We start from the raw sequence: 48,183 nt of genomic DNA, 5'->3' as shown, positions 1-48,183 counted from the left end.
GAGCTCTCGAGCGGGTCCATCCCCTGGCGCTGCATCTCCTCCACGATCACCTGCATGTAGCTGGGCGTGACCATGATGATGTCGGGCCGGAAATCCTGGATCAGCTGCACCTGCTTTTCGGTCTGCCCGCCCGACATGGGCACCACGGTGCAGCCCGCGCGCTCGGCACCGTAGTGCGCGCCCAGGCCGCCCGTGAACAGGCCGTAGCCGTAGGCCACATGCACCATGTCGCCGGGCCGCCCGCCCGCCGCGCGGATGGAACGCGCCACCAGGTTCGCCCAGCTGTCGATGTCATTCAACGTGTAGCCCACGACCGTGGGCTTGCCCGTGGTGCCCGAGGAGGCATGCACGCGCGCCACCTTCTGGCGCGGCACGGCGAACATGCCGAACGGGTAGTTCTCGCGCAGGTCCTTCTTGGTGGTGAAGGGAAAGCGGGCCAGGTCGGACAGCGTGCGCAGGTCGGACGGATGCACGCCCTTTTCATCGAAGGCGCGGCGGTAGTGCGGCACATGGTCGTAGGCATGCTGCAGCGACCAGCGCAGGCGCAGCAGCTGCAGCGAGGCGATCTCGTCGCGGCTGGCGGTTTCGATGGGGTCGAGTTCGCCGGGGGCGGGGCGCTGGACAGGCATGGCTGGGCCTTTTCAGACGGACTGGTTCAGGCCGGGCACGGTGGGCCGGCCCTTGAAGCTGTGCGAGCGGCCACGGAACAGCGCGATCACTTCCTGGCGCTGGTTGGTGACCTGCACGTCATAGACGCCGGTGCGGCCTGCACGCGAGACTTCGCGTGCCTGCGCGGTGAGCACGTCGCCGGGCCGCCCGGGCGCGACGAAGTCCACGCTCAGGCCCGAGGCCACCGTCATCTCGTTGCGCGCATTGCAGGCATAGGCAAAGGCCGTGTCGGCCAGCGCCGTGATGAAGCCGCCGTGGCAGATGTCGAAGCCATTGAGCATGTCGTCGCGCACGGCCATCTCCATGCGCGCCGCGCCGGGGGCGATGTCCGTGATGCGCAGGCCCAGGCCTTGCGCGGCACGGTCGCGCGCCAGCATGCCGTCGCGCACCTGCTCGGCCAGGCGCTGTGCGGCTTCGTCCGGGGTGTGGGTGTCTTGCATGGCGGGCTCCTCAGCGGTCCGAGAACACGGCAGCCCGCTTGCCCAGAAAGGCGGCCACGCCCTCCTGGTAGTCGTGGGCCGCGCCCAGCTGGCCCTGCTGGCGCGCCTCGCGCGTGAGCGCATGTTCGTAGTCCAGCAGCTGGGCCGAGTCCATGGCCTCCCGCGTGCGCGCCAGGGCCCGCACCGGCATGGCGGCCAGGCGCTGCGCCAGGGCCTGGGCCTCGCTGCGCAAATCGGCATCTTCCACGCAGCGCCAGATCAGGCCGATGCGTTCGGCCTCGGCCGCAGGCAGCTTGTCGCCCAGCAGGGCCAGCCCCAGGGCGCGCGCACGGCCCACCAGGCGCGGCAGCAGCCAGGTGCCGCCGCAGTCGGGCACCAGGCCGATCTTGGCAAAGGCCTGGATGAAGCTGGCCGAGCGTGCGGCCAGCACCAGGTCGCAGGCCAGCGCGATATTGGCGCCCGCGCCGGCAGCCACGCCGTTGACGGCGGCCACCACGGGCACGGGCATGGACTTGAGACGCAGGCACAGCGGCTGGTAGCGGCGCTCGATCAGGTCGCCCAGGTTCTGGTCGGGCGCGGCCTCGGGGTCGGACAGATCCTGGCCCGCGCAAAAGCCGCGCCCCGCGCCCGTGAGCACCACGCAGCGCACCGAGGCATCGCCGGCGGCCTGCTCCAGGGCCGAAAGCAGCTGCTCGTGCAGCTGCGCGTTGAAGCTGTTGAGCGCGTCGGGGCGATTGAGCACCAGGGTGCGGACGGCGTCGTGCTGCTCAACCAGAACCAGCGATGGGGGCATGGAAGTCTCCGTGGCCTGTCTGCCGTCTTTATGCGGCAGATCAAACATAATTTACCGAATGGTCGGTAAATGTTAGTCGCCAGACCCTTTCCACCACAAGCGCCCAGGCACCGAGGAAACCCTAGGCCCCATGAAAAAAGGCCCTCACGGGCCGATTTGTCGAAGGTTCAGGGCTTGAAACCCGAGCGCTGCACCACCGGCGTCCACTGGGCGCGGTAGGCCTTGAGCATCTCGGCCGTCTGCGCGCTGCTGCTGGAGACCGGGGTCAGCCGGCTGGCCTCGAATTTCTGGCGCGTGTCGGGCTCCTTCATGATCTCCTGCACCATGCGCGACAGGCGCTCGGCAATGTCGGGCGCCATGCTCTGGGGCGCGAACAAGGTGTTCCAGCCCATGCCCGACAGGTTCAGGCCCGATTCCTTGAGCGTGGGGATGTCCGGCGCCATCGTGCTGCGGCGCTCGCCCGACACGGCCAGCACGCGGATCTTGCCGGCCTCGTGCTGGGGCAGCAGCACGTCGAAGGTGTCGATGGCCAGCGGCACCTGGCCGCCCACCAGGTCGGTCAGCAGCGGGGCCGAGCCCTTGTAGCCCACGGTTTCGGTCCGGACCTTGGCGGCCTCGCCCAGCATCAGCGAGAAGAAGTGCGGCAGGCTGCCCGTGGCCGGCACGCCCACGTTGGCCTGCTGCGGATTGGCACGCAGCCAGGCCAGCAGGTGCGACAGCTGCCTGACGGGCACGGCACTGGCCACGGCCACGCCGAATTCATAGCGATTGACCTCGCTGACCGGGCGGAAGTCCTTGTCGGGGTCGTAGCCCGAGTCGAGGAACACCAGGGGCGCCACCAGCATCACGGCCGGATTGGCCAGCAGCAGCGCAGGCTGGGAGGCCGGCGCGTTCTTCACATACTGGGCCGACAGGCGGCCGCCCGCGCCGGGCTTGTTCTCCACCACCACGGGCGAGCCCACGCGCGCCTGCAGCTTGTCGGCCACGATGCGCGCCACGCGGTCGGTGGCGCCACCGGGCGGGTAGCCCACGACGATGCGCAGCGGCGCCTTGCCCGGAAACAGCGGCTCGGCCGCCGTGGCACTTCCAGCCAGCCCGCTGGCAGCCCAAACGGCCGAGGCCGGTGCCAGGGCCAGGATCTGGGTCAGGGTTCTTCGCTGCATCGCAAACTCTCTCCTTGCATGGACGGATTCCCGTGCGGAACGCACGCCGCACAATGTAGCGGCCTCAAAAAGCCCGTTGCCGCCGATATTGACCAGGGTTAACCCGGGGCAAGACGCCCTGCGCCGCTCGGGCATCGCGGCAACCTGGCGAAGCCGACTCGGCGACAATCGCCCACCATGAGCTTCGCCCCCCTGACCAACGACACCTTCCTGCGCGCCTGCCGGCGCCAGGCCACCGACTACACGCCGCTGTGGCTGATGCGCCAGGCGGGCCGCTACCTTCCCGAATACAAGGCCACGCGCGCCCGGGCAGGCAGCTTCATGGGCCTGGCCACCAACGTGGACTACGCCACCGAGGTCACGCTGCAGCCTCTGGAGCGCTTCCCGCTGGACGCGGCCATCCTGTTCTCCGACATCCTGACCGTGCCCGACGCCATGGGCCTGGGCCTGTCCTTTGCCGAAGGCGAAGGCCCGCGCTTTGCCAAGGTGGTGCGCGACGAGGCCGCCGTGGCCGAGTTGGCCGTGCCCGACATGGACAAGCTGCGCTATGTGTTCGATGCCGTGACCAGCATCCGCCGCGCGCTCGATGGCCGCGTGCCGCTGATCGGTTTCTCGGGCAGTCCCTGGACCCTGGCCTGCTACATGGTCGAGGGCAAGGGCAGCGACGACTACCGCCTGGTCAAGAGCCTGATGTATGCGCGCCCCGACCTGATGCACCGCATCCTGTCCGTCAACGCCGACAGCGTGGCCGCCTACCTCAACGCCCAGATCGATGCGGGCGCCCAGGCCGTGATGGTGTTCGACAGCTGGGGCGGCGTGCTGGCCGATGGCGCCTTCCAGGAATTCAGCCTGGCCTACACGAAGCGCGTGCTGGCCGGACTCAAGCGCACGGGCGTCGATGGGCAGGACGTGCCGCGCATCGTCTTCACCAAGGGCGGCGGCATCTGGCTGCCCGACATGAAGGACCTGGACTGCGAGGTGCTGGGCCTGGACTGGACGGCCAACCTGGCCCGCGCCCGCGCCATCGTCGGCGGCGAGGTGGGCGGACCCGGCAAGGCGCTGCAGGGCAACATCGACCCCAATGTGCTGTTCGCGCCGCCCGAGCGCGTGGCCGAGCAGGCGCGCGCCGTGCTCGACAGCTTCGGCGCCCCGCACACCGACAGGACCACCACGGGCCCCACGCACATCTTCAACCTGGGCCACGGCATCAGCCAGTTCACGCCGCCCGAGCATGTGGCCGCCCTGGTCGAGGCCGTCCACGGCCATTCGCGCGCCATGCGCCAGCGCTGAGCGCCCGCCCTGCTCCTCATCACACGCAGGACCGGATGCCAGCGCAGCGCCGGCCCCCTGCCGTGACAGCCACCGGCCCGGCTGGGCCGCGCTGTCCACAGTCCGCGCGCCCGGCCGGCGCTTGCTGCACAAGATGGCCACAGACCATCTTATGCACAGAAAAATCTGAGCGAGGTCTTAGGACTCACAGTTGTCACCCGCGCCTGCACGCGGGCGACATATCGATATAAGCCGTTGTTTTTGAAGATTTTTTTTGATAGCACCGTTTTCAGAATGCACCACTCGGAAAGGTCAGACAAATGGGGGGATGGCCATAGATCCGAATAATCCCCACAAAGTTATCCACAGAAATTGGCGATATACCCAGAAACCCGTAGCCACGGCCCGGGATGTCTGGTGTAGAACGCCGCTTCCCACGCCTCGGACGCTGCCCAAGGCTTATGCTTGGCGGCTTTGTTGCCGCTGCTCGTGCCCTGCGGCACCAGCGTTTTCAGGCCCCGCTTTCTTCCCATGCCCCTTCCCACCCATACCGTCCATGTCGCCGTCCAGACGCCGGCGCACAGCGCCGTGGGTGATCTGCTGAGCTACACCTGCGAGCAGCCGCTGGAGCCGGGCACCCTGGTGCGCGTGCCGCTGGGACGCCGGGAACTGCTGGGCGTGGTCTGGGACGCGCCGGCCCAGCCGCCCGCCGTGCCCGAAGGCGTGGAGCTGCGCGCCATCTGCGCCGTGCTGGAGGGCATCGCGCCGCTGCCGGCGGCCTGGCGGCGGCTGGTGGCCTTCGCCGCCTACTACTACCAGCGCAGCGTGGGCGAGATCGCCGTGACGGCCCTGCCGCCGCAGCTGCGCGACATGACGGCCGAGCAACTGGCGCGCCGGCTCAGGCCGACCAAGGCCGCGGCGAAGAGAGCGGCCAAGGCTGCAAAGGCGGAACAGGCGCAACCGGCGCCTGGCGCTGCGCCTGCATCAGCGCTCGCACCGGCCCCGGCCGCCGCAGACATTCCCCCCATCGTCCTCAGCGCCGAGCAGGCCGACGTCTTCACGCAGATCGCCGCCCACCCCGGCCCCTTCCTGCTCTACGGCAGCACGGGCAGCGGCAAGACCGAGGTCTACCTGAGGACCACCCAGGCCGCGCTGGATGCCGACCCCGGCGCCCAGGTGCTGGTGATGGTGCCCGAGATCAATCTCACGCCCCAGCTGGAGCAGCGCTTCCTGGCGCGCTTTGCGCCGCAGTACGGCGCGGCCTGCGTGGTCAGCATGCACAGCGGCATGACCAACCCGCAGCGGCTCAAGAGCTGGCTGGCGGCACACACGGGCACGGCGCGCATCGTGCTGGGCACGCGCATGTCGGTGTTCGCCAGCCTGCCGGGGCTGTCGCTGATCGTGGTGGACGAGGAGCACGACGCCAGCTACAAGCAGCAGGAAGGCGCGCGCTACTCGGCGCGCGACCTGGCCATCTGGCGCGGGCGCGATACCGGCGCCAAGGTCATCCTGGGCAGCGCCACGCCCTCGCTGGAGAGCTGGCACGCCAGCCGCCCGCCCAATGCCGACGAGCCGCAGGGCGGCCGCTACCTGCGCCTGCACATGCCCAGCCGCATCGGCGCGGCCGCCCTGCCGCGCGTGCGTCTGGTGGACATGGGCCAGCAGCCGCGCAAGGCCGTGTTCTCGCCGCCGCTGATCGATGCCATCACCGAGCGTGTGCAGCGCGGCGAGCAAAGCCTGGTGCTGCTCAACCGCCGCGGCTTCGCGCCCGTGCTGTTCTGCGCCGACTGCGGCTGGAAAAGCGACTGCCCGCACTGCAGTGCCCACCAGGTCTTCCACAAGGCCGACCGCACGCTGCGCTGCCACCACTGCGGCTACACCCAGCGCGTGCCCATGGCCTGCCCCGGCTGCGGCAATCCCGACATCCTGCCGCTGGGCAAGGGCACGGAGCAGCTGGAGGAAGAACTGGCCCGCCTGCTGCGCAATGTGCAGCGCCCCGACCGCGAGCCCGCCCGCGTGGCGCGCATCGACGCCGACACCACGCGCGCCAAGGGCGCGCTGGAGGAGCAGCTGGCCCAGGTGCATGCCGGCGACATCGATGTGCTGGTCGGCACCCAGATGGTGGCCAAGGGCCATGACTTCCGGCGTATCACCCTGGTGGCCGCCGTCCAGCCCGACAGCGCGCTGTTTTCCAGCGACTACCGCGCGCCCGAACGCCTGTTCAGCCTGCTGATGCAGGCGGCCGGCCGCGCAGGGCGCGACGCGCACTACGTGGCCGCCCAGGGCAGCCATCCGGAGATGTGGATACAGACGCATGACCCGTCCCATCCCGTCTACACCGCGCTGCGCTCGCACGACTACCCTGCCTTTGCGGCGCGCCAGCTGCGCGAGCGGCGCGATGCGGGCATGCCGCCGTTTGCCTTCCAGGCCATCGTGCGGGCCGATGCGCGCAGCCAGGAGGCCGCCCAGGCCTTTCTGGCCGCCGCCGCCCAAGCCGCGCGCCAGGCCGGCCTGCCCCATGTGGACGATGTGTTTCTCTACCCGCCCATTCCCATGTCCGTCCAGCGCGTGGCCAATGTGGAGCGGGCGCAGATGCTGATCGAGTCGGCCCAGCGGCCCGCCCTGCTGCGCTTTCTCTGGGCCTGGCAGGCGCATCTGCACTGGATCAGGGCACAGCCCGAGCACCGCGCCCTGGTGCGCTGGCTGGTGGACGTGGACCCGCTGGCCATCTGAACGTGGCACAGCCTCTGGAACGGCCCCAAAAAACCCCAAGCCTTTCAGGCCTTTGGCGCAATCCCACAAAGCATTCACCGCTACTTTTTCGGAAGCGCTTTTAGCGCATCCGCCGCACGGCTCCCATCGGGATTTGCGCTGATGCAGGCGGGGCATGTTTATTGCATCGTGCCGCATTCAGCCCACAAGGCTGGATCATTCAATGCCTTTCCAGGAGCGATACATGCCGTTCACCCCCTTCCGTATGACCTTGATGGCCGTCGCGCTTGCGCTGGCAGGCTGCGCGTCCCAGCCCGGCGCCAGCCAGGCCCCCGCAGCCGCAGCGCCCGCCACGGCGACCGCCCCTGCACCCGCTCCCGCCGCACAGGCCGGCAAGCCCCATGTGGTCGTCCTGGCCACGGGCGGCACCATTGCCGGCGCGGGCGCCAGCGCCGTCAACAGCGCCACCTACACGGCCGCCAAGGTCCCCGTGGACAAGCTGCTGGCCGGCCTGCCCGAGCTGAGCAACATCGCCAACGTCTCTGGCGAGCAGGTGTTCCAGATCGCCTCCGAAAGCTTCACCAACAAGGAACTGCTGACGCTGGCACGCCGCGTCAACGAGCTGGCCAAGCAGCCCGGCGTGGACGGCATCGTCGTCACCCACGGCACGGACACGCTGGAGGAGACCGGCTACTTCCTGAACCTGGTGGTGCCCACCGACAAGCCCATCGTCATGGTCGGCTCCATGCGCCCCGGCACGGCCATCTCGGCCGACGGCGCGCTGAACCTGCTGGGCGCCGTGGCCACGGCCGCCTCCAAGGACTCGGCGGGCAAGGGCGTGCTGGTCAGCATGAACGACAACATCGACTCCGCGCGCGATGTGGCCAAGCTCACCAACATCAAGACCAATGCCTTCTCCAGCCAGTGGGGTCCGCTGGGCATGGTGGTCGAGGGCAAGACCTACTGGTTCCGCGCCCCCGTCAAGCGCCACACCAGGGGCAGCGAGTTCAACATCGAGCAGATCACCGACCTGCCCGCCGTGGACATCGTCTACGGCTACGGCAACGTGCCGGCCACGGCCATCGACGCGCTGGGCAAGGCCGGCGTCAAGGCCATCGTGCACGCCGGCACGGGCAACGGCTCGGTGGCCGACCGCATCGTGCCCAAGCTCAATGAACTGCGCCAAAAGGGCGTGATCGTGGTGCGCAGCTCGCGCGTGCCGGCCGGCTTCGTGCTGCGCAACGCCGAGCAGCCCGACGACAAGTACGACTGGGTCGTCGCCCATGACCTGAACCCGCAGAAGGCCCGCCTGCTGGCCGCCGTGGCCCTGACCAAGACGCAGGACACGAAGCAGCTGCAGCGCATCTTCTGGGAATATTGATAGGCACCCCCTGAGGCGCTGGCGCGCCTTCCCCCCGTGGCACGGCGCCTCTCTACCCGCTTCGCGGGGGAGGGGGACGACAGCCTCGCTGCGGGGCGGCCCTTGCTTGCTGTCCCTTGCTTTGGGCCTCGTCGGTTTTTTGCGCTGCGCCCACATGGCCCGGTCCATTTTTGGCCGGGCCTTTTCTATTGCTGCTTCTTAGTTCGTTGTGAACAGCGGGGTGAGGGGGCCTTGGGCGATGTGGCAGTGCGCTTGTTCGAGGGCCTGGGCGAAGGCGTCGGAGCGCAGGTAGGCGTATTCGACGGCGCGCTGGGCGCCTATGGCGTCGCCCTGGACGGGGGCGGTGGCGGGGTGGCACATCATGAGGCTGCCGGGCTGCAGCTGGGCCAGCCATTGGGCCATGTGGCGGCCATAGCCTTCGGGCGTGGGCTGGTCGAAGGCGTAGACGCCGCCGAAGCCGTGGTTGAGCGGCACGCCCTGGCGGCGCAGGCGGCGGGTGGTGGTCCAGCCGCCGAGCAGGGCGATGATGGCGGCCTTGGGGTCGCGCCAGAGCTGGCCGGCCGGGGTGGTGGAGCGGACCCAGGGCAGGTCGTCGGCGTTGTCGCCATAGCGCTGGCGCAATTCCTGCACCAGCGCGGCGCGCACGCCGGGGAGCTGGTGCACGTGCTGGTGGCCGTCGATGAAGTCGGGGGCCATGCCCAGCGCGTCCTCGAAGGCGTCGAGCTGGCGGCGCCAGGCGTCGCGCATGGCGGCGCCGCCGAGTGCGCCGGCATAGGCGCGCGCGATCACGGCACCGATGCCGGCGGCAGGCTGCAGGCCGTGGCCCTCGGTCAGGTTGAAGTGCAGGCCCAGCGACAGGCGCGGGCGCAGCGCGGGCAGGCGCCTGGCCGCCTGCCTCCAGTGCGGTGAGGTGGTCATGCAGCTGGTGGCCGACAGCCGGCCCTGCAGCGTGAGCTGCTCCACGGCCTCGTCGACCAGGGGGTGCAGCGCATAGTCGTCGGCGCACAGGACGACGGTTCTGGCCGGGGACTTCTCCCCGTTTATGGCAGGCATGGTGTTCATGGGGATTCCTTGCGTCCGGGGGCCGCAAAGGCCCAGAACTTGGCCAGGACGAAGGTGCCCACCGCCACCAGCACCAGCACCAGGGCCAGGCTCCAGAAATAGTGCCAGTGCAGCCAGTGCAGGGCCGCCCAGTACAGCAGCTCATTGGCCACGAAGGAGACGCAGGCCACCGCGAAGTATTTGGCCACCACGGCCCGGCCACGCGCCTGGGCCTGCACGAAGGTGAACAGCGCATGGCCGTTGTAGCTGACCACGAAGGCCACGAGAAAGGCCAGCACATTCGCATGCAGCGGCGCCATGCCCGCCAGCTGCACCAGCAGGGCGACCACGGCCAGGTGCGTGGCGGCCGCGCAGCCGCCCACCAGCACGAACTGCAGCGCCTGCGGCAGGCGGCGCAGCTGCGCGATCACATCGTGCATGGCTACTCCCGCGGCGCCAGCGGGCTGCGGTCCTCGTCGCGCGCCAGCAGGTAGGTGGGGCGGCGCTTGACCTCGTCATAGATCCGGCCGATGTACTCGCCCAGGATGCCGATGGACATCAGCTGCACGCCCGAGAACAGCATGATGCTGGCCGCCAGCGTGGGCCAGCCGTCCAGCGGGTTGCCGAAGATCAGCGTCTCCATGGTGATCCACAGCCCGTAGAGCAGGGCCGCCAGCGAGATCATCCCGCCCACGATGCTCCACACGCGCAGCGGCAAGGTGGTGAACGAGGTCAGCCCCAGCAGGGCCAGCGAGCCCAGGCGCCGGAAATTGAAGCTGGACGCCCCGGCCGTGCGGTCGGCCGGCACGAACGGCAGTGCCGCCGCCTTGAAGCCCACCCAGGCGTACAGGCCCTTCATGAACCGGTGGCTCTCGGGCAGGGCCTTGAGCGCGTCGGCCACGCAGCGGTCCAGCCAGCGGAAGTCGCCGGCATTGGGCGGGATCTTCACCAGGTTGCCGGCATTCATGAGCCGGTAGAACAGGTTGGTGCCCACCCGCTTGGCGCCGCTTTCGGCGCCCCGGTCGGCGATCACGCCATAGACCATGTCGTAGCCGGACTGCCACAGCTCGCACATCTGGGGCAGCATCTGCAGCGGATGCTGGAAGTCGGCGTCGATCAGCACCACGGCATTGCCGCGCGCATGGTCTATGCCGGCCGACAGGGCCGCCTCCTTGCCGAAGTTGCGAGACAGCGCCAGGTAGCGCACGGGCAGCTCCTGCGCCATGCGCAGCGCGATCTCGTGCGTGGCGTCGCGGCTGCCATCGTTGACGACGATCAGCTCGTAGTCGGGCGTCAGCGTGCGCACGGTCGCGTCCAGGGCCCGCAGGAACGCCTCCAGGTTGCCCTCTTCATTGTGGGCCGGCACCACGCAGCTCAGCCGCAGCGGCGCGCGCGGCAGCATTCCCTTGGGAGCGGCCGGAGCAATGTCAGCATGCAATTCGGTCATAGGCCAGCATTGTCAGCGGGCTGGCTGCCCGCGCGCGGCAACACATCAAAAACCGCATACGCATAAGGTGTGGGCACAGGAAAACGCCAGCCCGAGCGTTGCAGCGTGAGCACACGCGGCTCCTGCGGCAGGCCCAGCTTCGCCAGCCAGGCCTGCGCCTGCCGCTCGCAATCGCGCGATTTCGCGGTCGGCCCGGGCTCGCCGGCCACGGGGCCGCGCGGGCACAGCAGCAGGCCGGGCTGGCGGCGCCAGTCCGGCAGCGCCAGCACACGCGCATATTCGCTGTCGGGCAGGCCGGGGATGGTGCGCAGATGCGGCTGTGCATAGAAGGAGAGCATGGCGTTTTCCGCCCAGTCGCCGCCCACCCACTGCAGCGGCTGCTCCGGGTGGCGCTGGTTCCAGGACAGCACGATGGCCTGGGCCGCATCGGCCGCGGGCCGGTAGTAGTCGGAACTGCTCTTGCGCGCATTGCCCCAACCCGCGGCCACGCCAATCACCAGCACCACGGCCAGGCTCGGCCACCAGGCGCGGCGCAGCGCGGCCAGGGCGGCCTGCGTCGCGGCAGGCGCCTCGGCGTCCAGGTTGCGCAGCCACAGCAGCACGAAGGCATAGCCGATGGGAATGGCCCAGGGCGTCGACAGCTCCACCACGCCGGTGGCGCCAAAGCCCAGCGTCGTCAGCCAGGGCATGAGGGCCAGCCAGAACAAGGTGTCGCCCCGCCCCTGCCAGGCCCAGCTGCGGCGCAGAAAGCGCGCGCTCCAGCGCAGCCAGCCACCGCCTTGCTGGCGGGCCTGCATGAAGCCATACACCAGGCACACGGCCAGCCAGGCCGGCAGCCAGTAGAAGATGGGCGCCAGCGCAAAGCGCAGCACATAGCTCCACACCACCTGCCCGCCGCCCTGGTCCATGGCATAGCCCAGCGTCACCCACTGGTGGTGGGCAATCCAGGCCACATGCGGCGCCAGCGCCAGGCCAAAGGCTGCCAGCGCCACATAGGGCCTGGGAGTGAGCAGCCACTGGCGACCTTCGCGCACCAGGAGGATGGGCAGCAGAAAACCGGCCAGGAACACGCCGCTGTAGTACTTGCTGAGCATGCAGGCGGCCGAGACCACGCCCAGCGCCACGCTGAAGGCCAGGCCCCGCACACCCTTTTCCTGCCAGCTGGCCAGCAGCAGGGCCGCTGCCCAGGGCCACAGGGACAGCAGCTGGCTGTTGGCGTTGAACTTGCCGGCCAGCGTCGTATACGGGAAGCACCACAGCAGCAGCAGCGCCCCCAGCGGCGCCAGGCGCGCCAACCCCAGGCGCCGGCCCAGCACATAGACACCCCACAGGCCCACGCCCACATTGGCATAGGACAGCAGGCGGTAGAAGGCGTCGTTCTGCGGAAACACCATGAACCACAGGCCGACCACCCAGGCGAAGAACGGCGGGTGCTTGTGCGTGCCCAGCTGCAGCGGCTGGGACCAGGCATAGTTCTCCAGCATGTCGTGGTAGCCGTCCAGATTGCCATTGGCCAGCCAGGACACCAGGGCCCAGAGCAGGCAGGCCAGCGTCACCATCCAGAGCAGGCCCGCGCCCGTGGGAGCGCCGGCCAGGGCAGAGGGGGAGGGTTTCATGCAATCCCGTCGAGGTGGTGAAAAAACATGGGCGCGATTGTAGAGAGCGCCAGCCTGCCGACAGGCCTGGACTGACCGGGCCTGCCCAGTCCTGCCGCTCGGACCTGCTCAGGCCATCAACGCCACGGCACCCGAGAAACTCAGGAAGGCCAGCACCGTGGACACCAGGATGATGCGGGCCACCCGCCCGCCATGCGCACCGAAGCGCTCGGTCAGCAGCGAGACATTGCTGGCGCTGGGCAGTGCGGCCAGCAGCACCAGGGCCACGAAGGCCTCCTCACCCAGCGGCAGGCCCAGCGCCATGGCCGCGCGGGCCACGGCCCAGACCAGCAACGGATGGACCAGCAGCTTGGCCAGCGCGATGGGCACGTAGTCGCGCGCGGCCACGCGCTCATGGCTGTTCATCTGCGAGCGCGCCAGCACGGCGCCTATGGTGAACAGCGCCACGGGCGAGGCCGCGCCCGCCAGCATGGCCACGGTGCGGTCGATGGGGCCGGGCAGCGTCCAGCCCGCCGCCGACGCCACTGCGCCCAGCACGATGGACCAGGGCATGGGGTTGGAGGCCATGCCCGCCAGCGCGCGGCGCAATGCCACCGCCACACCGTGCCCGCCCGGCATTCCGAGGCGCGACAGCGCAATGCACAGCGAGGTGGTCACCACCATGTCGATGGCCATGGTGACGATGACCGGGCCCGCCGCACGCTCACCCAGCAGCGCCACCAGCATGGGCACGCCCATGAAGCCGGTATTGGGGAAGGCGGCCACCAGCGCGCCGAAGGCCGCATCGTTCCAGCCCACGCGCCGCAGCGTGAGCGCCACGGTGGCGCCCACCATCAGCAGCGCGCACAGCAGGTAGACCACGGAGACGCCCACATCCAGCAGTTGCGCGATCGGCGTCTGCGCGCCAAAGCGAAACAGCATGCAGGGCAGCGCGAAATACAGCACGAAGGCGTTGAGCCCCGGTATCGCCGCCTGCGGCAGCACGCCACGCCAGGTGGCTGCGAAGCCGCAGGCCACGAGAGCGAAGAAGGGGAAGGTGATCAGCAGGACGGACAGCACGCGGCGATTCTGGCAGCAAGCCGGCGCGTACGCTGCGCGCCCGTGGCGCACCGGTGACGGCGGGCGAAAAAAAACCTGCCGGAATCCGTCTCCGGCAGGTCTGGCGGCAAGAGCGCGGGCGCTCTCAGAGTGCCAGGTCCTTTTCGATCTCCTGCACCTTGCGGCGGGCCAGCGCCAGGTTGGAGCGGCTCTTGTCCAGCACCAGGTAGAAGAACACGCCTTCATGGGCGGCCACGGGCCGGATGACGTGGTACTGGTGGGTCAGGGTGATCAGGATGTCGTCGATGGCATCGTCCAGCTTGAGCATGCGCATGGTCTTGAGCTTGGCGCGCACCACCTCCGTGTTGCCGGCGGCGGCCAGCTCCATGTCGAGGCCGGAGCCCGCGCTGCCCATCAGCATGCCGCTGGTGCTGTCCACCAGGGCTGCGCACAGGGCGCCATCGATGCCCAGCAGGCCGTTCAGAGAATCATGTATCGAAGCCATATGCCACCTCTTTCAAATAGCAAGGGCAGGCGATGCGATGGACTCATCGCGCCCGCTCCTCGGGGGAGAAAACTCTTGAATCGGATACGGGGGTCAGAGACGGGACAGATCGCCGGCCACTTCGCCCGCGGCCCACAGCGCACGTCCCAGCAGGGCGCTTTGATCGACCACCATGCACAGGATGGCCGGGTGGCTGCCGCCGACGGCCTGGAAAAGGACGGTACCCAGTTCGGTCTCGAAGGTCAGGCGGTGGCAGGACTTGTGGCCTATCTCGGCGGCCACGGCCTTTGCCATGGCCATCAGCGAGCCCGCCATGGCAGACAGGCGCTCCGTCGGCAGCTCGCTCTTGACCCGCAGGGCCGTGATCTCGAAACCATCGGGCGTGCACAGCAAGGCGATATGCACGCCCTCGAGAGGCGCCACCACGCGATTGAGTGCAACTTGGCCAGCTTCGATCACGGTGGAGGAAATCTGGGGATGCGTTGGTGTCTTCATGCCTGACTTTGCAAGGAAAGCAAGGAAACGAGCACCCCCAGCGCATCCAGCAACTGCTGCCGGTCACGGGGGTCCGCCTGGATGACAGGCACTATACCGCGACCTCGATCGGCCAAGGCGGTGCTGAACGCCTCCTGCTGTTGTTCGCTGGCGTCACGGCAACTGAGCAGCAGCACCTGGGGTTCGACCTCCAAGGTGGCGATCTCGGACAGGAGCTGCGCGGCATAGTCCGGCGCCGAGGCATCGCCCACATCCACCATCAGCAGCACGCCCACCGAAGCATTGAGCACCCAGCGGCGCACGAAGTCGAAGCGGTCCTGGCCCGGGCTGCCCACCAGCTGCAGCCGCATTCCCTCGCCCAGATCGATCTCGCCGAACTCCGCGCCCACGGTGGTGAACTCCTTGGAATGGGCGGCCCGGTCGAGATTGGGCACATCCGTTGCGGCCATCAGCGCTCCGCACAGGCTGCGCAGCGCCGTGGTCTTGCCGATGCCCATGGGGCCGATCAGGCTCACCCGCACCAGTCCCGCACCGGGCTGGTCGCTCATCCACATGCTCATGCCTGCCCTCCGCGGCGTATCCAGCCGGTCAGCCGCTGCACCCACTGGCGCGACAGGCCTGGCGCCACGGCAGTGGCAGCCCCGTGCGCCTGCGCGCGGTGGCCGCCCAGCGGCATTGGATCGTCCGCACGGGCCGGCCTCAGGCTGCAATCGAGCGTGCCGCGCAGCCGGGGGTGGCGCAGCAGCTCGGCCACGGCGGCAGGCGCCATGCCGCTGTGCTCGCACAGTGTGGCCACATCCATCGGGCCACGGCACAGCATGGCCAGGGCCCGCAGGGATTCGGCACTGTTCCAGGGCGCGGGCAGCGCCACCCAGGCCTTGAGCCGGAATTGGTAGCGGCAGCCCTCAGCCTGCTGCCGAAGGTCATCCAGGGCGCGCACCAGGGTCTGCGAGGACGCCACCTGCTGGCGCACCGTCCAGTCCATGAGAAAGACGGCGGCCCGGTCCAGCATGTCGATCAGGTCGGAGAGCGTGAAATCCAGATCCAGATAGGTGGCCAGGCGCTGGGGCGTGCGTTCCAGGTGCTGCCCCTGGGGCACACCGCCCACATAGACCACGCAAGGCAGCCATCCGGCCGCCTCGGGCACGGGCAGGCTGCCGTCCACCACCAGCACCTGGGCGCTGACCAGGGGCACCTGCCGCCAGCCGCGCAGCGACTTGCGGGACGCCACGGCAAACAATGTCTCAAAACGCTGCTTGAGCAGCGGCGACCACAGCTCGGCAGCCAGGCCAATCTCATCGGTAGTGCGAGCCAACTTCAACGCCTCCCCGGATAGCAGCGGGAAATGAACAGATCGAGGTCGCCTGGAGCAAATATAGGCGAGCACTGATATTTTCGATAGTTTTCGCTCAACGATCACACCCATCAATGTGAACTTTTCTATCGGTGGCTGTACAGCCACAGACAGCTCCCCGCGGGTCGCGAGATTTGTCGCCGAATTCCAAGGGTGCTTACACCTGCCCGGACGGCCCCGACCCCCGAAGCGGTATGCTCCCGCTTCCCTCACTTTCACGCCTTTCCCCGCGCAACGCACCCATGTCCGCAGGACTCAATCTGGCCCAGCTCCAGGCCGTCCACTACACCGAAGGCCCCTGCCTGGTCCTGGCCGGCGCGGGCTCGGGCAAGACACGCGTGATCACGCACAAGATCGGACGCCTGATCGAGACGGGCATGGCGCCACGGCGCATCGCAGCCATCACCTTCACCAACAAGGCAGCGGCCGAAATGCGCGAGCGCGCGGCCGGCCTCATCGGCCGACAGGCCAAGGATGTGCTGGTCTGCACCTTCCACGCCCTGGGCGTGCGCATGGTGCGCGAGGACGGCCATGTGCTGGGCCTCAAGCCCCAGTTCAGCATCCTGGATGCCGACGACGTGACGGGCATCCTCAAGGACTGCTCGGGCGGCACCACCGACCTGGCCACGGCGCGCCAGTGGCAATGGACCATCAGCAACTGGAAGAACGCCGGCTGGGACAGCCGCAAGGCCCTGGCCATGGCCCAGGACGACAACGAACGCAGCACGGCGCTGATCATGCAGCGCTACGAAGAGCGCCTGACCGCCTACCAGAGCGTGGACTTCGACGACCTGATCGGCATGCCCATGCGCCTGCTCAAGAACCACGCCGAGGTGCGCGAGAAATGGCAGCGCCTGCTGGGCCATGTGCTGGTGGACGAATACCAGGACACCAACGCCACGCAGTACGAGCTGCTCAAGCTGCTGGTGGGCAACCGGGCCCACTTCACGGCCGTGGGCGACGACGACCAGAGCATCTACGGCTGGCGCGGCGCCACGCTGGACAACCTCAAGAAGCTGCCGGTGGAGTTCCCGCAGCTCAAGGTGATCAAGCTGGAGCAGAACTACCGCTCCACCTCGGCCATCCTGCGTGCGGCCAACAACGTGATCCAGCCCAACCCCAAGCTCTATCCGAAGACGCTGTTCTCGGAGCTGGGCGAAGGCGAGCCCGTGCGCATCGTGGACTGCGACACCGAGGAGCACGAGGCCGAGCGCGCCGTGGCCCGCATCCAGAGCCTGCGCGCGGCCAGCAACCCGCCGCCGGACTGGAAGGATTTCGCCATCCTCTACCGCGCCAACCACCAGGCCAAGCCCTTCGAGAAGGCCTTGCGCAAGGCCAACATTCCCTACAAGGTCTCGGGCGGCACCAGCTTCTTCGACCGCGCCGAGATCAAGGACCTGTGCGCCTGGTTCCGGCTGTGGATCAACAACGACGACGACCCCGCCTTCCTGCGCGCCATCGGCACGCCCAAGCGCGGCATAGGCCACACCACGCTGGGCAAGCTGGGCGAGTTTTCCTCGCAGCACAAGCTCAGCATGTTCGGCGCCCTGTTCGCGCACATGCTGGAAGCGGCCCTGCCCAAGAAGGCGCATGACAGCCTGCTGGAGTTCGGCCGCTACATCAACGACCTCGAATACCGCGCCCGCCACACGCTGGGCGCCGAGCAGTCGCGCGGCTTCATGCTCGACTGGCTCAAGGAGATCGGCTACGAGCAGTACCTCTACGACAGCGAGGACAGCGAATCGGTGGCCGCCGCGCGATGGAGCAACGTGCTGGAGTTCTGCGACTGGATGGCCCAGCGCGCCGGCGGCCAGATCGAGGATGCGGCGGGCACGACCACGCACACCGAGGTCAAGAGCCTGCTGGAGGTGGCGCGCAACATCGCCCTGCTGTCCACCATCAGCGAGCGCGAGAAGGAGCAGGACATGGTCATCCTGTCCACGCTGCACGCCTCCAAGGGCCTGGAGTGGCCGCATGTGATGCTGGTCGGCGTGACCGAGGGCATGCTGCCCTTCAAGCTCGACGACGACGATGGCCGCCAGCAAAAGGTCAGCGACGAGACGGCCCAGCGCCTGCAGGAAGAGCGCCGCCTCATGTACGTGGGCATCACGCGCGCCCGGCGATCGCTGGCCGTGAGCTGGACCAAGCGCCGCAAGAAGGGCCGCGAGATGGTCTCCACCCTGCCCAGCCGCTTCATCAAGGAAATGGGCCTGGACGCCGCCACCTCGCGCGAAGACCCGCGCGAGAAGCTGCGCCAGCTGCGCGCCGAGTTCGCGCTCAAGGCACAGCAGTCCACGCCCGCCGACTCCTGATTCCCCGAAAGACACCGCATGCGTTTTTACCGCCCCGTTCTCAGCCTGGCGCTGGTGGCCGTGACCGCCGCCTGCTCCAGCACCGCCTTGCAGCCCACTGCCCAGGCCACCCCACAGTCCACCGCCCAGGCCAAGGCCGCACCCAAGGCCGCCCGCACAGCCTCCGCACAGCCCCCTCTCTCATGCCCCGAGGGCGAGGAAATGAAGGACAGCCAGCTGCAGGGCGAATGGACCGGCACGGTCGAAGGCCAGGCCCAGCCCGTGCGCCTGCAGCTGGGACCGCACCCCCAGTGGAAGGGCAACGTCAAGGGCACGATCGCGCGCGGCGCAGACACCCGGCCCATGGTCGGCGACGTGGCCGATGACCACATCACGCTGGAAGAAAGCGCCGACGGCAAGCGCATCACCGCCACCTGGCTGGGCGATGTCGTCGAAGGCAGCTGCGCCCGCGAGATCCGCGGCAACTACCTCGAAGGCGAGGATGCCGCGCCCCGGCCCTTCGTGCTGCGCAAGCTCGCGCCCTGACCGGCCCCCGAGCCTGCACACGAGCCCCTGCTGCCTCTTCACTCATTACCCCTTACTCTTCGCTCCTTCCATCACCGGACCCCTGCCATGACGAATCCTCCACACCTGGATCGCCGCAAGCGCCCAAGCCGCACGCCGACACCCCTGCAGTGGGCCCTGGCCATGGGCCTGGGCGCCACGCCCTGGCTCGGCGCCCAGGCGCAGACCGCGCCCCGCCCCCTGTCCGAGGACGCCTGGCGCCAGTGCGCCGCCACCACGGACAACCAGTCTCGCCTGGCCTGCTTCGACACCTGGGCACAGCAGCAGCAACCGCTGACCGCGCCGCCGGCCACCGGCTGGAGTGCTCCGGCCGCCAGCGCCGCAGCCGATCCTGGCGCCCTGCCCACGCCCGCCCCCGTGGTGACGGCCGACAGCGGCCAGGGCCTGGCGCTGCCCACCACCCCCACCAACGGCGGCTGCCGCGACCCGCGCTACAGCGAGCTGTCGCGCTACTTCGAGCTGGAACCGGGCAGCGACTGCGGCACCTTCAGCTTCCGCGGCTACCGGCCCATGTCCGTGTCCGTGGTGACGGCCGACCATGTCAACCGGCAGCCCACCACGCCCGGCAAGGACCCTGCGCAGTCGCAGCCCTACAAGACCGAGGAAATGCGCGTGCAGCTGTCCGTGCGCACCAAGGTCGCCCAGGGCCTGCTGACCGGCAGCACCTCGGCGGGCAAGGACTCGCTGTGGGTCGGCTACACCCAGCAGTCGTACTGGCAGCTGTTCAGCCCCGCCATCTCGCGGCCCTTCCGCAACACGGACCACGAGCCCGAGATCTTCTACGTCTACCCCACCGATGCCCGGCTGCCCTTCGGCTGGCGCTGGCGCTACAGCGGCGTGGGACTGGTGCACCAGTCCAACGGCCAGAGCGATCCGCTGTCGCGCAGCTGGAACCGCTGGTATCTGATGACCGGCTTCGAGCTGGACAACCGCTGGCAGCTGCACGCCAAAGCCTGGCAGCGCATCCGCGAAAGCGCCGAGCACGACGACAACCCGCGCATCCAGGACTACATAGGCCGGGGCGAGGTGAAACTGGGCTGGAACGTCAATGCGCAGAACTATCTGGGCTTCACTGCGCGCGGCTCGCTGGGCCAGGGCCGCGGCTCCGGCCGCGTCGAATGGCTGCGCACCCTAGGCGAAGGATGGAACGGTGGCAAGAGCAATTTGCGCCTGCATGTCCAGCTTTTCAGCGGATACGGTGACAGCCTGATCGATTACAACTACAAGCGCACCGTGCTCAGCGTGGGCTTCAGCCTTCTGGACTTCTAGAAGGCCGGCCCTCGCGGGCACGCTTTGCCGCTTGCCCTTCGCGGGGAAGCCCCGCCCCGCTGGCTGCATTGCCAGCGGCCGGGGCCATGCGTCAGAATGCGCCGATGCCCCGGGCCTTTGCAGGCAGGCCCGGAACCCGCCCCAGAACGAACCGCGGAGGTCCGCCATGGATTTGCAATACCAGCTCAAGGCCGGCAGCTACTGCCTGTACGACATGCGCGAGACGCCCAGTGCCATCACGGGCGAGCGCCGCTGCCGGCTCAGGACCGAGCTGGTGGCCATTGCCTTCGACCTGGTCACGGGCCAGGTCCATGAGCATGGCTCGCCCACGCGCATCCATGCCTGGGCGCTGTGCATGCGCCGGCGGCTGCGCGCGGCCGGCGACTGGGACCAGGCCGACAGCATCGTCGTGGTCTCCGGGCCCCTGCCGGTGGATGAGATCAACAAATGCCTGGGCATACGCGGCTACTGCCGCCGCATGTTCCAGCGCCTGGCCAGCCTGCCGCACGGCAAGCTGCAGCCCCACGCGCATGCGCACGCTCATGGCGCCCACGGCGCCTACGGAGCTTACGGCGCCCATGCAGGCCGGCACCAGAGCCATCAGGGCCAGCAGCGGCGGGCTGCCTGAAGGCCCGCGCGCCTGCCCGGCGCGGCGCGGCCTCACTCGGGACTCAGGTCCTGCTCCTCATCTTCATCGCGCGGCTCGGCATGCTTGACGATGGTCACCGGCAGCCGGCTGTTGCGCGCCACCTCGCGCGAGACCGAGCCGATCAGCACGCGCCGCAGGCCGCCCTGGCCCAGCGCGCCGATGATGATCTGCTCGCAGCCCGTGCTCTCGGCAATGTCGGCCAGCGCGGCGGCGGGCTCGCCCAGGCCGATCTCCACCTCGTAGGAAATGCCGGCAGCCCGCACCAGGGCCACGGCCGGCGCCACCAGGTGCATACCGGCGTCCACGCTGGCGGCGGCGATCATGTCCGAGTCCTGCGTGGCCAGCTCGAACAGCGAGGCCTCCTGCTGCACATGGGCCAGCACGAAATGCGCCTGAAGGCCCTGGCGCACCAGGGAGATGGCGTGGTGCACGGCATCCAGCGAGGGCTCGGACCCGTCAACGGCAATCATGATCTTCAGCATGCAGACCTCCTTTTTTGTAGCTGGCGAATCGCAACCACCCCAGTGTAGACGCGGGCCGGCTAAGCCGGACGGGCTCCGGGGACAGTCGCGGCGCGTCCGACACGCGCATGCGGCCATCTGGGACAATGGAGGGCTATGCTGCAATTCGACCTGCTCAAGACCGATCCCTCCAGCCACGCGCGCCGCGGCCAGCTCACGCTCAACCACGGCGTGGTGCAGACACCCATCTTCATGCCCGTGGGCACCTATGGCACCGTCAAGGGCGTGATGCCGCGCAGCCTGCAGGAGATGGGCGCGCAGATCATCCTGGGCAACACCTTCCACCTGTGGATGCGCCCGGGGCTGGACATCATGCAGAGCTTCGGCGGCCTGCACGGCTTCGAGAAGTGGGACAAGCCCATCCTCACCGACTCGGGGGGCTTTCAGGTCTGGAGCCTGGGCGCCATGCGCAAGATCACCGAGGAAGGCGTGCACTTCGCCAGCCCCGTCAATGGCGACAAGCTGTTCATGTCGCCCGAAGTCAGCATGCAGATCCAGACGATCCTGAACTCGGACATCGTCATGCAGCTGGACGAATGCACGCCCTACGAGACCAACGGCCACAAGACCACCGAGGCCGAGGCACGCAAGAGCATGGAGATGAGCCGCCGCTGGGCCAAGCGCTCCAGCGACGAATTCCAGCGCCTGGGCAACCCCAATGCGCTGTTCGGCATCGTGCAGGGCGGCATGTACGAGAACCTGCGCGAGGAATCGCTGCAGGCCCTGGTCGAGATGGACTTCCCCGGCTACGCCGTGGGCGGCGTCTCGGTGGGCGAGCCCAAGGACGAGATGCTGGCCATCATGGCCCACACGCCCCACCGCCTGCCGGCCCACAAGCCGCGCTACCTGATGGGCGTGGGCACGCCCGAGGACCTGGTGCAGGGCGTGGCCGACGGCGTGGACATGTTCGACTGCGTCATGCCCACGCGCAATGCGCGCAACGGCACCATCTTCACGCGCTATGGCGACCTGAAGATCCGCAATGCCCGCCACAAGACCGACCACCAGCCGCTGGACCCCAGCTGCACCTGCCACGCCTGCGCCGGTGCCAGCGGCGTGAGCTGGGAGCAAGGCGGACGCGACGGCTTCTCGCGCGCCTACCTGCACCACCTGGACCGCTGCGGCGAGATGCTGGGCCCCATGCTCACCACCATCCACAACCTGCACTACTACCTGAACCTGATGCAGGAAGTGCGCAATGCGCTGGAGGCGGGCAACTTCACTGAAATGCGCGCACGCTTCAAGGCCGAGCGCGCCCGGGGCGTCTGACGCCCCGCAGCCGATCGTTCAGGTCACTCAGGTGGCCAGGGTCGCTCAGGTCGCCATATCCTTGAGCGACCAGGACACGCCGGTCTCGAAGCCGGCGCGCATCTCGTCGGCCACGCGCTCCAGCTCGTCCAGAAACAGGCGCATGGCGGCCGCCCTGGTGTAGCCGATGCGCTGGTACAGACAGCTTGGCAGCTGTGCTCCTGCATCGTGCAGGGGCCGCCAGAGCAGGCGGCCGGCCGCCACATCCTCGGCCACGTTGTCGGGCACCAGGAATCCCAGGGCCGTGCTGCCGGCCACCAGGCGCCGCACCATGGGCACGGAGCTGGTCTCCACCAGCGGCCGCTGCTGGTGCAGGGCTGCGCTGTCCATCTGCTCCAGCATGCTGCGCAGCTCCATGCCCGGCGCCATCAGGATCAGCGGATAGGCCACGCAATCGCGCAAGCGCAGCAGGCGCGGCTCGGTGGCCAGCGGATGGCCGGGAGCCATCACCGCGCCCAGCGGCTGGGGCCAGGCCCGCACCTCCTGCACGCCGGGCGGCGGCGGGCGGCGCAGGCAATAGGCCACATCGATCTCTCCCTGCGCAACGCCGCGCAGCAGCTCCTCGCCCGTGCCCGAGCGCACGCTGAAGGTGATGCCCGGATAGCGCCCGTGCAGGCTGGCGATCACCAGGGGCAGCAGGTACTCGGCCGTGGCATGGGACACGCCCACGCGCACATGGCCCCGGCGCAGGGCGCGCAGGTCCTCCACCTGGGCCAGCGCGTTGTCGAAGTCACGCTGGCTGCGCCGCACGGCCGCCAGCATCAGCTCCCCGGCGGTTGTCAGCTGCATGCCGCGCGGCAGGCGGTCGAACAGCGGCACGCCGACCTGGGCCTCCAGATTGAGGATCTGCTGGTTCACGGCGGCCGCCGTCAGGTGCAGCGTGACGGCGGCCTTGCGCACCGAGCCACGGCGAGCCACCTCGTCGAAACAGCGAAAGGCCTGGGAGATTGCGGGCATGGCGCGGAGTGTAAATTTTTATCTGACACCTCATCCAAAACAAACAGCTATTCCTGACGCTTGCGACTGCCTACAGTGGCGCTCATTCCCCGCCCTCCTTTGAAAGCAGCCCATGGCAAGCACCGTAGACCAAGTCACCCAGCGCCGCCGCGGCGTCGGACTCATCGCCCACGACCCCGCCCTTTCGGCCGGCGGCTACACCCTGATCGCGCCGCAGACGGCCGACGGCCATGTCTACCTGGTGGACATCGAGGGCCGCGTGGCCCATGAATGGAAGCTGCCCGTGCGCGCGGGCCGCCATGCCGTGATCCTGCCCAACGGCAACCTGGGCTACAACGGCAACCATCCCCGCTCGCCCGACCGCTATGCGCCGTGGTCCATGTGGCACGGCGGCGATTTCTACGAGGTCACGCCGCAGGGCGAGATCGTCTGGCGCCACGAGGACCCGGACCACCACCATGACGCGCAATGGCTGCCCAACGGCCACCTGCTCTATGCCGCCTGCGCGCCCGTGCCCGAGGGCTTTGCCGAGCGCGTGCCCGGCGGCACCGCGCACGGAACCGGCGAGGTGATGTACGGCGACGTGATCCGCGAGGTGGACCGCAGCGGCCGCCTGGTCTGGGAATGGAAGGCCTGGGAGCACCTGGAGCCCGAGGACTTCCCCATCCACCCGGGCTTTGGCCGCTACCACTGGCCGCTGGTCAACGGCCTGGGCGTGAGGGCCGACGGCAGTGTGCTCATGAGCCTGCGCACCACCTCCGGCATCATCGCCGTGGACAAGGCCAGCGGCGCGGTGACGCTGCACATTCCGCCTTCCGTGGTCTCGCACCAGCATGCGCCCGTGGCGCTGGCCAACGGCCACATCCTGGCCTTCGACAACGGCAACTTCCGCGAAGGCGCCCACGTGGCCTTCTCGCGCGTGGTGGAGATCGATCCGGCCGACCACCGCGTGGTCTGGAGCTACCAGGACGAGATGGTCAACGCCTTCTACACCGCCTTCATGGGCAATGCCCAGCGCCTGTGGAACGGCAACACCCACATCACCGAATCGGCCACGGGCCGGCTCTTCGAGGTCACGCCTGCGGGGGAAGTGGTCTGGGAATACATCCTGCCCTGGTTCGCCGAGTATCCCGATGCCGCAGCGCGCCGCACCGGCCCCGGCCGGCTCAACAGCGTGTTCCAGACCTGGCGCTACCACGCGGACCAGCTGCCCTGGCTGGGCGATGCCGGGAGGCTGGCATGAGCCTCAACCGCAGGCAACTGGCGGCCTGGATGCTGGGCGCGCCCTGGCTTTCGCCGGCAGCCCGCGCCTCCACGGCTGGGGCCGACGCCTGGCCCAGCCAGCCGCTGACCGTGGTGGTGCCCTTTTCGCCAGGCGGCAGCGTGGACGTGGCCGCACGCCTGGTCATGCCGAGGCTGGCCGAGCGGCTGCACCAGCCCGTGGTCATAGAGAACACGGTGGGCGCCTCGGGCACCATCGCCACCCAGCGTGTCATCAAGGCCCGGCCCGACGGGCACACCGTGCTGTTTGGCGTGGCCAGCTGCGTGCTGATCGCGCCGCTGGTCTCGCCAGAACGCTTTCGCTATGACGGCCTCAGGGAGCTGCTGCCCGTGGCGCCCGTGGCCTCTTCGGCCTTCGTGCTGGCAGGCCGCCCCGACCTGCCGGCCGCCACGGCGGCCGAGCTGGTGCAGCTGTCACGCCAGCAACCGGGCCGGCTGACCGTGGGCACCGACGGCGTGGGCACCAGCCTGCACCTGACGGCCGAAATGCTCCAGCAGCAGGCCGGCCTGTCATGGACGCATGTGCCCTACAAATCCGGCCCGCAGGCGCTGACCGAGCTGGCAGGCGGGCAGATCGACCTGGCCGTGCTGCCCGTGGCCCTGGTCCAGTCCTTCGTGCGCGAGGGCAAGCTGCGCGGCCTGGGGGTGACATCGCGCCAGCGGGCCGCCACCTTGCCGCAGACACCCAGCCTGTCGGACACGGCGGTCTGGCAGGCGTTCGATGTCGAAGCCTGGCAAGGCCTGCTGCTGCCAGCCCGCACCGATGCCCGCATTGCAGAGCGCCTGGCCCGGGAGACCGCCGCCGTGCTGGCCGAGCCGGAACTGGTGCGCAAGCTGGCCGAGGCCGGCTTCAAGCCCATGGTCATGGAGCAAGCCCAGTTCACCGCCCACCTGCAAAGGGAGAGAAAGCTGCTGGAGGCCACCGTGCAGGCCGCCCGCCTGCAAGGCACAGGCTGACCCGGCCAGGCCAGGCCAGGCCCGGCGCTGCTTGCGGTGCTACTGCAGGGCGCCGGGCGAGACAAACGAGAGGCCGGCCATCTGCACCAGGGTCCGGCCCCGGGTCAACGGGTAGGAGGGCGAAGGAGACAACGCGCGCGGCTGCAGCCGGAAAAAGGCCTTGCCGCCACAGCGCTGGCCCAGCATCTCGAACTCGGCGCCTTCCAGGCGGCAATCCACCTGCAGGCCCGGTGCGGGCTCATGGGCGATGCCAGACAGCTGCGACAGGCGCTGCAGCGCATCGGGCTCGGGCAGCACGGTGGTTTCGGCGCTGCCATCGACATGCTGGACATGCACGGACCGGCCAGCCAGGACCTTGAGCGGATACACCAGTTCCAGGCCCGCCCGCCCGGCGCGCAGGCCCCGCTGCAGGCCGCCGTCGACATCCCCCTGGGCACGCGCCCAGCACGTGAAGCTCAGTCCGCGCGCCGAACCCACGATGCGCACGCGCCAGGCCAGGCTCAGCTCCTCGCAGTCCACCACCGTTTCGTAGAAGGCCTCGAAGCGGCCGGCCCGCTCGCGCAGGCTCAGTTCGCCCGCGCCATGCACACAGCGGTCACCCTGTCCGTCGCGCGCCACAAAGGCCATGGAGCGCAGGATGTCGACGCCGCCATAGCGGACATTGCGCAGGCCGCCGTCGGCCAGTTCGGTGCGGAGCGGGCCGGCCTGCAACTGGCGGGGGCCGGACTGCAGATGCCTATCCCAGCCTTGCGCAGACACCACGATGCCAGCGCCCTCGGGCCCGTTGCCGGCGATTTCAGCGAACCATTGGTTCATATTTGCACCCTTGTCCATTCCGAGCATGGATGCCGATGCTATGGACGATCGGTGCGCATGAATAACGATGTTTTCTGTCACTCGTCGTGAGCTGCACTCACAAGCGGTCAGGCATTCCGGCATCAGTCCGGGGAGCCGGTGCGCCGCTCAAGGCCTGCGGGGCCTGTTGCGGCTCCAGCACCGTGCAGTTGCGGCCCTGGGCCTTGCCTCGGTACAGCGCCGCATCGGCGCGCGCGATGGTGGCCTCCACCGATTCGCCCGTGCGGTACTGCGCCGCGCCCAGCGTGCAGGTGACGCGGGCGCCATCGCCCAGGGTGTGCGTCCACGGAGCCTCGGCAATGCGCAGGCGCAGGCGCTCCAGCAATTCGCCGGCCTGAGCAAGGCCGGTGTCCGGCAGCACCAGCAGGAATTCCTCGCCGCCATAGCGGCCCACGCCATCTGTACTGCGCAGCTGCGACTTCAGCAGCGCGCCGAAAGCGCGCAACACGCGGTCGCCGCCTTCATGGCCAAAGCTGTCGTTGATGCGCTTGAAGTGGTCTATGTCCAGCAACGCCACGCACAGCACCTCGCCACGCTCCTGGGCGGCGGTGCGCACTTCGTGCAGCCGCTCCATCACGCCGCGCCGATTGCTGACGCCGGTCAGGTCGTCATGGCGCAGCAAGGCCTCGATCTGCGCCAGCGCAGCGGCCAGCTTGTCATTGGCGATGCCCAGCCGGTACTGCATGCTGCGAAAGAAGGTCGCCTGCACGCTGCAGCGCACCACGGCCCCCAGCACCACGCCGAAGGCCAGCAGCTGGCCCGCAGCCGTGTCCGTGGTCATGCGCATCAGCGGACCCCGCCAGCAGATGATGGCGGCCACGGCAACAAGGGTACCTATCCACGTCAGCCAGAAGCTGGTGCGGCTGCGTGCGAGAAAACCGTCGGCGCTGAAGGCGATCAGCATCACCATCGACTGGAACGCAAGCGCGGGTGCCGCCATGACCATGCCCAGCACGCCGATGATGGACACCAGCTGGTGCGTGAGGAACATGCCCGGATCGCGCAGCTTGTGGCACCAGTCGCTGGCATAGGCCCAGGTGATGAAACCCATGCCGGCCGCCACCCACAGTCCATAGCCCAGCACCACGGGCCAGGGCGCGTAGCCGGCCCATGCATGGCCCAGGAACAGCAGCAGCGCATAGAGATGGCTGAGCAGCACGGAGATGTGCAGCTGCCAGGTACGGCGTTTCCAGCGCTCCAGGTGCAGCGCCTCGTCCACCAGCGGTGACGCCGGCTTCGGCCCCCAAAGGAGGCGGTCGGGAAGATTCCGGGAAATGGAGGAAAGCACGGGCATGCAATGAAGCGCGGCGGGCCGGTGGCCCCGATGGGCGCCCATTGTGACCGCATCCGGGAAATCCCGAGGAGCGCGCTCCCCCGCAGGGGATGAACAGGCCCTATCGCAGGCTGTGCGTCTAGGACGCGCGCGGCGGCCGCACATCCTCGGCCACCACGATCTGGTTGCGCCCGCAGGCGCGGCCATGCAACAGGGCTGCCTCGGCCCGCTGCACCAGCCGCTCCGAGGTCTCGCCCGCCTGGAACTCCGCCACGGCCAGGGTCAGGGTCAGCGGGTCCTTGTCGGGATCGGGGATGGGCGTTTCGCTCCAGCGCTGCTGGCGCACACCCTCGCGCACGCGCTGCAGGGCCCAGACGGCCTGGACCGAGGCGGTATCGGGCATCACCAGCATGAAGGTGTCGTCGCGGTAGCGGCCTATGCCGTCCACGGTGCGCAGATGCGTGACCAGCAGGCCGCTGAGCATGAGCAGCACGCGGTCCTGCAGCGAGGGGCCCTTGTAGGCCTGGTGAACACCCACGCGCTCCACCCACGGGTCCAGCTCCAGCAGCACCACGCAAAACGGCTCGGGCTTGCGGGCATGGCGTTCGCGCAGGCCATCGACGACATCCATCAATCGCGCGTAATTGGCCACGCCGGTGAGTGTGTCGCGCCCCGTGGGCAATTGCAGCGAGCCCACGCGTTTTTGCAACTGCTGCACATCGTCGGCCAGTTGGCCGCAATAGCTCGACAGCTGCGCCAGCTCCTCGGTGTACTGGCGCTGCATGCGGCTCAGCGCCTGCCACAGCGCCAGCGCATGCACGGCCAGCGGCAGCAGCACGCTGGCCAGCCACAGGATGCGCACGGCGACCGGGCCCGGCGCCATCTGCGGCATGGGCCTGGCCACCACCACGGCGCAGAGCATGGCCAGCATGGCGCACAGCACCACCACCTGGCCCGTGGGCAGATGCAGCGCCTGCTCGCGCTCGCCATCCCAGGGCAGCCAGGCGACGGCCGCCAGCCACAGCAGGGCACAAGCCCAGGCCAGGGTCGGCTGCCATGCCGCCAGCAGCAAGGCCATCGTGGCCTGTATCCAGCCATGGCCGCGCAGCGTCCGGGTCAGCGGCAAGCCGGCTGCATGGCAGCGCCAGATCCAGGCCATGCCGGCCAATGCCGACAGCGCGGCGTAGGCCGCCCATGCTTTCCATGAAGAAGGGCCCGCCAGCACATGACCTGCCAGAAGGGCAGCCCCCACGGCCCAGGCCGCAAGGGGAAGGACATGGGCGGACCCGCCGGCCGGTGGGTGGGCGGGTTGCGCTGGCGTGTGTTGTGGGGGATACGGCAGCTGGCGTGACATGGCATCCTCGCTGAAGACATCTGCGCCCCGGCCGAGCGCGCAAGCCATGGTGTACCACAACCCCGTGCAGCTTCAAGGGGCTTGGAGCCCCTGACGGCCAGGCCGGCTCAGCCTGGCGCCGGCCCGGGCTCCTGCGCCCGGGGCAGCACCGCACCCGCCTTCCTGCCGTGGCCATCGGCCTGGGCGCCGCAGCTGTGGCAAAAGCGTACAAAGGCGCTCTTGCGGGTGTTGCAGCTGCCGCAGCGGTCGAACAGGCCGATGCCGCAGTGGGGACAGAAGTCGATGGCGCCGTCCTTCAGATCCACGGGGCGCTCGCAGCCCGGGCACACGCCCTTGGCCAGGCGGGCCAGGGCCACGTCGTAGCCCAGTTCCTGGCGCCGCTGCGTCTCCGGCAGCGATTCCTGCTGCTTTTGCCTTTCAAGATAGCGGTTCAGGCCCAGGATGGCCGCGCGCCCCAGCAGCACCGTCACCACGATACCGACCACATAGCGCACGTAGCCGCCGTAGTCGGGCAGGTACGGCACAAGTTCAACGAAGAAAGCGAACAGCGCAAAGAAGATGAATCCCCAGACGAAGGGCCACCAGGTGCTCTTGCGCTGTTTGGCGAACAGCCAGCCGGCCGCCAGCAGCAGCGGCAGGGTCAGCGCCAGGCGGTAGAGAAAGACACGCAGCTCGACGGCGCGCATCTCCGTGCGCCAGGATTCCATGGCACCGTCGCGCAGATCGTCCCATTGGCGGTTGGCCGCGTCCAGGCGCTGCCGCGCCCGCAGGCTCGTATCCTGCAGCCGCTCCACGGAGGCGCGGGCGGTGTTCTCTTCCTGCTTGATGGCATCGAGCGCCTGGGTGCGCGACAGCAGTTCGCTGTCCTGCTCGGGCCGGGCGGTGGCACGGCGCGTGGCCACCCAGTTGTCGAAGGTCTCGCGCGCCGAGCGGTAGCGCGACTGCGCGGCCTGGTACTTGAGCCGTGCGTTCTCCAGCGCCGTTTCCGCCTTGTCGTGGTCGGCATCGGCGGCCTTGATCTCGGCCTTCACGGGCTCGGCCGCCTCGGGCGCGATGAAGTCCTCCACCGTGCGCGGCGACTCGACCTGGGGCAGGTCGCCCACCACCAGGCCGCCCAGGCCGATGAGGAAGGACGCGAACACCACCGCCACCAGCCACAGGCCTCGGCGGAACCATTTCTCGGGCAGACGCAGGGCCTTGCTCATGGGGAAACTCCTGTTTCAGTGGCCTGCGGCCGAGGAAGACCGCAGGCGGAGGAAGAGCCGGTCCGGCTCAGGGCAGCACGCGCACCGGACCCGCCAGCTGGCTGCGCTGCAGCCACTGCGTCACCGACTCCACGGTCACGGTCTCTATGCGGCTGGCATAGCGCTTGTCGTTGGGATGGTCGTCGAAGGCGATGTTGGCGGCCGTCACGCGCCCGCCCAGCCGCGACAGCGCGCGGATGACCAGCACGCCCGGCTCGTAGCCCTTGAACTGCAGCCAGGCCTGGGCCTGCTGGCGCCGCTGCACCGTGGCCGGCTCCATGGCGGCGGCCAGGGTTTCGGTGGCCCACTGGTTGGACTGCTGGTAGCGCTGGCCCCAGGCATAGCTGACCATGCTGTAGGGCTCGTGCTGCAGGCGCAGCACGGTCTGGGGCTGGGTCAGAAAGGTCCACAGCGCCTGCTGCACGGCGGGCGTGGGCACCTGAACGCCGGCCTCGTAGCGCCACAGGTCGTCCAGAAAGAACTCGCCCAGGCCCTGGCGGTAGACATGGCCGCCGGCCGTGCCGCATTCGTTGAGCTTGTGCGCCACGCGCCAGGGGCCTTCGGGGGTCCTGTAGGCCCAGCCGTAGTGCGAGTAGTGCAGGTCGTACTTGCTCAGGTCCTGGCCCACGCGCGCCAGCAGCACGACACGGGTGCCGTTCTTCGCGTACTCGGCATCCAGCGCCTGCGAGGTGCGCTGGGCAAGGTCCAGCCCCTTTTGCAGGGACTGGGGCGTGAGGGGCTTGTCCTCGCAGCTGCGCCCTGCATGGGCCGTGCCCAGCGCGGCGGCCAGCAGCAGACCCAGGCAGGCGGCACGGGCTGCAGGGGAAGGAGAAAGCGGCGGTTTCATGGCGGGCATCACAGGCGTTCGTTGTGCAGCAGGGCCTTGCCCATCTCGTTGGGGATGAAGGCCAGCACCTTGCCGGCCGCCGAGATGATGACGCCCGTGCCGATCACGCTGCAGGTCAGCACCGTGCCCACGGCGTAAGCCGAGGCGGAGGCGCCCCGCCCCACCACCTCTACGCTGGCCTGGGCGCCGTCGGAGGCACGCTCCAGCAGATAGACCGTGCCCGTGGCCGAGGCCTGCACCGCCTTCACGGTCAGCACCGCGCCGCCCACCGACAAAGCGGCAGGCACGGCCACCACGGCGCCAGCGGCCGCCGAAGCCACCGAAGCCGTGCCCACCACGGAGGCCACGGGCAGCATGGACAGCGCCACCGAGGCCTCGCTTTGCGCATGGGCTGGCGCCATGGCCAGGGCTGCGCACAGCGCACCAGCGGCCAGCAGGGCACGCGGCAGGCGCGTGAAAACGGATTGGTTGACCATCATTGCTTGGACTCCTGGAAATGCGGGGAAGGGGTGGACATCACTCGGCGTCGGCCGGTTGCGCGGCCTCGCGGCGGCCATGCATGCGGGCCTGCGCCAGGTCGGCCTCGTGGCGGTCACGCAGCATCTTGGCCAGCGTGAAGGCGGTGGTGATGAGATAGAGCCAGCTCACGCCCAGGAAGGCCTTGTAGGTCACGTTGATGTCCATGCTCACCAGCCCCCAGCCGGTCAGCGCCATGGACACGGCAAAGCCGCCCCAGACCACCAGCTTCCACATGGGCGTGTCGCCTGCGCCGCTGCGGCCGCCCTCGTTGTCCCGCACGAACTTGGCCAGCACGAAGGCGGCCGAGAGGCAGAACACATAGCCCATCACCATGAAGGCCTGCTCCAGCTGCTCGCCGGGCAGCCATGCCAGGCCGATGGCGCACAGCGAGACCGCAATGCCGAACGACACCCACACCTGCAGTTGCCAGGCCCGGGTATCACGCTGAACGACGATGGGAGAAGAGGACATTTGCCGAGGTGCCCCTCAAGGGCATTGGTTGAACACGGGACGCATGGTGCCCAGACGTAACTTGCGTGTCTGCATTCAACCGTAACAGTGGCCAGACACAGGCCATCGAGTATCTTAAAACGGTACTTTTCAAGTTTTTGACTGTTGTTTACACCCCAAAAAGTTCCTGCATGTGACACCAGCACACAGGACATCGGGCACGGCACCTGGGCGACAGGAACCCTGCGGCGCGCCACAGACAATGCGCCCACCCCGGCTGCAGTGCAGCGGGCAATCGCACGTTCGCCACGCTGATTGATGGAGATCTCCCATGACCAAACCCTTTGACCTCGTCGTCCACGGCGCCACCGGCTTCACGGGCCGGCTGGTGGTGGAGTACCTGCTCAGGCGCTACCCCGCAGGCAGCGGCCTGCGCTGGGCCATGGGCGGGCGCAATGCCGACAAGCTCGCGGCCGTGCGCGACGAGCTGGGCGCGCCCGCCGATACCCCGCTGGTGGTGACCGACACCGGCAATCCCGCAAGCCTGCAGGCGCTGATGGAGCAGGCCCGCCTGGTGCTGACCACGGTGGGCCCCTACCAGCTCTACGGCAACGAACTCGTGGCCGCCTGCGCCCGCGCCGGCGTGGACTATGTGGACCTGTGCGGCGAGCCAGCGTGGATGCGCCAGATGATCGATGCCCACGAGGCCGCAGCCCGGGCCAGCGGCGCGCGCATCGTGTTCTCCTGCGGCTTCGATTCCATTCCCTTCGACCTGGGCGTGTTCATGCTGCAGCGAGAGATGCAGGCCCGCTTCGGCCAGCCCGCCCAGCGCGTGCGGGGCCGGGTGCGCAAGATGAAGGGCACCTTCTCGGGCGGCACGGCCGCCAGCCTCAAGGCCACCATGGCGGCGGCCGCCGCCCAGCCGGGCGTGCTGGATCTGCTGCGCAATCCGTTCTCGCTCACGCCGGGTTTCGAGGGCCCGCGCCAGCCCTCGGGCAGCAAGCCCATGGTGGACGAGGTGCTGGGCCTGTGGGTGGCGCCCTTCGTGATGGCGGCCATCAACACGCGCAACGTGCACCGCTCCAACTTTCTGCTGGGCCATGCCTATGGCGCCGACTTTGTCTACGACGAGATGATGGTCACAGGCGCAGGCGAAAAGGGCGAGGCCCTGGCCAACGCCGTGGCGGCCGACAAGTCGCTGGGCGCGGACGACGGCCCCAAGCCTGGCGAGGGGCCATCGCGCGAAGAGCGTGAATCGGGCTTCTACGACGGGCTGTTCATCGGCACCGACACGGCCGGCCACAGCCTGCGCGTGGGCGTCAAGGGCGACCGCGATCCGGGCTACGGCTCCACGTCCAAGATGATCACCGAGGCCGCCGTCTGCCTGCTGCAGGACGCCCCGGACACGCCCGGCGGCATCTGGACCACGGCGCCTGCCATGGGCGACGCACTCATCGCAAGGCTCAAGGCCAATGCCGGCCTGAGCTTCACGTTGGAGGAACAGAACCCCTCTTAGGCCGCCAGCAGCCGCTGCACGCGCTCGCGCAGCAGCGCGGGCTGCACCTCGGTCTGGGCCATGGGCTGGCCCACGTTCAGGCCCACACGGTTGAACAGGCCACGGCGGAAGGGCCGCACCATGGCGCCGCCCTGCTCGATGCGGCTGAAGTACGAGCCCCAGAGATTGGTCAGCGCCATGGGGACCACGGGCACCTGCAGGCCATCGGCCTGGGCGCGCTCGACGATCTTCATGATGCCACCACGGAACTCCTGCAGCTGCCCGTCGCGCGTGATGCCGCCCTCGGGGAAGATGGCCAGCAGGTCGCCCTCGCGCAGCACCTGGGCGGCGCGCTCGAACGCAGCCTCGTAGGTGGCGGGGTCTTCCTTCTGGGGCGCGACGGGGATGGCCTTGGCCAGGCGGAACAGCCAGCCCAGCAGGGGCACGCGGAAGATGCGGTGGTCCATCAGGAAGTAGATGGGCCGGGGGCTGGCGGCCATGAGCAGCACGGCATCGACAAAGCTCACATGGTTGCAGGCCAGGATGGCCGCGCCGGTGGCCGGGATGTGCTCGTCGCCCTGCACCTTGAAGCGGTAGACGAAGCGCGAGACCACCCAGGCCACGAAGCGCAGCAGGTACTCGGGCACCAGCAAAAAGATGTAGGCCGCCACCACGGCATTGGCAATGCCCGTGATCAGGAAAACCTGGGGAATGCTGAAGCCCGCCGCCAGCAGCGCGCCGGCCAGCACGCTGGAGGCGATCATGAACAGCGCGTTGAGGATGTTGTTGGCCGCGATGATGCGCGCGCGGTGCGTGGGCTGGCTGCGCATCTGGATCAGCGCGTACATGGGCACGCTGTAGATGCCGGCCGACAGGGCCAGCATGCCCAGGTCGGCCATCACGCGCCAGTGCGCGGGCTGGGCAAAGAAGGCACCCACGCCCATCAGCTCGGAGGCCGGCAGTGCGCGCGAGGCAAAGAACAGGTCCACGGCGAACACGCTCATGCCGATGGCGCCCAGCGGCACCAGGCCGATCTCCACATGGCGGCGGCTGAACACCTCGCACAGCAGCGAGCCCGTGCCGATGCCCACGGAAAACACCACCAGCAGCAGCGAGGCCACATGCTCGTCGCCATGCAGCACCTCCTTGGCAAAGCTGGGGAACTGGGCCAGGAACACGGCGCCGAAGAACCACATCCAGCTGATGCCCAGCAGCGAGCGGAACACGGCGGGCTGCTCTCGGGCCAGCTGCAGGTTGCGCCAGGTCTCGGTGAAGGGGTTCCAGTTGATGACCAGGTGCGGATCGGTGGCCGGCGCATTGGGGATGAACTGCGCAAAGATCCGCCCGATCACCGCCAGCGCCAGGCAAGCCACGGCCACCTGCAGATGGCCGACCTCGGGCACGGCCACCAGCAGGCCGCCGGCCACGTTGCCCAGCAAGATGGCCACGAAGGTGCCCATCTCCACCATGCCGTTGCCGCCCGTCAGCTCGCGCTCGCTGAGCACCTGGGGCAGGTAGGCGAACTTCACGGGGCCGAACAGCGTGGAGTGCAGGCCCATCAGGAAGACGCAGCCCAGCAGCAAGGGCACATTGGCCTGGATGAAGCCCCAGGCGGCCAGCGCCATGATGGCGATCTCCAGGTTCTTGACCAGGCGGAACATGCGCGTCTTGTCCCACTTGTCCGTCAGCTGGCCCGAGGTGGCCGAGAACAGCAGGAACGGCAGGATGAACAGCGCCCCGATCACCAGCCCCGCCATGGCCGAAGGCAGCCAGGAGACGCTGAGCTGGTAGGTCACCATCACGGTGAGCGCGAACTTGAACAGGTTGTCGTTGGCCGCCCCGGAAAACTGCGTCCAGAAGAACGGCGCAAAGCGCCGCTGGCCCAGCAGGGCGAACTGGTTGGGGTGCTCGTGCGCGGCCGATGGCACGGCGCCGGCCGTTGCGGTGGGGGCAGACGGGCTGCCGGTCTCTTGCTGGAACATCTTGTCTTCCCTCAACGGTTGGTGGCGCCGCCGTGGCCGCACGCATCGGCGCACATTGTGCCCGTACTGGCCATGCGCGCCGTGCCGGCCGCACGCAGCGCGGTGATCACGGGCAGGGCGGCGGCCGCCGCCACCACATGCTTGAGGCTGTGGCCGGATACCAGCCCGCCGGTGGCCTCGAAGACGGCCGCATCGCCCCACTCCAGCAGCTTGGCCGCGCCATACCAGGCGATCACCACGCCCAGGCGCAGCGCCAGCGCGCCATGGCGCGGCGCCACGCAGGCCAGGCCCAGCACCGCCAGCATGCCGCCGCCCTGCACCAGCGCCCAGGGCAGCAGGTTGCCGCCATGCAGCCAGACCAGCACCGAGGCCACGGCGGCGACCAGCATGGCCACCGCGGCGCGCACGGCCACGCGGTCGGCAATGCGCGATTGCAGCGCCAGTCCCAGCATGCCGGCAAAGGCCATGGACATGCCCAGCCGGTCGCCGGCCAGGGTGGCATCGTGGGGGGCCCAGTGGTAGACGGACGAACCTATGGCCGAACACGCCAGCCCCGTGAAGAACAGCGCGGCCAGCCAGCGCAGGGCCGGCGCCAGCGCTTGGCTACGCCGGTCCAGCAGCAGGCGCGCGCCCGCCACGGCGGCCCAGGCAAAGCCCAGGTTGCTGAGCACATCCAGCGCATGGGGCAGCGGCCCCCAGGCGCGCTGGTCGGCAAAGGCGTGAAAGTCCTGGGGCTGCGGCACTGCAGGGCCAATCAAGGCGGCCAGCAGCAGCAAGGCGGCGCCCCAGTACAGCGCGCGCAGGGCGGCGGCCGGTGAAATCGATACGGATGGCATGTGTTGCTCCTCGTGGAAAGTGGGGCGGAGTGTGGCGAGCCACCGGCCCTTCCAGCATCGTTTTTCTGCACCCGCCGCGCAAACCAGCACCTCGGGTATCGATAATCGCTACCCATGAGCACCACTGCCGACCTCGTCATCGCCCTCAAGAAGGAACTCAAGGCCGCCCAGATGACCTATGCCGACCTGGCGCGCGCCCTGGGCATGGCCGAGTCCAGCGTCAAGCGCATGCTGGCCAAGGGAGACATGCCGCTGTCGCGCATCGATGCCATCTGCCGCGCGCTGAGCCTGGACTTCGCCGACCTGGCACGCCGCGTGGCCGACAGCCAGCCGCTGCTGCAGGAGATGACGCCGGAGCAGGAGAACGCCGTGGTCGCCGACCGCAAGCTGCTGCTGATGGCCATCTGCGTGCTCAGCCAGTGGACGCTGGAGCAGATCGTGGCCACCTACCGCATGACCGAGGCCGAAGGCATCCGCTACCTGGCCCAGCTGGACCGCATCGGCATCATCGAGCTGCGCCCCGGCAACCGCTACCGGCTGCGCCTGGCCAAGACCTTCCGCTGGCGCGCGCGCGGGCCGGTGATGGAGTACTTCCGCGAGAACGCCGTGCTCGACTATTTCGGCGGCGGCTTCGACCAGCCGGGCGAAGGCATGCTGATGGTGCACGGCTCCATCGGCCGGCATCTGGCGCCCAGCTTCGTGGAACGCATACAGCGGCTGGCCCATGATTTTTCCCAGCAGCACCTGCAGGACCAGCGCCTGCCGCCGGGCCAGCGCGAGGGCTACACCCTGGTGCTGGCCATGCGCAGCTGGGAATTCACGGCGTTCACGGCCCTGAGAAGAGGCACTGTCTGACGGCGGCTGCAGGACGGCAGCCTGCGCTGCAGCGCCTGGCAACAAGGCTTCACCAAGGCGATACACAAGATTGCAAGACTTCGCGTCGCGGCAACCCGGGCTTGACGCAGCACTCGCACCATGCAGTCATGGATTCCCGTCACAGGGACTCCAGCCCGATGAACCAAGGACAAGGAGCCGCCATGATTTCCCTTCGCACACCGCTGATCGCCGCGACCGTGGCCCTGGCCGGATGGGCCGGGACCGCGCAGGCCCAGGCCAACGTGACCTATGCGGCGCCGGGCGCCGCCATCTCTGTGCAGTTCGGCGCGCCTCCTCCCATGCGCTACGAGGCCGTTCCGGCACCGCGCCGCGGCTATGTGTGGGCGCCGGGCTACTGGCGCCCGCAAGGCCACCGCCATGCCTGGGTGGCCGGCCACTGGGTCAAGGCGCGCCCCGGCTATGTGTACCGCCAGCCCGTGTGGTCGCAGCACGGTGGCCGCTGGGGCTACGCACCCGGCCGCTGGGACCGTGACCGCGACGGCGTGCCGGACCGCCATGACCGCCGCCCCCACAACCCCTACCGCCATTGAGGGGCGCTTGCGCCCGGCATGAAGCCCGCCCCATCGGCGGGCTTTTTGCTGAGCGCTGCGGCCATGCCCACACTGGCTTCATACCAACATATGCATATAAAAGTGGCTCATTAAGTTCTCAGGAAAATATGGGAATTGATTCACCGGATTTCCCTGCACACCATGCGCCCCTCGCTTTTCCGCTCCTGGATTCCCGCCGCCGCCGCGGCCCTGGCCGTCCTCGGCTCCACCGCAGCGGTGGCAGCCGATTCGGCGGCTTCGTGGCCGCACCAGCCCGTGACCATGATCCTGGGCTTCCCGGCAGGCTCGGGCGTGGACGTGATCGCGCGCGGCGTGCAGGAGCCGCTGTCCCAGCGCCTGGGCCAGCCCCTGATCATTGACTACAAGTCGGGTGCGGCCGGCAACATCGCCAGCGAGATCGTGGCGCGCGCCAAGCCGGACGGCTACACGCTGGCCTTCGGCACGGCGGCTACGCACGGCAGCAATGCGGCGCTTTACAAGAAGCTGCCGTTTGACGTGGAAACCGACTTCGTGCCCGTGGCGCCGCTGATCGATGTGTCCAACGTGCTGACCATCAACCCCAACGTGATCAACGTCAGGAACCTCAAGGAGTTCGTGGACGAGATCAAGGCCAACCCCGGCAAGTACAACTACGCCTCCACGGGCAACGGCGCGGGCACGCACATGGCCTTTGCAGAGTTCAATGCGCGCCTGGGGCTGAACATGGTCCACGTGCCCTACAAGGGCGGCCCCGAGGCCATCACCTCGGTGCTGCGCGGCGAGACCTGCTGCATCATGAACCAGGTCCAGACCGTGCTGCCGCACTACAAGAGCGGCAAGGTGCGCCTGCTGGGCGTGACCACGGCCAAGCCCGTGGAAGTGATCAAGGAAGTGCCCACCATCGCCTCCAGCGGCCTGACGGGCACCAAGGGCTTCGACAGCTCGATCTGGTTCGGCATCTTCGCGCCCAAGGGCACGGACCCGGCCATCGTGGCCAAGCTCGGCCAGGCCGTGCGCGAGGTGCTGGAGCTGCCCGAGGTGCGTGCGCGCTTCGAGTCCCAGGGCAATGCCATCCGCATAGAGACGCCCGAGCAGTTCAAGAAAACCGTGCACAACGACCGCCTGAAATGGGCACAGGTGGTCAAAGACGCGAAAATCAGCATCGATTGATGCCGCGCGCGCCCGCAGGCCCTGCCCCGCTGGCGCGCCTTTCCTCGTGAGTTCCTGGTGAGTCTATGTCCCTGACCGAACCGGCAGCCGCGGCCCCTGCGGGCCTGGCTGCCCTTGAAGAACGCCTGCGCGACGACCTCGTCGCTCTGGGCTGGCCTGCCAAGGCCTGGATTCCTCCCTCCACCCGCGACGGCCAGCCCGTGCACGATGTCCTGGTCATCGGCGCCGGCCAGGCCGGCCTGGCCCTGTCGGCCGCGCTGTCCCAGCTGGGCATCGCGGCCGTTTTGCTGGACAAGGCCCCGCTGGACTTCGAAGGCCCCTGGGCCACGACGGCGCGCATGGAAACCCTGCGCTCGCCCAAGGAGCTGACCGGCCCCGCGCTGGGCCTGCCCTCGCTGACCTTCCGCGCCTGGTTCATCGCCCAATGGGGCCGCGAAGCCTGGGCCGCGCTGGACAAGATCCCGCGCCTGCAGTGGATGGACTACCTGCGCTGGTACCGCCGCGTGATGCGCTGCGACGTGCGCAACGGCCACCAGGTCACGGCCATCCGCCCGCAGGCCGACGGCACGGTCGAGGTCGATGTGACGGCCGATGGCGCCTCGCGCACCTGGCTGGCGCGCCGCGTGGTGCTGGCCACGGGCCGCGACGGCCTGGGCGGCCCGCAGATCCCCGCCTTCATGCAGGGCGTGGACCGCAGCCGCTGGGCACATTCCTCCGACGTGCTCGACTACCGCCGCCTGGCCGGCCTGCACGTGGGCGTGGTGGGCGCGGGCTCGTCGGCCATGGACAGCGCGGCCACCGCGCTGGAGAACGGCGCCGCCAGCGTGGACCTGCTGGTGCGCCGCAGCGACCTGCCGCGCATCAACAAATCCAAGGGCTCGGGCACGCCCGGCCTCACGCACGGCCAGTTCCTGCTGCCCGACGCCTGGAAATGGCGCATACGCCACTACATCAACGTGCAGCAGGTGCCACCGCCGCACGGCAGCACGCTGCGCGTCTCGCGCCACGCCAACGCCCACTTCAACCTGGGCTGCGCCGTGCAGAAGGTGGAGCAGGCAGGCGACAAGCTGCGCGTGAGCACGCCGCGCGGCGTGTTTACGCTGGACTTCCTGATCGTCTCCACCGGCTTTGCCATCGACTGGCGCCAGCGCCCCGAGTTCGCCGACCTGGCGCCCCATGTGCGCATCTGGAGCGACCGCTTCGTGCCCGAGGCGGGTGCCGAGGACCAGGAACTGTCGGACTCGCCCGACCTGGGCCCGCTGTTCGAGTTCCAGGAAAAGACGCCCGGCGCCCTGCCCGGCCTGGACCATGTGCACTGCTTTTGCTATCCGGCCGCGCTGTCGCACGGCACGGTGTCGGGCGATATCCCCGCCATCAGCGACGGCGCACGCAAGCTGGCCCAGGGCCTGGCCTCGCTGTTCTACCGCGAGGACCTGGAACACCACTACGCCCAGCTGCAGTCCTATTCCGAGCCCGAGCTCGACGGCGGCGAATGGACGCCCGCCGACCCCGAAGCCCGCGTGCGGGCCCTGGCAGACAAGACCTGAGATACCCATGACCACCGCCAACGACACCATCGACCGCCTGGCCGGCCTGACCGACCAGTCCCCCGTTTTCGCCACGCGCCGCCAGCGCGACAAGGTGGCCATTGCCACCCAGGCCTGCGAGGACCTGTTGCTGGGCGACGGCCTGGCCGACAGCCTGTCGCGCGCCGAGCGCCTGGTGCTGGCCAGCGAGCAATGCCGCGTCAGCGGCGTCCAGGCCCTGGCCGATGAATACCGCCAACGTGCCGAGTCCCTGGGCGACGCCCTGACGCCCGCGCTGCGCACCGTGCTGGCCCAGCCCGGCGCCCAGACCGGCAACGCCCGCCTGGATGCGGCCCTGCACTTCGTGCGCACCCTGGCCCTGCACCCGGCCGAAAGCGACCGCGCGGCCCTGCTGGCCATGCCCGAGTCCGGCCTGTCCATCGACGACACCGTGCTGGTGGCCCAGCTGGTGGGGTTCATCGCCTACCAGTTGCGCCTGTTCGCGGGCGTGCAGGCCATGGTCGCGCTGGGAGGCCAGGCCAGCACGCCGGCTGCCGAAGCCGCCGCCGCACCCTTCGTGCACCCCGCCAACCTGCCGCCACCGGGCGAGCCGCTGCGCCGCAACGGCTACACCAGCGAAACGCTGGACTGGACGTCCTGGCTGCCCGTGCTCGACCCCGCCACGGCCACGGCCGAGCAGCAGGCCGTGCTGGACCTGAGCCACCCCAAGGCGCGCACGTCGGACTTCTACCTGCTGCTGGCCCGCCAGCCGCGCGTGCTGTCGGAGCGCTCGCAGGCCTTCAACGCCATCATGTACGCGCCCGGCGGCCTGTCGCGCGCCGAGCGCGAGGTGGCGGCCACGGCCGTCTCGCGCTCCAACGGCTGCGTGTACTGCGCATCGGTCCACGCCCAGCGTTTCGAGCAACTGGCCAAGCGCAACGATGTCATGGCCCAGATGTTCGATGACCCCGACACGGCCGGCACCAATGCGCGCGAACGCGCCATCATCCAGTCCTCGCTGGCCCTGACGCGCGCGCCGGGCAGCTTTGGCGCCGCCCAGCTGCAGCCGCTGCGCGATGCCGGCCTCACGGACCAGGAAATCCTGGACATGCTGCATTCGGCCGCGCTGTTCGGCTGGGCGAACCGGTTGATGCTCAATCTCGGGAAGGAAAAGTACATCACCCCCTGAGGCGCTTACGCGCCTTCCCCCCGTGGCACGGCGCCTCTCTACCCGCTTCGCGGGGAGGGGGACGACACCCTCGGTGCGGGGCGGCGCGGCCGGCGTAGGCCCTTCCTCGGTGTCCCTGACTTGGGCCGCGCCGGTTTCATGCGCTGTGCCTTGAGACGCCGCGCTTCACCTCAGTACACATCCCTGCGGTAACGGCCTTCGACGATCAGGTCTTCGACGGCGGTAGCGCCCAGGATGTCGGCCAGTGCGGCATCGACGCCTGCGGCCATGCCGTCGGCGCTGCCGCAGACGTAGAGCACGGCGCCGTCGGCGATCCAGTCGAGCAGGGGTTCGGCGGCTTCGCGCAGGGCGTCCTGCACGTAGCGGCGCCGGGCCTGGTCACGGGAATAGATGAAGTCGGCACGCTCCAGCTTGCCGGCAGCCAGCCAGTTGGAGACCTCGGCCTCGCAGTACCCGTCATGGGCCCGCTGGCGTTCGCCGAACAACAGCCAGTTGCGGTGGCGGCCTGCGTGCATGCGCGCCAGCAGGTGGCCGCGCAGGCCGGCATAGCCTGAGCCGTTGCCGATGAAGATGGCCGGCGCGTCGGGCTCGGCATCTGCCTCTTCACGCGGCTCGAAGCCGCGGTTTTCCACCAGTCTCATGGCCACGGAGGTGCCCCGGGCCGCATGCGCCGTCAGCCAGCCCGACGCCACGCCCAGGCCGCCGTCATGGCGTGCCTGGCGCACCAGCAGCCGCACATGGCCGTCCTGCGGCAGCGAGGCGACCGAGTAGCTGCGCGGCAGCAGGGGCCGCAGCGCATCGGCCACGGCCTGGGGCGCGGTGCCGGGGGCGATGTCGCCCGGGGCCGGCAGCACGCTGGCGGCCAGCGCCTCGGCCAGCGTGCAGGTCTGCTGGCGCCATTGCACGGGGGCCGAACCGTCGCATTCCTGGGCGGCCAGCCAGGCCTGCACGGTGGCTGCGCCATGGCGTGGCAGCACCTCGGCCAGCGCACCAGCTCGCCACAGCGGGGCCACGCCTTCGGGCGGTGCCAAGTCCAGCACATAAAGCCCTGCGCCCTGGCTGCCCGCGTTGCACAGGCTGCGCGCCTGCAGCGGCCATGCGGCAAAGGCCGTGGCATCGGCAAGCGGTTCCGCCGAAGACGCAGGCAGGGCATCGCACACGGGCAGCACGGCGCCGAAATGCCCTGCCAGCGCCTGCTGCCAGGCATGCCAGGCCTGGGCGTCCTCGCCATCCATCTCGATCAGCGGAAACACGGGCTGTGCGCCCAGGCGGCGCAGCTGGTGGTCCAGCGCATGACCAAAGCCGCAGAAGGCCGCGTACTGCCGGTCGCCCAACGCCAGCAGGCCGTATTGCAGGTGCGGCAGGGCCGAGCCCGAGGCCGCGCCCAGCAGGCGGGCAAAGCGGCGCGCGGCATCGGGCGGGTCGCCTTCGCCAAAGGTGCTGGCCACGAAGAGCACGCGCCGATGGTGGCGCAGTTGCTCGGCATCCAGCGCCGCCACGGATTGCAGGCTGGCCGCCATGCCTGCGCCGCGCAACGCGGCCACGGTGGCCACGGCCAGGCGCTCGGCGCGGCCGGCCTGGCTGGCGAAGGCGACCAGCACGGTGTCCTGGCCTGCAGGCGCGGACGGTGGCGGGTCCGCCATCAGCGCCTGGCGCTCCTTGGCCAGGGCGCGCGCCTTGCGCCGGCGGTCCAGGTAGAGCATCCAGCCCGTGATGGCGAACAGGGGCATGATCAGCGAGGCCAGCGTCATGAAGATGCGCCCCGGCATGCCGAAATAAGTGCCCATGTGCAGCGGGTAGATGGCGCCCACGGCGCGGCGGCCCGTGGGCAGGTCGGCATAGCGCTCGTCGCGCTGCACCGTGCCATCGGGCAGCAACGCCATCTGGTTGCGCGCGCGCTCATGGGCGGCATCGGCATCCAGCCAGCTGATCTGCAGGGGTTGGCCCGCGCGCTCGGGCAGGCGCAGCTGGGCGAACTGCCAGCCATGGGCGATGCGCTCGAAGGCGGCCCAGCCGGGCGCGATGTCGATGGGCTGCTGCGCGCCAGTCGGCTCAGGCCGGCCGCCACCGGGTTTCGAGGACGGCGCCGCGGGAGCGGCCACGCGCGGCGGCACGCCGGCCCAGCCATCCACCGTGCTGCGCACCACGCCAAAGGCCCAGTACATGCCGGTGCAGGTGAACACCACATAGGCCACCAGGGCCCAGGTGCCCGCCACCGAGTGCAGGCCCCAGAGGAAGGAGCGGCCCTTGAGCGCCGGGTCGAAGGTCAGCCAGGTGCGCCAGGACAGCGGCCGGCGCGGCCAGCGCAGGTACAGGCCCGACAGCGACAGCATCAGCAACAGGCCGGCCAGGGTGCCCGTGATCGGCTTGCCGTCATCGCGCGACAGCAGCAGCCAGCGGTGCAGGCGCTCCACCCATTCGAAGAACTCCGTGCCGTGTTGCTCGGGCATCTGCGCGCCCGTGTAGGGATCGACAAAGACCGTCTGGCCCCGGCGCTGGCCGGCCGGCGGCTTGAAGGCCACCTGGGCCGAGCGGCCGGGCTCGGCAAAGACGGTGATGCGCTGGACCACGCGCTGCTCGCCGGCCTCGCGCAGCGCCTGCGCAATCTGCGGCGGCCCCAGCGGTGGGTCATCGCGCGCAGGCACGGAGACAGTGCCGGGATTCAGCCAGCCCAGGATCTCCTCATGGAACGAGAACACCGCGCCCGACAGCCCGATGACGATGAGCACCGTGCCGGCCGTAATGCCGGCGAACCAGTGCAACTGGAACCAGATTTTCTTGAAAGTCATGGGGAGCAGGCGGCGGCGTTCAGCGGTCCATCACGGTGCGCAACGGAACATCAGGACAGAACGGTGCATGGAAGGCAGGCGTGCAGGAATGAAGGGGCCAGGCGCCTGTGCGTCGGCCGGGACCCAGGGATGCAAGGCACCCATCAGCGCGAAATTCTAAATTGTTCTCATTTACGGCGTGTTGCACGCGCGATAGGCCCGCAAGGCGGCCTGGGGTTTCGTGCAGGCTTGAGCCGCCGGGATGCAGCGCCTCTACCCAATGGAAATCGCCTGCCGAAACAGGTTCGGCAGGCGATGGTTCAGCGCCTCTTCAACCGTGTGTCAACCGCGTCTGCGGCGCAGATTCCACAGGCCTGCAGCCAGCATCAGCAGCATGGCCATGGCGAGCATGCGCGGTTCGAGGGCAAGGATCGGCCGGGCACCCGGTGCCGCCCCCACACGCGCCGGACCGCTGGGATCCACGATCACGCCATTGGCTGCGCGATCGTCATCACCCTGGCCGCCATCGGTGACCACCACCGAGGTCGTATTGCCCGACACCACCGCACCCGCAGGCTGATACCAGGAGTCCGCCGCCCCTGCGGACGCTGGACCGAACTTCCAGTACGCCATGCCGGTCACCGGCCCCGGCCAGGTGACGCTGACCGTGATCGAGCTGCTGGGCGTACAGCCACGGGCCACGAAGTGCACATTGCCGTACGGGAAGCTCAACTGGCCCGGCGCACCCGCCGCAGCCGCGACGAAGTACGACTGCGACACATCGAACCCGCAGCCCGCGCCACCACCGCTCAAGGTCGCCGTGGCGTTGCCTGCCCCGGTGGCTGTCGGGCCCGTGAAGGTCGTTCCGAGCACGTTGAGCGAAGTCGTTGTGGCAGGTCCGGTGTTGCCATTGCCAGGATTGGTCTGGGTCGCGCTGATCGTGTGCAGACCCGGCGTCGGCAAGCCGCCGCCTGGCGTGCAGCTCCACGTCTGATCGGCCGCGACGATTGCCGTACACAGCGTCGTCGAGCCATCCTTCACCGTGATCGTGTAGCCCGGCGTGCCGGTGCCGGAAATCTGCGGATAGCCCCCCACCGTGGTCGGCGAAACCGTCAGCGTCGGAGCCACCGGTACCTGCGTGCTGGGAGTGACCGGCGTTGCTGGTGTCGATGCACAGTTCACAGTGCACCCTGCCGTCGGATTGACCGGGCTGATGCCGCCCGATGGATCGTAGGAGGCCGTGTTCGTGCTCGAACCCACAGCCGTCGGAACAGCCGGCAGATTGAAGCTGGTGTTGCTGCCAGCCGCCACCGGCGTGGTGAAGCTCACCGTGCAAGACAGGATCGCCGTGCCATTGCCCACGAAGGGGAAGGTATTGGGCGTGCAGGTCGCACTGGCCACGTTCGCACCGGTCGGCACGCCCGTGATGCTGATGCCTGCCGGCACCAGGTCCTTGATGGTCACGCTGGTGGCGGGACCGAAGGCACTGGCAGCGTTGGACACGGAGAACGCGTAGTTGAACGCAGTCCCCACAGCCAAGCTGCCGGGGTTGGCCTTGGTGACCGTCAACGCTGGCGTGCCAGGCGTCACCGGAGTCACCGGTGTGGAAGCGCAGTCTGTCGTGCAACCGGCTGTCGGATTGACGGGGCTGATGCCACCGGACGGATCGTAGGAAGCCGTGTTCGTGCTCGAGCCCACAGCTGTCGGCACAGCCGGCAGGTTGAAGCTGGTGTTGCCACCGGCCGCCACTGCCGCAGTGAAGTTCACCGTACACGTCAGCACGGAGCTGCCGTTACCCGCAAACGGGAAGGTGTTGGGCGTGCAGGTCGCGCTGGCCACGTTCGCACCAGTCGGCACGCCTGTGATGCTGATGCCTGCCGGCACCAAGTCCTTGATGGTCACGCTGGTGGCGGGACCGAAGGCACTGGCGGCATTCGCTACCGTGAAGGCGTAGTTGAACGCCGTGCCCACGGCCAGACTGCCAGGGTTGGCCTTGGTGACCGTCAGCGCTGGCGTACCAGGCGTGACCGGAGTCACCGGCGTGGAAGCGCAGTCTGTCGTGCAGCCGGCCGTCGGATTGACCGGGCTGATGCCGCCCGATGGATCGTAGGAAGCCGTGTTCGTGCTCGACCCCACAGCCGTCGGCACAGCCGGCAGATTGAAGCCGCTGTTGCTGCCAGCCGCCACCGGCGTGGTGAAGCTCACGGTGCAAGACAGGATCGCCGTGCTATTGCCCACGAAGGGGAAGGTATTGGGCGTGCAAGTCGCGCTGGCCACGTTCGCGCCGGTCGGCACGCCCGTGATGCTGATGCCTGCCGGCACCAGATCCTTGATGGTCACGCTGGTGGCGGGGCCGAAGGCACCGGCAGCGTTGGACACGGAGAACGCGTAGTTGAAAGGCGTGCCCACAGCCAAGCTACCGGGGTTGGCCTTGGTAACCGTCAGCGCAGGCGTACCAGGGGTTACCGGCGTGGAAGGCGTCGATGCGCAATCCGTCGTGCAACCGGCCGTCGGATTGACGGGGCTGATGCCACCCGACGGATCGTAGGAGGCCGTGTTGGTGCTCGAACCCACCGCCGTCGGCACAGCTGGCAGGTTGAAGCTGGTGTTGCCACCGGCTGCGACCGAGGTCGTGAAGTTCACCGTGCACGTCAGGACAGTGCTGCCATTGCCCGTAAACGGGAAGGTGTTGGGCTTGGGCGAGCAGTCCACACTGGCCACGTTCGCACCTGTCGGCGCACCCGTGATGCGGATACCTGCAGGCACCAAGTCCTTGATGGTCACGCTGTTGGCAGGACCGAAGGCACCGGCCGCATTCGCTACCGTGAAGGTGTAGTTGAAGGGCGAACCTACGGCCAGGCTACCCGGATTGGCTTTGCTGACCGTCAGCGCAGGCGTACCAGGCGTGACTGGAGTCACCGGTGTGGAAGCGCAGTCTGTTGTGCACCCTGCCGTCGGATTGACAGGGCTGATGCCACCCGACGGATCGTAGGAGGCCGTGTTGGTGCTCGAACCCACCGCCGTCGGCACAGCCGGCAGGTTGAAGCTGCTGTTGCTGCCAGCCGCCACCGGCGTGGTGAAGCTCACCGTACACGTCAGCACGGAGCTGCCGTTACCCGCAAACGGGAAGGTGTTGGGCGTGCAGGTCGCGCTGGCCACGTTCGCGCCGGTCGGCACTCCCGTGATGCTGATGCCTGCGGGCACCAGATCCTTGATGGTCACGCTGGTGGCGGGACCAAAGGCACTGGCCGCATTGGACACGGAGAACGCGTAGTTGAACGGCGTGCCCACAGCCAGGCTGCCGGGATTGGCCTTGGTGACCGTCAACGCAGGCGTGCCTGGCGTGACCGGAGTTACCGGTGTGGAAGCGCAGTCTGTCGTACACCCTGCCGTCGGATTGACGGGGCTGATGCCGCCCGACGGATCGTAGGAGGCCGTGTTGGTGCTCGAACCCACAGCCGTCGGAACAGCCGGCAGGTTGAAGCTGGTGCTGCCACCGGCTGCTAC

The 48,183-nt window shown here is 68.9% G+C and carries 42 protein-coding genes; 16 read left to right on the top strand and 26 right to left on the bottom strand.

Annotated features, from left to right (window positions below; genetic code table 11):
* The 4 genes from GRX31_RS25355 to GRX31_RS25340 form a co-directional block, all read right to left on the bottom strand.
* The coding region (locus tag GRX31_RS25355) for an AMP-binding protein (RefSeq protein WP_337193983.1) at positions 1-629 on the bottom strand (629 nt) is incomplete at its 3' end.
* A 12-nt stretch (positions 630-641) separates the two neighbouring features.
* A complete protein-coding gene (gene paaI, locus GRX31_RS25350) occupies positions 642-1,109 on the bottom strand; it encodes a hydroxyphenylacetyl-CoA thioesterase PaaI (RefSeq protein WP_160855446.1) in 468 nt (155 codons plus the stop codon).
* Between the two features lie 10 nt (positions 1,110-1,119).
* Complete coding sequence (locus GRX31_RS25345) at positions 1,120-1,902, bottom strand: enoyl-CoA hydratase-related protein (protein WP_013800319.1); 783 nt, start codon at positions 1,900-1,902, stop codon at positions 1,120-1,122.
* A gap of 167 nt (positions 1,903-2,069) precedes the next feature.
* A complete protein-coding gene (locus GRX31_RS25340; RefSeq protein WP_047472596.1) occupies positions 2,070-3,065 on the bottom strand; it encodes a tripartite tricarboxylate transporter substrate-binding protein in 996 nt (331 codons plus the stop codon).
* Between the two features lie 177 nt (positions 3,066-3,242).
* On the opposite strand from GRX31_RS25340, the gene hemE reads away from it, so the two are divergent.
* The 3 genes from hemE to GRX31_RS25325 all read left to right on the top strand — a co-directional run bounded on the left by hemE (position 3,243) and on the right by GRX31_RS25325 (position 8,427).
* Entirely contained in the window at positions 3,243-4,355 is a 1,113-nt protein-coding gene (gene hemE / locus GRX31_RS25335) for a uroporphyrinogen decarboxylase (protein WP_046987045.1), read from the top strand.
* 510 nt (positions 4,356-4,865) lie between these two features.
* Positions 4,866-7,067 (top strand): replication restart helicase PriA, encoded by a 2,202-nt coding sequence (priA, locus tag GRX31_RS25330; protein WP_160855444.1) that lies wholly within the window; start codon positions 4,866-4,868, stop codon positions 7,065-7,067.
* Between the two features lie 223 nt (positions 7,068-7,290).
* Positions 7,291-8,427 carry an asparaginase gene (locus GRX31_RS25325; protein WP_046988369.1) on the top strand — a complete coding sequence of 379 codons (1,137 nt, stop codon included), beginning with the start codon at positions 7,291-7,293 and terminating at the stop codon, positions 8,425-8,427.
* Positions 8,428-8,625: 198 nt separating this feature from the next.
* Here the strand turns inward: GRX31_RS25325 and GRX31_RS25320 are convergent, their stop codons facing one another.
* The 9 genes from GRX31_RS25320 to GRX31_RS25280 form a co-directional block, all read right to left on the bottom strand.
* Positions 8,626-9,489, bottom strand: coding sequence for a ChbG/HpnK family deacetylase (locus GRX31_RS25320; protein WP_016450380.1), 864 nt, complete (start codon positions 9,487-9,489; stop codon positions 8,626-8,628).
* Entirely contained in the window at positions 9,486-9,908 is a 423-nt protein-coding gene (locus tag GRX31_RS25315) for a GtrA family protein (protein ID WP_160855442.1), read from the bottom strand. The genes GRX31_RS25320 and GRX31_RS25315 overlap by 4 nt, the downstream gene beginning before the upstream one ends.
* Positions 9,909-9,910: 2 nt before the next feature.
* Positions 9,911-10,915 (bottom strand): glycosyltransferase family 2 protein, encoded by a 1,005-nt coding sequence (locus GRX31_RS25310; protein WP_016454509.1) that lies wholly within the window; start codon positions 10,913-10,915, stop codon positions 9,911-9,913.
* Complete coding sequence (locus GRX31_RS25305; protein WP_160855440.1) at positions 10,912-12,531, bottom strand: glycosyltransferase family 39 protein; 1,620 nt, start codon at positions 12,529-12,531, stop codon at positions 10,912-10,914. The genes GRX31_RS25310 and GRX31_RS25305 overlap by 4 nt, the downstream gene beginning before the upstream one ends.
* A gap of 108 nt (positions 12,532-12,639) precedes the next feature.
* Positions 12,640-13,590 carry an AEC family transporter gene (locus GRX31_RS25300; RefSeq protein ID WP_160855438.1) on the bottom strand — a complete coding sequence of 317 codons (951 nt, stop codon included), beginning with the start codon at positions 13,588-13,590 and terminating at the stop codon, positions 12,640-12,642.
* Positions 13,591-13,714: 124 nt separating this feature from the next.
* Positions 13,715-14,074, bottom strand: coding sequence for a hypothetical protein (locus GRX31_RS25295; protein ID WP_016450375.1), 360 nt, complete (start codon positions 14,072-14,074; stop codon positions 13,715-13,717).
* Between the two features lie 93 nt (positions 14,075-14,167).
* Complete coding sequence (locus GRX31_RS25290; RefSeq protein WP_016450374.1) at positions 14,168-14,569, bottom strand: roadblock/LC7 domain-containing protein; 402 nt, start codon at positions 14,567-14,569, stop codon at positions 14,168-14,170.
* Positions 14,566-15,129 (bottom strand): GTP-binding protein, encoded by a 564-nt coding sequence (locus GRX31_RS25285; RefSeq protein ID WP_016450373.1) that lies wholly within the window; start codon positions 15,127-15,129, stop codon positions 14,566-14,568. The genes GRX31_RS25290 and GRX31_RS25285 overlap by 4 nt, the downstream gene beginning before the upstream one ends.
* A complete protein-coding gene (locus GRX31_RS25280; RefSeq protein ID WP_160855436.1) occupies positions 15,126-15,884 on the bottom strand; it encodes a hypothetical protein in 759 nt (252 codons plus the stop codon). The genes GRX31_RS25285 and GRX31_RS25280 overlap by 4 nt, the downstream gene beginning before the upstream one ends.
* Before the next feature lie 281 nt (positions 15,885-16,165).
* On the opposite strand from GRX31_RS25280, the gene GRX31_RS25275 reads away from it, so the two are divergent.
* The 4 genes from GRX31_RS25275 to GRX31_RS25260 all read left to right on the top strand — a co-directional run bounded on the left by GRX31_RS25275 (position 16,166) and on the right by GRX31_RS25260 (position 20,696).
* On the top strand, positions 16,166-18,235 hold the full coding sequence (locus GRX31_RS25275; protein WP_160855434.1) for an ATP-dependent helicase: 2,070 nt from the start codon (positions 16,166-16,168) through the stop codon (positions 18,233-18,235).
* Between the two features lie 18 nt (positions 18,236-18,253).
* Positions 18,254-18,760 carry a hypothetical protein gene (locus tag GRX31_RS25270; RefSeq protein WP_016454506.1) on the top strand — a complete coding sequence of 169 codons (507 nt, stop codon included), beginning with the start codon at positions 18,254-18,256 and terminating at the stop codon, positions 18,758-18,760.
* A gap of 87 nt (positions 18,761-18,847) precedes the next feature.
* On the top strand, positions 18,848-20,068 hold the full coding sequence (locus tag GRX31_RS25265) for a phospholipase A (RefSeq protein WP_047219272.1): 1,221 nt from the start codon (positions 18,848-18,850) through the stop codon (positions 20,066-20,068).
* A 166-nt stretch (positions 20,069-20,234) separates the two neighbouring features.
* Positions 20,235-20,696 (top strand): hypothetical protein, encoded by a 462-nt coding sequence (locus tag GRX31_RS25260; protein WP_160855432.1) that lies wholly within the window; start codon positions 20,235-20,237, stop codon positions 20,694-20,696.
* 32 nt (positions 20,697-20,728) lie between these two features.
* On the opposite strand, the gene GRX31_RS25255 is transcribed toward GRX31_RS25260, so the two are convergent.
* Complete coding sequence (locus GRX31_RS25255) at positions 20,729-21,199, bottom strand: universal stress protein (RefSeq protein ID WP_016450367.1); 471 nt, start codon at positions 21,197-21,199, stop codon at positions 20,729-20,731.
* Between the two features lie 135 nt (positions 21,200-21,334).
* On the opposite strand from GRX31_RS25255, the gene tgt reads away from it, so the two are divergent.
* Positions 21,335-22,507 (top strand): tRNA guanosine(34) transglycosylase Tgt, encoded by a 1,173-nt coding sequence (gene tgt, locus GRX31_RS25250; RefSeq protein ID WP_016450366.1) that lies wholly within the window; start codon positions 21,335-21,337, stop codon positions 22,505-22,507.
* A gap of 45 nt (positions 22,508-22,552) precedes the next feature.
* Here the strand turns inward: tgt and GRX31_RS25245 are convergent, their stop codons facing one another.
* Complete coding sequence (locus tag GRX31_RS25245) at positions 22,553-23,503, bottom strand: LysR family transcriptional regulator (protein ID WP_017406524.1); 951 nt, start codon at positions 23,501-23,503, stop codon at positions 22,553-22,555.
* Positions 23,504-23,615: 112 nt separating this feature from the next.
* Here GRX31_RS25245 and GRX31_RS25240 point away from each other — a divergent pair, with 112 nt between their 5' ends.
* Complete coding sequence (locus GRX31_RS25240) at positions 23,616-24,746, top strand: aryl-sulfate sulfotransferase (RefSeq protein ID WP_016454504.1); 1,131 nt, start codon at positions 23,616-23,618, stop codon at positions 24,744-24,746.
* Positions 24,743-25,741: a Bug family tripartite tricarboxylate transporter substrate binding protein gene (locus GRX31_RS25235; protein WP_016454503.1), complete on the top strand. Its 999-nt coding sequence runs from the start codon at positions 24,743-24,745 to the stop codon at positions 25,739-25,741. The genes GRX31_RS25240 and GRX31_RS25235 overlap by 4 nt, the downstream gene beginning before the upstream one ends.
* A 39-nt stretch (positions 25,742-25,780) precedes the next feature.
* On the opposite strand, the gene GRX31_RS25230 is transcribed toward GRX31_RS25235, so the two are convergent.
* From GRX31_RS25230 to GRX31_RS25200, 7 genes are all read right to left on the bottom strand, one after another.
* A complete protein-coding gene (locus GRX31_RS25230; protein ID WP_237426776.1) occupies positions 25,781-26,557 on the bottom strand; it encodes a hypothetical protein in 777 nt (258 codons plus the stop codon).
* Positions 26,558-26,654: 97 nt separating this feature from the next.
* On the bottom strand, positions 26,655-27,815 hold the full coding sequence (locus GRX31_RS25225) for a GGDEF domain-containing protein (protein ID WP_227740886.1): 1,161 nt from the start codon (positions 27,813-27,815) through the stop codon (positions 26,655-26,657).
* Positions 27,816-28,008: 193 nt separating this feature from the next.
* Positions 28,009-29,121 (bottom strand): GGDEF domain-containing protein, encoded by a 1,113-nt coding sequence (locus GRX31_RS25220; protein WP_223275270.1) that lies wholly within the window; start codon positions 29,119-29,121, stop codon positions 28,009-28,011.
* A 209-nt stretch (positions 29,122-29,330) separates the two neighbouring features.
* The gene (locus GRX31_RS25215; RefSeq protein ID WP_034369029.1) at positions 29,331-30,428 is read right to left on the bottom strand and encodes a zinc ribbon domain-containing protein; all 1,098 of its coding nucleotides are present in this window, start codon (positions 30,426-30,428) and stop codon (positions 29,331-29,333) included.
* Between the two features lie 67 nt (positions 30,429-30,495).
* Positions 30,496-31,314 (bottom strand): DUF2145 domain-containing protein, encoded by an 819-nt coding sequence (locus GRX31_RS25210; RefSeq protein ID WP_026062678.1) that lies wholly within the window; start codon positions 31,312-31,314, stop codon positions 30,496-30,498.
* 8 nt (positions 31,315-31,322) lie between these two features.
* Positions 31,323-31,793 (bottom strand): hypothetical protein, encoded by a 471-nt coding sequence (locus tag GRX31_RS25205; RefSeq protein WP_016450357.1) that lies wholly within the window; start codon positions 31,791-31,793, stop codon positions 31,323-31,325.
* A 37-nt stretch (positions 31,794-31,830) separates the two neighbouring features.
* Positions 31,831-32,304 (bottom strand): YiaA/YiaB family inner membrane protein, encoded by a 474-nt coding sequence (locus GRX31_RS25200; RefSeq protein WP_012202471.1) that lies wholly within the window; start codon positions 32,302-32,304, stop codon positions 31,831-31,833.
* 310 nt (positions 32,305-32,614) lie between these two features.
* Here GRX31_RS25200 and GRX31_RS25195 point away from each other — a divergent pair, with 310 nt between their 5' ends.
* A complete protein-coding gene (locus tag GRX31_RS25195) occupies positions 32,615-33,799 on the top strand; it encodes a saccharopine dehydrogenase family protein (RefSeq protein WP_160855426.1) in 1,185 nt (394 codons plus the stop codon).
* On the opposite strand, the gene GRX31_RS25190 is transcribed toward GRX31_RS25195, so the two are convergent.
* Positions 33,796-35,760: an MFS transporter gene (locus GRX31_RS25190; RefSeq protein WP_160855424.1), complete on the bottom strand. Its 1,965-nt coding sequence runs from the start codon at positions 35,758-35,760 to the stop codon at positions 33,796-33,798. The genes GRX31_RS25195 and GRX31_RS25190 overlap by 4 nt on opposite strands.
* Before the next feature lie 11 nt (positions 35,761-35,771).
* Positions 35,772-36,596 (bottom strand): hypothetical protein, encoded by an 825-nt coding sequence (locus GRX31_RS25185; protein ID WP_070080826.1) that lies wholly within the window; start codon positions 36,594-36,596, stop codon positions 35,772-35,774.
* Positions 36,597-36,710: 114 nt separating this feature from the next.
* On the opposite strand from GRX31_RS25185, the gene GRX31_RS25180 reads away from it, so the two are divergent.
* From GRX31_RS25180 to GRX31_RS25160, 5 genes are all read left to right on the top strand, one after another.
* Positions 36,711-37,451 (top strand): helix-turn-helix domain-containing protein, encoded by a 741-nt coding sequence (locus GRX31_RS25180; RefSeq protein WP_012202467.1) that lies wholly within the window; start codon positions 36,711-36,713, stop codon positions 37,449-37,451.
* A gap of 182 nt (positions 37,452-37,633) precedes the next feature.
* A complete protein-coding gene (locus GRX31_RS25175; RefSeq protein WP_160855422.1) occupies positions 37,634-38,023 on the top strand; it encodes a YXWGXW repeat-containing protein in 390 nt (129 codons plus the stop codon).
* A 162-nt stretch (positions 38,024-38,185) separates the two neighbouring features.
* Complete coding sequence (locus GRX31_RS25170; protein ID WP_017406536.1) at positions 38,186-39,193, top strand: Bug family tripartite tricarboxylate transporter substrate binding protein; 1,008 nt, start codon at positions 38,186-38,188, stop codon at positions 39,191-39,193.
* Positions 39,194-39,258: 65 nt separating this feature from the next.
* Positions 39,259-40,740, top strand: coding sequence for a SidA/IucD/PvdA family monooxygenase (locus GRX31_RS25165; RefSeq protein WP_160855420.1), 1,482 nt, complete (start codon positions 39,259-39,261; stop codon positions 40,738-40,740).
* Positions 40,741-40,747: 7 nt separating this feature from the next.
* The gene (locus GRX31_RS25160; protein ID WP_016454492.1) at positions 40,748-41,908 is read left to right on the top strand and encodes a CMD domain-containing protein; all 1,161 of its coding nucleotides are present in this window, start codon (positions 40,748-40,750) and stop codon (positions 41,906-41,908) included.
* A gap of 170 nt (positions 41,909-42,078) precedes the next feature.
* Here the strand turns inward: GRX31_RS25160 and GRX31_RS25155 are convergent, their stop codons facing one another.
* Both GRX31_RS25155 and GRX31_RS25150 read right to left on the bottom strand, forming a co-directional pair.
* On the bottom strand, positions 42,079-44,697 hold the full coding sequence (locus tag GRX31_RS25155) for a PepSY domain-containing protein (protein ID WP_160855418.1): 2,619 nt from the start codon (positions 44,695-44,697) through the stop codon (positions 42,079-42,081).
* Between the two features lie 321 nt (positions 44,698-45,018).
* On the bottom strand, positions 45,019-48,003 hold the full coding sequence (locus GRX31_RS25150) for a beta strand repeat-containing protein (protein WP_237426774.1): 2,985 nt from the start codon (positions 48,001-48,003) through the stop codon (positions 45,019-45,021).
* Positions 48,004-48,183: the final 180 nt, after the last annotated feature.

This window comes from Delftia sp. CH05, assembly GCF_009827015.1.
Lineage (GTDB): Bacteria > Pseudomonadota > Gammaproteobacteria > Burkholderiales > Burkholderiaceae_C > Comamonas > Comamonas tsuruhatensis.
Note: the sequence above shows the minus strand (reverse complement) of the source record. Positions and strands in the feature narration are given on the sequence as shown.

Coding starts and splice junctions, on each gene's coding strand:
- GRX31_RS25270 (WP_016454506.1), top strand. CDS start 18,254: ATGCGTTTTTACCGCCCCGTTCTCAGCCTGGCGCTGGTGGCCGTGACC.
- GRX31_RS25165 (WP_160855420.1), top strand. CDS start 39,259: ATGTCCCTGACCGAACCGGCAGCCGCGGCCCCTGCGGGCCTGGCTGCC.
- GRX31_RS25170 (WP_017406536.1), top strand. CDS start 38,186: ATGCGCCCCTCGCTTTTCCGCTCCTGGATTCCCGCCGCCGCCGCGGCC.
- paaI (WP_160855446.1), bottom strand. CDS start 1,109: ATGCAAGACACCCACACCCCGGACGAAGCCGCACAGCGCCTGGCCGAG.
- tgt (WP_016450366.1), top strand. CDS start 21,335: ATGCTGCAATTCGACCTGCTCAAGACCGATCCCTCCAGCCACGCGCGC.
- priA (WP_160855444.1), top strand. CDS start 4,866: ATGCCCCTTCCCACCCATACCGTCCATGTCGCCGTCCAGACGCCGGCG.
- GRX31_RS25320 (WP_016450380.1), bottom strand. CDS start 9,489: ATGAACACCATGCCTGCCATAAACGGGGAGAAGTCCCCGGCCAGAACC.
- GRX31_RS25325 (WP_046988369.1), top strand. CDS start 7,291: ATGCCGTTCACCCCCTTCCGTATGACCTTGATGGCCGTCGCGCTTGCG.
- GRX31_RS25305 (WP_160855440.1), bottom strand. CDS start 12,531: ATGAAACCCTCCCCCTCTGCCCTGGCCGGCGCTCCCACGGGCGCGGGC.
- GRX31_RS25180 (WP_012202467.1), top strand. CDS start 36,711: ATGAGCACCACTGCCGACCTCGTCATCGCCCTCAAGAAGGAACTCAAG.
- GRX31_RS25235 (WP_016454503.1), top strand. CDS start 24,743: ATGAGCCTCAACCGCAGGCAACTGGCGGCCTGGATGCTGGGCGCGCCC.
- GRX31_RS25265 (WP_047219272.1), top strand. CDS start 18,848: ATGACGAATCCTCCACACCTGGATCGCCGCAAGCGCCCAAGCCGCACG.
- GRX31_RS25260 (WP_160855432.1), top strand. CDS start 20,235: ATGGATTTGCAATACCAGCTCAAGGCCGGCAGCTACTGCCTGTACGAC.
- GRX31_RS25190 (WP_160855424.1), bottom strand. CDS start 35,760: ATGTTCCAGCAAGAGACCGGCAGCCCGTCTGCCCCCACCGCAACGGCC.
- GRX31_RS25155 (WP_160855418.1), bottom strand. CDS start 44,697: ATGACTTTCAAGAAAATCTGGTTCCAGTTGCACTGGTTCGCCGGCATT.
- GRX31_RS25240 (WP_016454504.1), top strand. CDS start 23,616: ATGGCAAGCACCGTAGACCAAGTCACCCAGCGCCGCCGCGGCGTCGGA.
- GRX31_RS25215 (WP_034369029.1), bottom strand. CDS start 30,428: ATGAGCAAGGCCCTGCGTCTGCCCGAGAAATGGTTCCGCCGAGGCCTG.
- GRX31_RS25185 (WP_070080826.1), bottom strand. CDS start 36,596: ATGCCATCCGTATCGATTTCACCGGCCGCCGCCCTGCGCGCGCTGTAC.
- GRX31_RS25175 (WP_160855422.1), top strand. CDS start 37,634: ATGATTTCCCTTCGCACACCGCTGATCGCCGCGACCGTGGCCCTGGCC.
- GRX31_RS25195 (WP_160855426.1), top strand. CDS start 32,615: ATGACCAAACCCTTTGACCTCGTCGTCCACGGCGCCACCGGCTTCACG.
- GRX31_RS25310 (WP_016454509.1), bottom strand. CDS start 10,915: ATGACCGAATTGCATGCTGACATTGCTCCGGCCGCTCCCAAGGGAATG.
- GRX31_RS25255 (WP_016450367.1), bottom strand. CDS start 21,199: ATGCTGAAGATCATGATTGCCGTTGACGGGTCCGAGCCCTCGCTGGAT.
- GRX31_RS25275 (WP_160855434.1), top strand. CDS start 16,166: ATGTCCGCAGGACTCAATCTGGCCCAGCTCCAGGCCGTCCACTACACC.
- GRX31_RS25290 (WP_016450374.1), bottom strand. CDS start 14,569: ATGAAGACACCAACGCATCCCCAGATTTCCTCCACCGTGATCGAAGCT.
- GRX31_RS25285 (WP_016450373.1), bottom strand. CDS start 15,129: ATGAGCATGTGGATGAGCGACCAGCCCGGTGCGGGACTGGTGCGGGTG.
- hemE (WP_046987045.1), top strand. CDS start 3,243: ATGAGCTTCGCCCCCCTGACCAACGACACCTTCCTGCGCGCCTGCCGG.
- GRX31_RS25245 (WP_017406524.1), bottom strand. CDS start 23,503: ATGCCCGCAATCTCCCAGGCCTTTCGCTGTTTCGACGAGGTGGCTCGC.
- GRX31_RS25340 (WP_047472596.1), bottom strand. CDS start 3,065: ATGCAGCGAAGAACCCTGACCCAGATCCTGGCCCTGGCACCGGCCTCG.
- GRX31_RS25295 (WP_016450375.1), bottom strand. CDS start 14,074: ATGGCTTCGATACATGATTCTCTGAACGGCCTGCTGGGCATCGATGGC.
- GRX31_RS25230 (WP_237426776.1), bottom strand. CDS start 26,557: ATGAACCAATGGTTCGCTGAAATCGCCGGCAACGGGCCCGAGGGCGCT.
- GRX31_RS25315 (WP_160855442.1), bottom strand. CDS start 9,908: ATGCACGATGTGATCGCGCAGCTGCGCCGCCTGCCGCAGGCGCTGCAG.
- GRX31_RS25160 (WP_016454492.1), top strand. CDS start 40,748: ATGACCACCGCCAACGACACCATCGACCGCCTGGCCGGCCTGACCGAC.
- GRX31_RS25345 (WP_013800319.1), bottom strand. CDS start 1,902: ATGCCCCCATCGCTGGTTCTGGTTGAGCAGCACGACGCCGTCCGCACC.
- GRX31_RS25200 (WP_012202471.1), bottom strand. CDS start 32,304: ATGTCCTCTTCTCCCATCGTCGTTCAGCGTGATACCCGGGCCTGGCAA.
- GRX31_RS25205 (WP_016450357.1), bottom strand. CDS start 31,793: ATGATGGTCAACCAATCCGTTTTCACGCGCCTGCCGCGTGCCCTGCTG.
- GRX31_RS25210 (WP_026062678.1), bottom strand. CDS start 31,314: ATGAAACCGCCGCTTTCTCCTTCCCCTGCAGCCCGTGCCGCCTGCCTG.